The organism is Campylobacter sp. RKI_CA19_01116 (assembly GCF_025771405.1).
Taxonomy (GTDB): Bacteria; Campylobacterota; Campylobacteria; order Campylobacterales; family Campylobacteraceae; genus Campylobacter_D.
In genome coordinates this window covers 1-55,169 of the sequence record NZ_JAKMQF010000005.1, presented here as the reverse complement: position 1 = coordinate 55,169, position 55,169 = coordinate 1, and the positions used below count along the sequence as shown (strand labels likewise).

Here is a 55,169-nt window from a genome sequence, read left to right as displayed (position 1 = left end):
CGTGTTGATGCTGGTGCGGTTTTAAAAAGATTTAGACCAAGAGCTAGAGGAAGTGCTAGTCGTATTAGAAAGCCAACTTCACACATTTTGGTAGAAGTTAGTAAAGTAGAAGCAAGTGCTGAAAAAACTACAAAAGCTAAAAAAGCATCAGTGAAAAAGGAAAGCTAATATGGGACAAAAAGTAAATCCGATTGGTTTAAGACTAGGAATTAATAGAAATTGGGAATCAAGATGGTTTCCTACAAAAGCTAATTTAGCAGAAAATATTGGTGAAGATTATAAAATCAGAACTTTCTTAAAAAGAAAACTTTATTATGCAGGAATTAGCCAAATTCTTGTAGAAAGAACAGCGAAAAAATTAAGAGTAACTGTTGTAGCTGCAAGACCAGGGATTATTATTGGTAAAAAAGGTAGTGATGTTGATATTTTAAGAAAAGAACTTCAAGATTTAATCAAAAAAGAAGTTAATATCAATATCAAAGAAGAAAGAAAAGCAGGTGCTTCAGCTCAGCTTGCAGCTGAAAGTGTTGCTACTCAACTTGAAAAAAGAATTGCTTTTAGAAGAGCAATGAAAAAAGTAATTCAAGGAGCGCAAAAAGCAGGTGCTAAAGGGATTAAAGTTTCAGTTTCAGGCCGTTTAGGTGGTGCTGAAATGGCAAGAACTGAATGGTACTTAGAAGGTCGTGTTCCACTTCACACTTTAAGAGCAAAAATTGATTATGGTTTTGCAGAAGCACATACTACTTATGGAAACATAGGTATTAAGGTATGGATCTTCAAAGGTGAAGTTTTACAAAAGGGTGTTCAACCTGAAAAAACCGAAGAAAACGCTCCAGCTAAAAAAACTAGAAGAGCAAGAAGAGGTAAATAATCATGTTAATGCCAAAAAGAACAAAATATCGTAAAATGATGAAAGGGCGTAACAGAGGTTATGCCAACAGAGGGACTGAATTTACTTTTGGTGATTTTGCCCTAAAAGCAACTGAAGCTGGTCGTATCAATTCACGTCAAATCGAAGCAGCTCGTATTGCTTTAACTCGTTTTGTAAAAAGACAAGGTAAAACTTGGATTAGAGTTTTCCCAGATAAACCTCTAACTAAAAAACCTTTAGAAACTCGTATGGGTAAAGGTAAAGGTGCAGTTGAGGAATGGGTAATGAACATTAAACCAGGTCGTATCATTTATGAAATGGCAGGGGTTAATGAAGAAATGGCAAGACAAGCTTTAACTTTAGCGATGCACAAATTGCCATTTAAAACTAAGTTTGTTACAAGAGAGAGCCAAAATGAAATATACTGAGATTAAAGATAAAACAGCAGGTGAGCTTGCAACAATGCTAAAAGAAAAAAAGGTGCTTTTATTTACTTTAAGACAAAAGCTAAAAACAATGCAGCTAACTAATCCTAAAGAGATTAGCGAAGTTAAAAAAGACATCGCTAGAATCAATACTGCAATTAGCGCTTTAAAATAAGGATAGAAAATGGCATTTAAAAGAGAAATTCAAGGCGTTGTTGTTCAAATTGCTGGAGATAAAACAGCAACAATTTTGGTTGAAAGAAAAGTGGTTCACCCAAAATACAGAAAAATCGTAAAACGCTTTAAAAAATATTTAATTCATGATGAAAGAAATGAACTTAAAGTGGGAAATACTGTAGTTGCTATTGAATGTAGACCACTTTCTAAGAGAAAATCATTTCGCTTAAAAACTATAGTATCAGCAGGAGTTGAGTAATGATTCAAAGTTTTACTAGGCTTGCAGTTGCTGATAATAGCGGTGCAAAAGAATTAATGTGTATTAAGGTTTTAGGTGGTAGTAAAAGAAGATACGCTACTGTTGGTGATGTAATCGTTGCATCTGTAAAAAAAGCTCTACCAAATGGTAAAGTTAAAAAAGGTCAAGTAGTAAAAGCAGTTATCGTTAGAACTAAAAAAGAAATTCATAGAGATAATGGTTCTTTAATTCGTTTTGATGAAAATGCAGCAGTTATTCTTGATGCTAAAAGAGAGCCTATCGGAACGCGTATTTTTGGACCAGTAGGTCGTGAAGTAAGATATGGTGGCTTTATGAAAATTGTTTCACTAGCACCGGAGGTGTTGTAATGAAATTAAAAATTAAAAAGAATGATATGGTAAAAGTTATCGCAGGCGATGACAAAGGCAAAACAGGTAAAGTTTTAGCAGTATTTCCTAAAACAAATAAAGTAATTGTTGAGGGTTGCAAAATCGCTAAAAAAGCTGTTAAGCCAAGTGATAAAAATCCAAACGGCGGTTTTATCAATAAAGAAATGCCAATGGATATTTCAAATGTAGCAAAGGCAGGAGAATAAGATGATGAGATTAAAAGAAAAATATACTCAAAATATCAAACCTGCTTTAGTAAAAGAATTTGATATCAAAAATCCTATGCTTATTCCTTTTATTGAAAAAGTTGTAATCAGCGTAGGTGCTGGGGAATTAGCAAAAGATCAAAAAGTATTACAAAATGTTGCAGATACTATTTCATTGATCGCTGGACAAAAAGCAGTTATCACAAAAGCTAAAAAATCAGTTGCTGGTTTTAAAGTGAGAGAAGGCTTCCCAGTAGGTGTAATGGTAACATTAAGAAAAGACAATATGTATGCTTTCTTAGATAAGCTTATTACTATAGCTCTTCCTCGTGTTAAAGACTTTAGAGGTCTTCCAAGAGATGGTTTTGATGGAAGAGGAAACTATAACTTTGGTTTAGATGAGCAGTTAATGTTCCCAGAAGTTGAATATGATAAAATCTTAAGAACTCATGGTATGAACATTTCTATCGTTACAACAGCAAAATCAGATAAAGAGGCACAAAAATTATTAGAATTATTTGGCGTGCCATTTGCAAAAGGAAAGTAATATGGCTAAAAAATCAATGATTGCAAAAGCTGCCCGCAAACCTAAATTTAGCGTTAGAGGGTATACTAGATGCCAAATTTGTGGAAGACCACATTCAGTTTATAGAGATTTTGGAATTTGTAGAGTTTGCTTAAGAAAAATGGCAAATGAAGGTTTAATTCCTGGTCTTAAAAAAGCAAGTTGGTAAGAGGAAAGAACCATGATAAATGATTTAATTTCAGATTCACTAACAAGAATTAGAAATGCAGGGATGAGAAGATTAGAAACTACTCAACTTTTGCATTCTAAAGTTATCGAAGCTTTACTTGGAATTTTCCAAGCTAAAGGTTATATTGAAAGCTTTAATGTTATTGAAGAGGATAAAAAGAAATTCATCAATGTAGTTTTAAAATACGATGAAAAAGGTAAAAGCGTAATTAACGAAGTTAAGCGTATTTCTAAACCTGGTCGTCGTGTTTATAAAGGCAAAGATGAGATCAAAAGATTTAAAAACGGTTATGGTACTATCGTAGTAAGCACTTCAAAAGGTGTTTTAGCTAACGACGAAGCTTACAAAGCAGGCGTTGGCGGCGAAGTTTTATGTACTATTTGGTAAGAGTTTCTACTTTTTATGGTATTCGGTATCCATTCTTATAAAGTAGTCATATCGTAGACAAGTAAAAAGGAAAAATGAATGTCTCGTATAGGTAAACAACCAGTTGCTATTCCAAGTGGAGTAGAAGTAAAATTAGAAGGTAACTTGCTAAAATTCAAAAAAGGAAATTTAGCAAAAGAGCTTGATACAAAAGCAAATGTTAATGTTGAGATTAAAGAAGGACAAATTCTTTTCTCTCCTAAAGGTGAAGATAGACAAAGTAGAGCTTATTGGGGAACTTATAGAGCTTTAGCTCAAAACATCATCATCGGTTTAACTGATGGTTTTAGCAAAACTTTAGAAATCAACGGTGTTGGTTATAAAGCTGCGTTAAAAGGTAAAGTTCTTGAACTTGCTTTAGGTTTTTCTCATCCTATCAACTATGCTATTCCAGAAGGCATAGAAATTACTGTTGATAAAAACAATGTTATTATCAAAGGTAGTGATAAACAAGTGGTAGGTCAAGTTGCTGCTCAAATTCGTGAATTTAGACCACCTGAGCCTTACAAAGGAAAAGGTGTTAAATATTCAGATGAGCGTATTATCCGCAAAGCTGGTAAGACATCTAAGAAGTAAGGATAGAATATGAGAGCAAATGTATTAAAAAGAAAAATATCTTTAAGAATTAAAAGAAAAAAAAGAATTAGAGCAAAAATTTCAGGAACACAAGCTCTTCCAAGAGTTTCTGTTTTCAAATCAAACAGAACTTTATATATCCAAGCTATCGATGATGTTAAAGCAGTAACTTTAGCAGCAGTAGATGGAAGAAAAATTGGTGTTAAAGCAAATAAAGAAGGCGCTAAAAAAATAGCAGCTGAATTTGCAAAAGTTTTAAAAGCTAAAAACATAGAAGAAGCAGTGTTTGATAGAAATGGTTATTTATACCATGGTGTGATTGCAGCTTTAGCTGAAGCACTAAGAGAAAACGGAATCAAACTATAACCCAAAAGGAAGATCGATGGAAAAATATAATAGAGAAGAATTTGAAGAAGTAATCGTCGATATCGGCAGGGTTACTAAGGTTGTTAAAGGTGGTAGAAGATTTAGATTTACTGCTTTAGTTATCGTTGGAAATAGAAAAGGTTTAGTTGGTGTGGGCTATGGAAAAGCTAAAGAAGTTCCAGATGCTATAAGAAAAGCAGTTGATGATGCTTTTAAAAACATTGTTGAAGTTAAAACAAAAGGTTCAACTATCCCTCATGATGTAGAAGTAAAATACAACGCAAGTAGAATTTTACTTAAACCAGCAAGCGAAGGTACAGGGGTTATTGCAGGTGGTTCAACACGTCCTATCGTGGAACTTGCAGGTATTAAAGACATTTTAACTAAGTCTTTAGGTTCAAATAATTCAGCAAATGTTGTGCGTGCTACTATCAAAGCACTTACAATGCTTAAAGGATAATCAATGAATTTAACAAAAGCACCAGGTTCAACACATAAAACCAAAAGAATAGGCCGTGGTCAAGGTAGTGGTATGGGTAAAACTTCTACTAAAGGTGGAAAAGGCCAAACTGCTAGAAAAGGTTATAATGAAAAAAGAGGTTTTGAAGGGGGTCAACAACCACTTCAAAGACGTTTACCAAAGGTAGGCTTTACTTCTAAATTTGAAAAACCTTATGTGATTAATGTTGAAAAAATCACAGCAATCAAAGAGCTTAGCGAAATTACATTTGAAACAATCAATAGCATTCATAAGCTTTCAAAAAATGTAAATAAAGTTAAGCTTATTGGAGCAAGCGCTAAAGATCTTGCTAGTAAAATTAAAGACGAGAAGATTACTTTTAGCGGACAAAAATAATGAATAAAACATTGACAAATAAAATTCTCATAACATTGGCTTTTTTATTCGCTTATAGAATATTAGCTTATGTTCCAGTTCCGGGGGTTAATGTCAGTGTTATCAAGGAATTTTTTGATTCTAATGCATCTAATGCATTAGGCTTGTTTAATATGTTTAGTGGAGGTGCTGCTGAAAGACTTAGCATCATCTCTCTAGGCATTATGCCTTATATTACTGCTTCGATTATTATGGAGCTTTTAGCGGCAACTTTTCCTAATATAGGAAAAATGAAAAAAGAACGTGATGGTATGCAAAAATATATGCAAATTATCCGTTATGCTACTATAGCTATCACTTTGATACAAAGTATAGGCGTTTCTATAGGCTTACAAAGTCTTCATGGAAAAGCAGGTCAATCAGCCATTATGATTGATATGAATACTTTTATCGCACTTTCTGCTGTTTCTATGCTTGCAGGTACCATGCTTTTGATGTGGATAGGTGAGCAAATCACTCAACGCGGTATAGGAAATGGTATTTCTTTAATTATCTTTGGTGGTATTGTTTCTACAATTCCAGGTGCAATTAGTGGAACAGTAAATTTGGTAAATACAGGTGAGATGAATTTCTTGACTATCATTGCCATTTTAGTTGTAATTTTACTTACTATTTGGGCTATTATAGTAGTAGAACTTGGAGAAAGAAGAATTCCTATTTCTTACTCAAGAAAAGTAATCATGCAAAATCAAAACAAACGCATTATGAACTATATACCTATTAAGATCAACTTAAGTGGTGTTATTCCTCCTATTTTTGCAAGTGCGATTTTGATGTTTCCAAGTACTATTTTACAAACAAGTACAAATGAATATGTGTTAAAAATTTATGACTTTTTAAATCCAAATGGATTTTTCTTTCATATTTTAACATTCTTACTTGTTATTTTCTTTGCGTATTTTTATGCATCAATTGTATTTAATGCAAAAGATATAGCTGAAAATCTTAAAAGACAAGGTGGTTTCATACCAGGTATTAGACCAGGTGAAGGAACTGCAAATTATCTTAATGAAGTAGCGTCAAGACTTACCTTGTCAGGTTCTATTTATTTAGGGCTTGTAGCTACATTACCATGGCTTATTGTGAAGTTGTTTGGTGTGCCTTTTTATTTTGGTGGAACTTCTGTTTTGATTGTAGTTCAAGTAGCACTTGATACAATGAGAAAAATCGAAGCTCAAATTTATATGAATAAATACCAAACTTTAAGTGCAGTAGGCTTATAAGAAAGTAGATTTTCTACTTTCTTCCTTTTTAAAGGATTTTGATGAGACTAGGCGTTTTTGATAGCGGTGTAGGTGGGCTTAGTGTTTTAAAATCTTTACTTCAAGCAAAACTTTTTAAAGAATATATTTACTATGGGGATACTGCAAGAGTGCCTTATGGGGTTAAAGATAAAGAAACCATCATTAAATTTTCCCTAGAAGCTTTAGAATTTTTCAAAGAAAAAAAAGTCGATATGCTTATTATTGCGTGCAATACAGTTAGTGCGCATGCTTTAGAAATTCTAAAAGCAAATGCACCATTTCCGGTTCTTGGAGTTATAGAAGCAGGAGTTTTAGCGGTTAAAAACTCTTTAGAAGATAAAAACTCTAATATATTAGTCATTGCAACACAAGCTACCGTGGATTCTCACGCTTATAAACAAGCTTTAATCAAAGAAGGTTTTTTAAAAGTGGAAGAAAAAGCAACTGGGCTTTTTGTACCTATGGTTGAAGAAGGGATTTTTCAAGGAGATTTTTTAAAAGCTGCTTTTGAGTATTATTTTAATAAGCTCAAATTTCACCCTAATGCTTTAATCTTAGCATGCACACATTTTCCCTTAATCGCTCATTCTTTGGAAGAGTATTTTGGTAAAAACACAAAACTTATTCATTCAGGTGAAGCTATAGCTTTGCAATTACAGCAAGAATTTAACTTAACATCAATCCAAGAAGAAGCTAATATTGAATTTTATGCTTCAAGTGATGTAGAAAAACTAAAAAAAATTGCAAATTTATGGCTTTAAATTAATGGTTATTTACTAAAGTATTTTTTATATTTATAATTTATTTTTATTTAAACATAGTTGCATTATAATCTTTATCATTTCTAATGAAAGGACTAACATGAAAAAAATGTTAATGTGTGCAGCTATGGCACTAAGTTTAGGAGCAGGAATTTTGGAAGCAAAACCAAAAGTTGCGATTTTAGCTACAGGTGGAACTATCGCTGGTTCGATTGATAGTTCAGTAGCTACTACAGGTTATACAGCTGGAGTTTTGGGGGTTGATGCTTTGATTAAGGCAGTGCCTCAAATTCAAGATTTAGCAGTAATTAGCGGAGATCAAATTGCTAATATTGATAGCAAAGATATGACAAATGAAATTTGGCTAAAACTTGCTAAAGAAGTTAATAGACTTTTAAAATCTGATGTAGATGGAGTTGTAATTACTCATGGTACTGATACTATGGAAGAAACTGCATATTTCCTAAATTTAACCGTAAAAAGCGACAAGCCTGTTGTTTTGGTTGGTGCAATGCGCCCATCAACTGCAATTAGTGCAGATGGTCCTAAAAATCTTTACAACGCTGTAGCATTAGCAGCAAATCCTCAAGCAAAAAATAAAGGCGTAATGGTGGCTATGAATGATAGAATTCAAAGTGCCAGAGGCGTTATGAAAACTCATAGTTTAAATGTAAATGCATTTAGCTCACCAGATATGGGTGATATGGGTTATATAGTAGATGGAAAAGCATTTTTCTATAATACTAATACAAAATTACACACCAAAAAATCTCCATTTGATGTTAGCAAACTAAAAGAACTACCAAAAGTAGATATTCTTTATAGTTATGCAAATGATGGTAGTGGTGTTGCAGCAAAAGCTTTGTTTGAAAATGGAACCAAAGGTATAGTTGTAGCTGGAACAGGTGCTGGTAGTATTCATGATTATCAAAAAGATGTATTAAAAGAATTGCTTAAAAAAGGTCTTAATGTAGCAGTAAGCTCACGCGTAGTAGCTGGTAGAGTTGCAGTAAGTGATACTGATGCAAAACTTGGTTTCATTGATACAGGTGATATGAGTCCTCAAAAAGCTAGAGTATTATTAATGCTTGCCCTAACTAAAACAAGTGATCCTAAGAAAATCCAAGAATATTTCTTAAAATACTAAAACCTTTAACACCCAAATGCTAAAATAACATTTGGGTGGATTTTTCAATAAAAATCTTACTTAATTAATCACAAGGATATTAAATGAAACAATATGAAAGTTATAAATGCCAAAAATGTGGCAATGAAGTAGAAGTACAAAATGTAGGTGGTGGAAAGCTTAGTTGCTGTGGTCAAGAAATGGAGTGTATTACTAAAGATTTAACAGCTGTAAATTTAATGAAAGCTTTTGCTGGAGAATCTATGGCAAGAAATAAATATGATTTATTTGCAGATATTGCTCAAGAAGAAGGTTGGCATGCTATTGCAAAACATTTTAGAGAAGCTGCAGAAAATGAAAAATGGCACGCAAGAGCTGAATTTAAAGCTTATCATGAATTAGTAGATGGTAAAGCTTTAGAAGAAACTGCTAAAAATTTAATCTGCGCAGCAGAGGGCGAAAACTATGAGCATACTACTATGTATCCAAATTTTGCAAAAATCGCAGAAGATGAGGGCAAAAGAAATATAGCAAGATTATTTACAGCTATAGGTAAAGTAGAAATTGAACATGAAAGAGAATATCTAGCGCTTAAAAAAATGCTTGAAGAAGAAGATTTCTTTAACTCAGAAGTAGAAGAATTATGGGTTTGTGAAGTTTGTGGGCATATACACCGTGGTAAAAAAGCACCAAATGCCTGTCCTTTATGTAAAGCTCCAAAAGAATACTTCAAACGCGAATTTTTAGGATAATTTTAAAAACCTTGATAAAAATGATAAAATATTTTATTTTTATCAAGGTTTAATATGCAAATTCTAACTCATCCTTTCAAACCTTTTTTTGATGAAAACTCAAAAGTTTTAATACTAGGTTCTTTTCCATCTATTAAATCAAGAGAAGAAAATTTTTATTATCAACATAGCAAAAATCGTTTTTGGCGTATTTTTGAAATATTATTTGAGTGTGAGTTAAAAACAGTACAAGTTCAAAAAGCTTTTTTAAAAGCAAATCATATAGCACTTTGGGATGTTATAGCAAGTTGTAAGATAAAAAATTCAGATGATAAAACTATTTCTTATGCTAAAGCAAATGATATAAATATGATTTTAGATAAGGCAAATATAGAAAAAATTTGTGTATTAGGTAAAGTTGCAAGTAAATATTTTGCTAAATTTTATCCTGAGCAAGAATTTTTTGAACTCCCTTCAAGCTCTCCTGCTAATATGAATTATTCTTTAGAAAATTTAGTAGAAAAATATAGCATTATAAAGGAAAGATAATGGCTTTAGTTGGAGTAGATGAGGCTGGACGCGGGGCTTTGGCTGGAGATATGCACATAGGAGCTTGCAAGCTTTTAAAAAATATTGATGGTTTGGCTGATTCTAAAAAATTAAGCGCAAAAAAAAGAGAAGAATTATATGAGCAAATTCTTTCTAGCTCAAATTTTTTAATCCTTGCTTTTTCGCCTTTGCAGATTGATACTTTGGGGCTTAGTCAGTGTTTGCAACTAGCTTTAAAAATCATAAAAAAACACTTTAATCAAGATGAGATTTTATATGATGGAAATTTAAATTATGGGGTTTTAGGTATAAAAACCATGATTAAAGCTGATATGAAAGTACAAGAAGTTTCAGCAGCTAGTATATTAGCCAAGGTAAGTCGTGATCAAAAAATGTGTTATTTTTCTAAATTATATAATCATTATGATTTTGATAAACACAAAGGTTATGGTACAAAAGCTCATATAGAAAAAATTAAAGCATTTGGTTATTCGCCCTTGCACCGCAAAAGCTTTATGCTAAAGTGTTTTGAGAAAAGCTTATTTGACTAAGCCTTTCTTTTTATAGAAGAAAATTTATCCTTTGCAAATAAAAATGCAAATAACAAAGCAGGTAAAACAAAAATCGCAGAAAATAAAGCATTAAATTCAATTCCAAAATAAGTTAGAACCAAACCACCAATAAATGAAGCAAGGGCAATACCTATGTTAAATGATGCTTCATTAACACTTACGGTGCTTTCTTGAGCTTTATATGTATATCTTTTAGCTTTTGTTATACTTAAGACTTTAAAAGCTGATATGGTTGAAAAAGAGAAAAAGCCTATTAAAGACAAAGAGATAATGACTAAAATTTGAGAGTGCATGGTAAATAAAAAGCTAAGATAAATCAAAACTTGCATGCTAAGTATAATTCTTAAAGAATAAACAGCACCATATTTATCCACCATTTTTCCACCCCACAAATTTCCAAAAATCGCACAAATTCCATAAAAAAGCAAAATATATCCACTCATGCTAACATCAAATCCACTTTTTTCAACCAATAACTTTTGCAAATAAGTATAGAGTATAAAATGTGCTCCACAACCACATATAGAAATAGTATAAGTTTTTAAAAGATTGACGTTAGAAAAAGCAGGAATAAAATCTTTAAATTGAATAGAATTTGAGTTTATATTTTTCGGCATTAAAAAATAAATTCCACAAAGTGCGAGCATGCTTAAAATGAAAATCAACAAAAAGATGTATTTAAATCCAAAATAATGTCCAATAAACGTTCCTATAGGAACCCCGCTTATTAAAGCAACTGTAAGTCCTGTAACCATTATCGCGATTGCTTGGCTTTTTTTATCTTTGGGTGCAATAGATACAATAGCCAAAGTAGCGATAATATAAAACACACCATGCTGTGTTCCTGCTATAAATCTCGCAAAAGCGCTAAGATAAAAACTATCACTAAAAAATATTACTAAATTTGCACATGCAAAAATTAATATATTAACAAGTAATTGCACATGTCTTTTATAAGGACTAAGAAAGACAGTGAATGATAAAGCACCAACCACAACCCCTATAGCATATAAAGTCGTAAGCCACCCTGCGCTTTTTGCATCGATATTAAAATGATTTTGTATATCTATTAAAACTCCAGCCATGACAAATTCAGTTACTCCCATACAAAAAGAACTAAGTGCTAGAGCAAAAACAGCTTTTTTGTAATTTGTCATATTGTTTTTCCTTAAAAATTTAATCAAAATCGCTGATTATATCAAATTTAAAGCATAAAAACCCAAGTAATTTTATGAAAAAAAATCATTAATATGTGTATTTTTGATAATTTTTCATTAATAATTAATATAATTTTTTAAAGTTTGAGCTATTTTAAGAAATTTTAATTTTTTTATATATATAGTAATATGAAAATTTTTATTATTTTTTACAAGGAGAAAATGTGGATAATCTTAAGTGGAATTCTTTTGATACGCGTTGGATGCTTTCTCTTTTTGGGACTGCAGTTGGTGCGGGGATTTTATTTTTACCTATTAAGGCGGGTGTTGGTGGTTTTTGGCCAGTTGTTGTGATGGCTTTGATTATTTTTCCGATGGTATATTTAAGCCATAGAGCCTTAAGCCGTTTTGTATGCCAAGCAAATGGCAATGATAAAGACATTACTCATGCGGCTGAAGAGTATTTTGGTAGAAAAGTAAGTATTTTTATTTCTGTGCTTTATTTCTTTGCAATTTTCCCAATTTGTTTAGCGTATTGTGTAGGTATAACTAATACTTTTGAGAGTTTTATTTATAATCAATTCTTACCACTTTTAGATCCAAATGGTTCTTTTGCAAGTGCAATTAGTGCTATGTATCAAACAAGTGTTAATGAACAAGGAAAAACTATAGCTAATTTACTTCCTTTTTATAGAGCGCTTTTTGCTTTTGTTTTGGTAAGTATTTTTATGCTTATTATGCTTTTTAGTGAAGAATTAATCACTAAAGTATGCGAATGGCTTGTGTATCCTTTATGTGCTATTTTATTTTTATTTTCTTTATATCTTATTCCACAATGGTCATTTGAAAGTTTTAGCGCTATTCCTGGTACGAAAGAATTTATCACTATAGTGTGGCTAACTTTACCAGTTTTAGTGTTTTCGTTTAATCACTCACCGGCTATTTCTACTTTTTCTCTAAGTGTAAAAAGAGAATATCCTGAAAATTCGGTACAAAAAGCAAATCAAATTTTGCTTAGAACCTCTGTAATGTTACTTGCTTTTGTTATGTTTTTTGTGGTATCTTGTGTGCTTTCTTTAACTCCAGCTGAACTTGCTGAAGCTAGAGCGCAAAACATACCTGTGCTTTCTTATTTTGCTAATAAGCTTGATAATCCATTTATTTCTTATGGTGGTCCATTAATCGCATTTTTAGCGATTTCTAGTTCATTCTTTGGTCATTATTTTGGTGCTAGAGAAGGTGCTTATGGTATAGTTAGAAAATGCTGCAAATTAGCAGGTAATGAAAACCCTGATTTGAAAAAAATCGCAGTTTATTCTACTTTAGTAATGTATATTGTTATGTTAATTACTGCTTATGTAAATCCAAGCATTTTAGGTTTTATTGAAAGCTTAGGTGGTCCAATTATTGCTGCAATCTTATTCTTAATGCCTATGATTGCAATTTACACTGTTTCTAAAATGAAAAAATTCCAAAATAAAGCTTTAGATGCATTTGTATTTATCACAGGTATTTTGACAATTATCACTGTAATTTATACTTTTTAAGGTGTTAGTGAATGAGTAGTAATTTAAGTATATTTAAAGTTGGTGTTGGTCCTTCATCTTCTCATACCTTAGGACCAATGCTAGCGGGTAATATGTTTTGTGAAAAGATTAAAGATAAAATCACGCAAATTACAAAAATTCAAATCAAACTTTATGGCTCTTTATCGCTTACTGGTAAAGGCCATTTAAGTGATAAGGCTATTATATGGGGTTTGAGTGGCTTAAGAGCAAAAGAACTCAACGCTGCTTTGCAAGATCGTGTGTTTAATAAAATTTTACAAGATAAAATTTTGGTTTTAAATGCTCAAAAAGAATTAAATTTTGATTATGATAAAGATTTGATTTTTGAAAAAGACTTTTTACCTTTACATGAAAATGGGTTAAAAGTAAGTGCTTATGATGAAAATGGAGAAATCATTGCTGAAGAAATTTATTATTCAGTGGGTGGTGGTTTTGTTATGAGTGAAGCTGAGCTTCAAAAACACAAAGATGGGGCTTGTGAGCAAAAACATACTAAATTAGAACTTGATGTTAACAATGCAAGTGATGCTTTAAAAATTTGTGAAGAAAAATCATGGGATCTAGCAAAACTTTCTTATGAATATGAGCTTCAATTTCATACCAAAGAAGAAATTAGAGCTTATTGTTTAGAAATTTGGGAAGTAATGCAAGAAGTTTATTATAATGGTATTCATCCAAGTTCAGATTTTCTTCCAGGAAATTTGCACTTAAAGCGCCGTGCTAAAGGGCTTAATGAGCGTTTGGCTATGACAAGCGATCCTTTGGGGATTATTGATTTTATTTCTTTGTATGCTATTGCTATTGCAGAGGAAAATGCAAGTGGAGCTAGAGTAGTAACTGCTCCAACCAATGGAGCTTGTGCTGTTGTGCCTGCTGTAATGCTTTATCTTAAAAACCATACGGTTGGTTTTAATGATGAAAAGGCTATTAATTTTTTACTAACTGCTATGTTAATAGGTTCTTTTTATAAGAAAAATGCAAGCATAAGTGGTGCTGAAGCTGGCTGTCAAGCTGAAATTGGTAGTGCAAGTTCTATGGCAGCAGGAGCTATGGCCACTGTGATGGGTTTTGATGCAAAGATAGCTTGTAATGCTGCTGAAATTGCGATGGAACACCATTTAGGATTAACTTGTGATCCAGTAAGTGGTTTAGTGCAAATTCCTTGCATAGAAAGAAATGCCTTTGGAGCGATTAAAGCTATTTCAGCTGCTAGAATGGCAATGAGTAGAAAATCAACCCCAAAAGTAAGTCTTGATGAGGTTATAAAAACTATGTATGAAACCGGCAAGGATATGAACTCAAAATACAAAGAAACTTCCTTAGGTGGTTTAGCTACTAATCTTACAAGTGTATGTTAAAACCTTAAGTTTTAGAACTTAAGGTTTTTTCCTTAAAGCTTTTAAAAGCGCATAAATGCTAAATTTTTAAAAATTTTAAGGAAAACATAAATGATAGAAATCAAAAAACCAGCAGAGATAGAAAAACTACGCAAAGCAAATGAGCTTGTAGCTAGAACGCTTGATTATCTAGAAACTATCATAGTTCCAGGTATGAGTTTAAAAGAAATTGATATTAAAGCGGAAGAATTTATACTTGATCATGGTGCAAAACCATCTTTTAAAGGTTTGTATGGTTTTCCAGGCAGTATTTGTATCTCGCTTAATCAAGCTTGCATTCATGGTGTAGGCGATGAGCGTATTTTAAAAGAAGGCGATATTTTAGGGCTTGATGTGGGTACTTGCATAGATGGATATTATGGAGATGCAGCAAGGACTATACCTATAGGTAAAATTTCAGCTACTGATGAGGCGTTAATTGCTTGTGCTAAAGATGCTTTGTATTATGCTATAGATATTATCAAAGAGGGTATGCGTTTTAAAGAGCTTTCTTATGAACTTGGTGAGTTTATTACTAAAAGAGGATTTGTGCCTTTGAAAGGTTATTGTGGCCATGGTATAGGTAAAAAACCACATGGTGAGCCTGAAATTCCAAATTATTTAGAACCAGGAGCTAGTGCAAAAAGTGGCCCTAAAATCAAAAATGGTATGGTATTTTGCATAGAGCCTATGGTATGTCAAAAAGATGGCACACCAGTGCATTTAAAAGGTAATTGGGAAGCAGGAAGCAAAGATGGTTTAAATGCTGCTCATTATGAGCATTGTGTTGCTATTATAAATGGTAAGGCAGATATTTTATCTAAGTAAGAAAGTTTAATCTTTCTTACTCGAATGTTTTTAGTTTTTCTGAAAGTTTAGAAGCATTCTCTAAAACATCTTGTGAAATTTGTGTTAAATCAAGGGAGTAATTTTTAACACAATTTGCAAGCTCAGTTACTTTTTCTATATTTTGTTCTAGCTCATTCATTTTAGCTTTTGATTCATCGCTTTTTTCTTCCATGATTTTAGTAGAATGAATACTTGTTTTTAATTTTTCTATAGAAGTTCCAACCTCACCTTGTAAGATATTAGCTTTGTTAGAAGTATCATTCATGGATTGATGAATTCCATCCATCAAGCTTTTATTATCATTGATTTGTTGTACTATAGTTCTTACGGTTGTTTCTATGGCAACCAAAGACTTTGTGGTTTTATCTGCTAGATTTCTAACTTCATCTGCAACCACAGCAAAGCCACGTCCATGCTCACCTGCACGCGCTGCTTCAATAGCTGCATTTAGCGCAAGCAGGTTGGTTTGATCGGCTATATCTTTTATGGTTGTAGTAACTTCTACGATGCTATCAGCACTTTGTACCAACATATCCATAGCGCTTAAAACACTTTGTTCTTTTTCGCCGCTTAATAATATAAGCTCTACTAATTCTTTAAGTGTAAGCTCAACTTTAGCCATTACTTCTTGCATACCATGCATATCATTTATAGTGTTTTTAGCTAAATTTTGTGTTAAGTCTATATGGCTTTCTAAGATAGAACTTATTTCATGGACATTAGAAATTTGTTCATGTTGTAAAAGTGAACTTTGCTGTAAAACTTCAGCATTTTGAGAAAGCTTTTGTGAGCTTTTGTGACTTGAATTTGCAGTTTGTATAGCTTCTAAAACCGAATTTTGCACTATTTGTATAAAAGAGTTTATATAGCCAGCACTTGTTGCTAATTCACTTTTTTTATCAATATCTAATCTTGCACTTAAATTCGCATGCTCGCCAGCTAAGTTTGCACTTAGTTTTTCAAGTAAAGATATAGGTATGATTACTTTTTTTAATGTTAAAAGTATGAAGAAAATCAATACAGCTAAGGTGAATAAGAAAATTCCTATAGCGGTGTAAAGATTGTATTTGTTGTTAAGATTAATTTCTTGAGCAATGAAATTTTTATGAGATATGATTTCTTTTTGTAATTCTTGATCAAGAAAACTTTGAGAATTATCTTTTAAAATTTTAATCTGACTTAGTATCATTTTACAATGTGTGCTAAAAAGTTCAAATAATTCTTGTGGAAGCTGTGGATCGTTTGTGTTTAAATTTGCTACTAAACTTTGGAGACGATTTTGTGCTAAAGGTTCTAGTATATCCATAGTTCCTATGATGCTTAATATATCCCCGATAGATTCTATTTGTCTAGCTTCTTGAGCAGTAAGTGCTAGCTTGTTTGTTTGTTTAATGATTTCTTGTTGAATTTCATAAAGATAAAGTTTTGAATTTATAGCAATAGAATTAGCTGATTTAAAATGCTGTAATTGAGCATTTTTTTTCTCAAAAATCGTTTGTATTTTTTTAGTGTCTATTTTATTGGCTTTTAAAATTGCTAAAGTATTTTCAAAATCTTGTATTAAAGCAACGCTAGTGTCATAATTTTGTAAATTGAGTTTATTTTTAAAAATCTCATCTATTTTGGTATCTAGAATTTCTAATTTTTGAAAAGAACCCATGATGAGTGAATTTCTTTTTGTGGTGTTGTAGGTATTAAAGATAAATAAAGTCAAAGTTAAAAGTAACACCAAAACCACTATAGACAAAGCGATGAATTGTTTTAAAAAAGAAAAAGATTTTTTATTTGAGTGGGTCATGGTATTCTCCTGTTAAAGAATTTAAAAAAGCAACTATATCATCAACCACATCTTGTTCTAAAAATTTACCAAGTTGATAATAAGCCATAAATTGCACGCAAGCATCAAGTGTTGGCATGGAGCCATCATGAAAATAAGGAGCAGTTTTGGCTATATTTCTAAGGCTTGGCACTTTTACTACAAATTGATCATGAGGATCTTGGGTAATCTCATAGCGCCCTTTCCAGTTTGTTCCATTATCATAAGGTACAAATACTCCCATTTTTTGATACATATTGCCACCTATATTTTGACCTTGATGGCATGCTATACAACCATTTGATAAAAAAGCATTGTAACCTCTTTTTGCTTGCTCGCTTATTGCATTTTTATCACCTTTTAAGTAGCGATCAAAAGGAGAATTTGGAGTGAGTAAGGTTTTTTGAAACTCAGCTAAAGCGTGTGTTATATTTTCAAAGCTAATTTCTCCATAAAGTTTTTTAAACTCTTTTTCATAAATTGGGTTAGCTTTTACAATTTGTACTACTTCATTTTCATCTTTTAAGCCCATTTCTTTGGGATTTAATAAAGGATGTTTGGCTTGATCTTGCAAGTCTTTTGCATTGCCTCTCCAAAATTGAGATAGATTAAAAACAGCATTGAAATTTGTAGGTGTATGAAATGGTTCGTCTATTATGCCATTAATACCCGTTGAAAAAGTTTTATTATCAACTCCAAATTTTGTAATATCATGACAAGTATTACAGGATACTTTTTTATCTTTTGATAAACTTGTATCCATGTAAAGCTTTTTACCTAAGATAGCTTTTTCTTTATCATAAGGAACGCTTTCAGGCAAAGGGGTAATCATTTCAAGTGCTAAAAGTGGTAGTAAAAAAAATATTAAAATAATAAAAGTTTTCATAATCATTTTCCTTTATTTTATAAATTTTTAGTTAATAATTTTTATTAATTATAGCACTAAAATCTTAATCTTTTATAAGTAAATACAGTGGTTAGAAGTGTTATAAATGATAGAAATAAAATATAAATAAAAATTCCATAAACAAAAGGATTCTCAGGTCTTATAGCTAAAGAATGCAACATAAATACAAGCTGAGGTGTAAAACCACCTGCTATAGCATAGGCTATATTATAAGAAAAAGAAATTCCACTAAAGCGAATACTTGGTTTAAAAATTTTACACATTAAAATAGGCGCTAAGGCATTAATACCGCCAAAAAAACATGCAATAAAATAAAAATATATACTTAAATGTAAAATTTGAGCATAGAAAAAATAAAAATAAAAAAAGCAAGAAAGACTAAAACCTATTGTAAATATCAAACTAGTGATTAAAAAGCCAAATTTATCTACCCAAATTCCAGCAAGCAAAGTTCCACAAGATAAAATTATTATCGCAATCATTTGTATTAAAATAGCATCTGTTTTATCAAGAACTAAAACCTCAGGTATAAAATTTGGCATAAGTAAAATGAGTATGATCACGCAAGCTGTAAGCATCCATGTTAAAAGCATAGAGGCGATGATGTCTAAAAAAATATTTTTTTCTTTAAAAAGTGTCCTTAGCGGAAATTTTTCTAAATTATTTTCTTGATGCATTTTTTGAAAAATCGGTGTTTCTTCTAGAAATTTTCTAAGATATATAGAAATAATGCCAAAAAATCCACCAATAGCAAAAGGAATACGCCAAGCATAATCATAAATTGATTCTTGCTCAAAACAATGATTAATTACCAATGCAACAGCACATCCTAAAAGAATTCCAAAAGCCATAGAAGCATTAATAGCGCTAACACAAAAACCATCTTTCCCATCAGGCGCATGTTCTTTTACAAATACCCAAGCACCAGGTAGTTCCCCGCCTATAGCTACACCTTGAGCTATTCTAACAAGTAGTAAAAATACCGGAGCTAGATAACCTATGCTTTCAAAAGTAGGTATAAAAGCTAAAGAAAAAGTTGGAAGCACCATGAGTAATATGCTTAGCATAAACATTTTTTTACGGCCAAATTTATCACCAAAATGCGCCATAACTATACCACCAAGTGGCCTAGCCAAATATCCTGCTGCAAAGGTTCCATAAGTATTTAAAAGTTTCCAAAAATCACTCATATCGCTTGGAAAAAAATTTCTTGAAATATAATTAGCAAAAAAGACAAAAATCACAAAATCATAAAATTCTAAAGCTCCTCCCAAAGAAGATAAGGAAAGTGTTTTATAATCTTTTCTTTTTAAACTTTTTAACATTTAAATACTTTCTTTTATAGTGTTTTGATAATTATAATAAAAAATGCCGTAGTTTGTAAAAAATATTAAAAATTTAACAAGAAAAATTGTGATAAAATAATAGTTTTGTATTTTGTAGAAAGGAGAAAAGCATTGGCAAAAGATGATATTATCGAAATTGATGGTAATGTAATCGAAGCTTTACCTAATGCAACTTTTAAAGTTGAATTAGATAATAAACATGTGATACTTTGTCATATTGCAGGTAAGATGCGTATGCATTATATTAGGATTATGCCTGGCGATAGAGTTAAAGTGGAACTAACACCTTATAGCCTTGATAAGGGTCGTATTACATTTAGATACAAATAAGTCTAAGTTGTTTAAAAGCAAAAGTAAAGTATAATTAGCACTTTTGCAGAAATTGCAATAAAACTGTATGAAGAAGTATTTTCAAAATCACCACTTATTTTGAAAATAGTTGGTTGCTCTAAAAACCTGGTGCAGTTGTAAAAAAAGTGGAATTTACAATAACAGGAGTAAAGCATGAAAGTTAGACCATCTGTTAAAAAGATGTGTGACAAATGCAAAGTAGTTCGTCGTAAAGGCGTAGTTCGCATTATTTGCGAAAATCCAAAACACAAACAAAGACAAGGATAATTTATGGCTCGTATTGCAGGTGTGGATTTACCAAAGAAAAAAAGAATTGAATATGGTTTGACTTATATTTATGGTATAGGTTTGCATACTTCAAGAAAAATCTTAGATAAAACAGGAATTTCTTACGATAAAAGAGTTCATGAACTAAGTGAAGATGAAGCAGCAGCTATCCGTAAAGAAATTCAAGAAAACTATATGGTTGAGGGTGATCTTAGAAAACAAGTTGCTATGGATATCAAAGCATTAATGGATCTAGGAAGCTTTAGAGGCTTAAGACATAGAAAAGGCTTACCGGTTCGTGGTCAAAAAACAAAAACAAATGCCAGAACTAGAAAAGGTAAGAGAAAAACCGTTGGTGCAAAATCATAAGGATAGAAAATGGCAAAAAGAAAAGTAGTTAAGAAAAAAGTAGTTAAAAAAAATATAGCTAAAGGTATAGTTTATATCAGTGCAACATTTAATAATACTATGGTTACTGTAACTGATGAAATGGGAAATGCTATCGCTTGGAGTAGCGCAGGTGGTTTAGGATTTAAAGGTTCTAAAAAATCAACTCCTTATGCAGCACAACAAGCAGTAGAAGATGCTTTAAATAAAGCAAAAGAACATGGTATTAAAGAAGTAGGTATTAAAGTACAAGGACCAGGAAGTGGTCGTGAGACAGCGGTTAAGAGTGTAGGTGCTATGGAAGGTATTAAAGTAACTTTCTTAAAAGATATTACCCCATTAGCTCATAATGGTTGTAGACCACCAAAACGTCGTCGTGTCTAAGAATAAGATATAAGATTTAGGAGAATTATAATGGCAAGATATAGAGGACCAGTAGAGAAATTAGAAAGACGACTTGGCGTAAGCTTGGCAATGAAAGGCGAAAGAAGATTAGCAGGTAAAAGTGCTTTAGATAAACGCCCTTACGCACCAGGTCAGCATGGACAAAGAAAAGCTAAAATCAGCGAATACGGACTTCAATTAAGAGAAAAACAAAAAGCTAAGTTTATGTACGGAGTTAGCGAAAAACAATTTAGAAGATTATTTAGCGAAGCTGCTAGAAAAGATGGCAACACCGGTGCGCTTTTAATCCAGCTTTTAGAACAAAGACTTGATAATGTTGTTTATAGAATGGGTTTTGCTACAACACGCCGTTTTGCTAGACAACTTGTAACTCATGGACATATTTTAGTAAATGGTAAAAGAGTGGATATTCCTAGTTATAGAGTAGAAGCAGGTCAAAAAATTGAAGTGATTGAAAAAAGCAAAAACAATCCTCAAATTTCAAGAGCGATCGAACTTACTGCTCAAACTGGTATAGTTGCTTGGGTTGATGTAGAAAAAGATAAAAGATTTGGAATTTTTACAAGAAAACCTGAAAGAGAAGAAGTTATCATTCCAGTTGAGGAAAGATATATCGTTGAGTTGTACTCTAAATAATAAAGGTTTTTGATATGAGACATATTACAACTTCTGCTTATACACCGACAGAGTTTAGTATTGAAAATATCAGTGATACAGTAGCAAAAGTAAGCGCATGGCCTTTTGAAATTGGCTATGCTATTACTTTGGCGCATCCTTTGCGTCGTTTGCTTTATTCAAGCACAGTAGGTTTTGCTCCAACAGGAGTTAAAATCAAAGGCGTAGCACATGAATTTGATAGTATGCGTGGTATGCTTGAAGATGTAGCATTGTTTATTATCAATCTAAAAAAGTTAAGATTTAAACTAAAAACAGATTCTGAAAAAGAAGTTATAACTTTTAGTTTTAAAGGACCAAAAGAAATTTGCGGAAAAGACTTAGATAACGATGTTGTTGAGGTTGTGAACGCAGATAGCTATCTTGCAACGATCAATGAAGATGCAGATTTAGAATTTACCTTAATCATTGAAAAAGGTATAGGTTATGTACCTTCTGAAGAAGTGCAAAATTTCTTAGATCCTGAATTTATAGCACTTGATGCATTCTTTACTCCGGTAAAACATGCAGTTTATGATATAGAAAAAGTGCTTTTTGAAGATAACCCAGATTATGAAAAAGTTGTTTTTACAATCACAACTGATGGTCAAATTTCACCAAGTGATGCTTTTAAAAATGCTTTAGAAGCAATGTATAAACAATTATCGGTGTTTGATAAAATCACTAATGCTCAAAGTGTTGTAAGAAGCCAAACACAAAATAATGAAGTAGAACATGTAAAATTACTTCAAAATATAACTGAGTTAAATTTAAGCGCAAGAAGCTTTAATTGCCTAGAAAAAGCAAATGTGGTTTATATCGGTGAGCTTGCTTTAATGAGTGTAGGCGAACTTGCAGATTTAAAAAATCTAGGTAAAAAATCTTTAGATGAGATTAAAAGTGTGATGGAATCTATAGATTTTCCTATAGGAAATTCAAAACTCAGTGATAGTGCAAAAGAAACGCTAAAAAGAAAAATTACAGAATTAAAAGCACAAAATGAAGGATAATCAATGAGACATAGACATGGATATAGAAAGTTAGGTCGCACTTCTACTCACCGTGCAGCCTTATTAAAAAACCTTACCATTGCTATTATTAAAGCAGGTAAAATAGAAACAACATTACCTAAAGCAAAAGAATTAAGAGGTTATGTTGAAAGATTAATTACTCGTGCAAGAAAAGGTGATTTCAATGCTCATAGAGCAGTTTTTGCTAGCTTGCAAGATAAAGAAGCTACAAATAAACTTGTAACAGAAATCGCACCTAAATTTGCAGATAGAAACGGTGGTTATACAAGAATTATCAAAACAAGAATCCGCCGTGGCGATGCTGCAGAAATGGCTTTCATCGAATTCGTAGCTTAATTTTTAGCCTTTTTAAAGGCTAAAAACTTCTTAATTTTTTTTATTTACTTACTATTTTTTGTATTTTTATCCATTTTTTGCTACTATTAATCTTTTTAACTACAAAAAAGGAAAAAAATGCAAGAAAATTCAAGATTACGCATAGCTATACAAAAATCAGGTCGTTTAAGTAAAGACTCTATCGCCTTGCTTGAGTCTATAGGTGTAAAACTTCGCATACATGATCAAAGCTTGATTGCTTTTTCTACAAATTTACCTATTGATTTACTTAGAGTAAGAGATGATGATATACCAGGGCTAATTTTTGATGGAGTAGTAGATCTTGGCATAGTTGGAGAAAATGTTTTAGAAGAAAATGAACTAGAAAGAAAATCAAAAAACGAAAACGCAGATTTTATAATGCTTAAAAAGCTTGATTTTGGTGGGTGCCGTTTGTCTTTAGCATTGCCAGAAAATAGTGAGTATAAAGGTATAGAAAGTTTTAAAAATTTACGCATAGCAACTTCTTATCCACAGCTTTTAAAGCGTTTTATGGAAGAAAATAACATTCCTTATAAAACTTGTATGCTAACAGGCTCAGTTGAAGTAGCGCCAAGTGCAAATTTAGCTGATGGAATTTGTGATTTAGTTTCAAGTGGTGCTACTTTAAAAGCAAATGGACTTAAGGAAGTTATGGTGATTTATAAATCAAAAGCTTGCATTATCCAAAGAAAAGAAAGTTTAGCTTCACATAAACAAGAATTAATCGATAAATTACTCATTAGGATTAATGGAGTTATGCAAGCAAGAGAGTCAAAATACATCATGTTGCATGCTCCTATTGAAAAGCTAGAAAAAATTACAGCCTTGTTACCAGGTGTTGAAAAACCTACGATTTTACCTTTAGAAAATGATAAAGCTAGAGTGGCGCTACATATGGTAAGTCAAGAAAATTTATTTTGGGAAACTATGGAAGCTTTGAAAAAAGAAGGCGCAAGTGCGATTTTAGTTTTACCTATTGAAAAAATGCTCTCTTAAAGGATAAAAATGCAAATACTTGATTTTGAAAAATTAAACCAAAACGAACAAGAATTAGCGCTCAAGCGTCCTGCTATGAGTGCTAATGCGCAGGTTAAAACCATAGTAGAACAAATCATTGAAGATGTTAAAACAAATGGCGATGAAGCTTTAAAACAAATGGCTATAAAATTTGATAAAGTAGAGTTAAATTCCATCAAACTAAGCGATGAAGAGCTTAGTAATTTAGCAGAGCAAATTGATGATGAGTTAAAACAAGCTATTAAAATAGCTTATGAAAATATCTATAAATTTCACAAAGCTCAAGAAAGTAAAACCATAGAAGTTCAAACCTTTGAAGGGGTAACTTGCAAGGTGCTAACAAGAGCCATTGAAAAAGTAGGGCTTTATATACCAGGAGGCTTAGCGCCACTTTTTTCAACCGCACTCATGCTAGCTATCCCAGCTAAAATTGCAAAATGTAAATTTATAGCCTTAGCTTCCCCAGCACCACTTCATCCTGCCATTGCTTTTGTAGCAAAACTTTGCAAAGTTGATGCAGTGTATCAAATAGGTGGAGCAGGAGCCATAGCAGCGCTTGCTTATGGAACGCAAAGTGTGCAAAAAGTAGATAAAATTTTTGGCCCAGGAAATGCCTTTGTAACTGAAGCCAAAAAGCAAGTTAATAATCATGGAGTGGCTATTGATATGCAAGCAGGACCTTCTGAAGTGTTAGTTTTAGCAGATGAGTTTGCTAATGCTAAATTTATAGCTTCGGATTTACTCTCACAAGCTGAGCATGGAGCAGATTCTCAAGCGATTTTAGTTTGTACAAGTGAAAAACTAGCCAAAGAAGTAGATAGTGAAGTTGCTTTACAGCTTGAAAAACTCTCGCGTAAAGAAATTGCTTCAAAATCTTTAGCGCACTCTAAAATCATTCTTGCAAAAGATATAAAACATGCTATAAGTATTTCAAATGACTATGCACCTGAGCATTTGATCGTTCATACACAAAATCCATCTAGCTTGCTTGATGATATTATGCATGCAGGTTCAGTATTTTTAGGTGAGTATTCTCCAGAATCTATGGGAGATTATGCAAGTGGAACAAATCATGTATTGCCAACTTATGGTTTTACCAAGTCTTATTCTTCATTAGGACTTGCTGATTTTATGAAAAGAATGACCGTACAAGAACTTAGTAAAGAAGGCTTTAAAAAGCTTGGGCCTGTGGTAGAAATTTTGGCAGCAGCTGAAGGGCTTGATGGGCATAAAAATGCCGTGAGTTTAAGATTAGAAAGTCTAAAATGAGCGCAAAAATTTTATTTATCGATAGAGATGGCACGCTCATTGATGAGCCAAAAGATGATTTTCAAATCGATTCTTTAGAAAAACTTGAGTTTGAAAAAGGTGCCATCAATGCACTTTTAAAGTTAAAAAATTTTGGTTTTAAATTTGTTATGGTGAGCAATCAAGACGGCCTAGGCACAAATTCTTTTCCTAAGGAAAATTTTGACAAGGCTCATGAAAAAATGCTAAGTGTTTTTCAAAGTTGTGGTATAGAATTTGAAGATATTTTTATATGCCCACATTTTGAGCATGAAAATTGTGCCTGTAGGAAGCCAAAAACTGCCATGCTTGAAAACTATATCAAAAATAAACTTTATGACAAAAATAAAAGTTTTGTTATCGGCGATAGAGACAGCGATATGCTTTTGGCGCAAAATCTTGGAATTCAAGGTTTAAAATATGATAAAAACGATTTTAACTGGGAGCAAATCGCTGATTTTATCTTGCAAAATTACCGCAGTGCTTGTATAGAGCGTAATACCAAAGAAACCCAAATTCAAGTTAAAATAGCTTTTAATGAAAAAGCAAAAGCTGATATAAAAACAAATATCGCATTTTTTGATCATATGTTAGAGCAAATTGCTACGCATACAAATATATCTTTAGAGGTAAAATGCAAAGGGGATTTAGAAGTTGATGAACACCATAGCGTAGAAGATGTCGCACTTGCTTTGGGTGAGGCTATCAAAAGCGCACTTGATCAAAAAATAGGCATTGCAAGATATGGCTTTGTTTTGCCTATGGATGAGTGCTTAGCAAGTTGTGCGATTGACTTTTGCAATAGGCCACATTTAGTTTATAAGGCTAAATTTAAAAAAGAAAAGCTTGGAGAATTAAGCACAGAAATGATAGAGCATTTTTTCTACTCACTAAGCTATGCTATGGGTGCGAGTTTGCATTTAAAAGTTAAAGGCAAAAACGATCATCACAAAGCCGAAGGACTTTTTAAAGCCTTTGCAAGAGCTTTAAAAATGGCTATAAAAATAGAAAATGAAAACCTAGCAAGCTCTAAAGGAGTGATATGAAACTAGCTATTATAGATACAGGTTGTGCGAATTTAGCTTCTCTTGCTTTTGCGCTCGAGCGTTTAGGACAAAAAAGTATTATCACACATGATTTAAAAGAACTCTCACAAGCAGATAAGCTTTTGCTTCCTGGTGTTGGCACAGCAGCTAAAGCAATGGCTAATCTACAAGCACTTAATTTGGAAAATTTTATCCAAACTACTACAAAACCACTTTTAGGCATTTGTCTTGGTATGCAAATTTTGGGTAAATTTTCAGAAGAATTGCACCAAAAAACACTTGGCATTATGCCTTTTGATACGCAAAAATTCCAAGAAAAAGCAAATTTTACTTTCCCGCATATGGGGTGGAATCAAGTCTTTAGCTCGCACGAGCTTTTTAAAGGCTTAGATGGGGCTTATTTTTATTTTGTGCATAGTTATTGTGTGGGGTTAAATGAATACACCATCGCAGAGTGTGAGTATTCTACTAAATTTAGTGCAAGTTTAAACAAAGACAATTTTTATGGCGTGCAGTTTCACCCTGAAAGAAGTGGCGAAGCGGGTGAAGTGTTATTAAAAAATTTCATAAATATGTAGGTAAAAATGCAAACTCAAATCATTCCAGCATTAGACTTAATAGATGGCAAAGTAGTAAGGCTTTATAAAGGCGATTATGCTAAAAAGCAAGAATACAGTTTTGATCCTTTAGCTAAATTTCAAGAGTATGAGGCTCAAGGCATTGCTTGGCTTCATTTGGTGGATTTAAGCGGTGCAAAAGATCCTAGTAAAAGACAACTAAAACTCATAGAAAACCTAGCTTCTAAAATCAAAGTAAATCTTCAAGTAGGCGGAGGAATTCGCACTAAAGATGAGGTTAAAGCTTTGTTTGATAGTGGTGTTAAACGTGTAGTTATAGGTTCTTTAGCGGTTAAAAACAAAGCCTTTACACAAGAGCTTTTAAATGAATTTGGTGTAGAAAATATAGTCTTAGCACTTGATAGTATTTGCGTTAAAGATGAGTTTTTTGTGGCTGTTGATGCATGGAGCAAAACAAGCGATGAAAAATTATTTGAGCTTTTAAATTTTTACAAAAATGTAAAGCACATTTTATGCACAGATATTTCCAAAGATGGCACAATGAGCGGAGCAAACATCACTTTATACAAAGCTTTGCATGAAAAATTCCCACATTTACAAACCCAAGCAAGTGGAGGCGTGGCGAGCTTAGAAGATTTTAAAAAGTTAAATGGCATAGTAAGTGGTATCATCGTAGGTAAAGCCTTGCTTGATAAAGAATTTAGCATAAAGGAGGCTAAAGAATGCTTGCAAAACGCATAATCGCATGTTTAGATGTAAAAGATGGTAGAGTAGTTAAAGGGGTGCAGTTTAAAAATCATGAAGATATGGGCGATATCATCGAGCTTGCTAAATTTTACTCACAAAATGGCATTGATGAGCTTGTATTTTATGATATAACCGCTTCAGCTAAAAATGAGCGCATTGATAGGACTTGGGTAAGCAAGGTAGCACAAAATATCTCTATACCATTTTGCGTTGCAGGGGGTATAAAAAGCGAAGATGACGCAAAAGAGCTTTTAGCAAATGGTGCTGATAAAATTTCTATTAATTCCCCTGCTTTAAATGACCCTGATTTAATCTCACGCCTTGCAAAAAGCTTTGGAGTGCAATGTGTAGTTGTAGGTATAGATACTTTTAAAGATGAAAACAACGAGCTTTTAGTCTATAAATACACCGGAGATGAGAGTAAATCTCATCATAGCGGTAAAAAAACACTAGAGTGGGTAAAACAAGTATGTGAGCTAGGAGCGGGCGAAATCGTGTTAAATATGATGAATCAAGATGGCATGAGAAAGGGCTATGATCTTGATCAACTTGCTAAAGTTAGACAGATTTGCCCTGTGCCTTTAGTGGCAAGCGGTGGTGCAGGGGCCAAAGAGCATTTTTTAGATGCTTTTAAACTTGGTGTTGATGGAGCTTTAGCAGCTTCAGTGTTTCATAAAAAACTTATAGATATTAAAGAATTAAAACTATTTTTAAAAGATCAAGGCATACAAATTCGTATTTAAAGGAAAAGCTATGAAGATAAATGAAGAAGAATTCATAAAAAGCATTAACTGGCAAAAGGTTAATAACCTTGTTCCTGTGATCATTCAAGATTATCATTCTTGTGAAGTTTTAATGCAAGGTTTTATGAATGAACAAGCTTTAAGAGAAAGTTTTAAGCACAAAAAAGTGGTATTTTACTCACGCACTAAAGAGCGTTTGTGGATGAAGGGTGAGCAAAGTGGAAATTTTTTACATATTATAGATATGGGGCTTGATTGCGATAGAGATTGTATCTTGATTTTAGTTAAACCTAGCGGGGCTACTTGTCACACAGGCGATACTTCTTGCTTTGAAACACTTTCTAAAAAGGCTGATTTTGTATTTTTATCGCGTCTTGAAAGGCTGATTAATTCTCGTAAAAGCACCTGTGCAAGCTCTTCTTACACAGCTGAACTTTTTTCAAAAGGTACTAAACGCATAGCACAAAAAGTAGGCGAAGAAGGCGTTGAAACAGCTTTAGCTGCTACTGTTAAAGACAAAGATGAGCTTATAAATGAAGCAGCTGATTTACTTTATCATTTAGAAGTGTTATTAGCTGATGCGGATTTGAGTTTAAATGATGTGATTGCTAAATTAAAAGAAAGAAATTCAAAATAAACAGTATGAATATCAATAAACAGATATTTATTCATCATCTTTTAAAAGATATCCAAAGTGATTTGAAAGGTTATAATAAAATTCTAAAGTTTGGAAAAATATTTTCCGAATATAATTTTTCAGATAATATTATTATCCAAATTGAAGATTCTTTTGATGTAAGTTTATGCGCTTTGTTGGGTGTTTATATAGAAAAATATTTAAAAACTTATAATATTATTATTAAATCAAGTAATTCAAAATTGCATAATATTGGATTTTTAGAAAATTTCAATTATGAAAGAAATTTCACAAAACATTCTAAACTTAAACAATACTTCCATATAAAAACAAAAGAAGAATCTAAAAGTGAAGTATTTAAGGAGTATGTTAATTCAGTAATATTAGATCATAAAGAATTTCCAAAAATAAGTAAATTGGTAAAAAAAGAAATTGCAAAATCAATTTTTGAAATCTTTGATAACGCAAATATACATAGCGAAAGTGATAAAATTTATATTTGTAGTTTTTTAGATGAGAAAGAACATGAGTTGCATTTTTCTATTGTTGATTCTGGAATAGGATTTGCTAAAAAATTAAATAATTATTTTGGACAAAAATTTTCTTCTGAAAATGCTATTAAATGGGCTATAAAAGAGGGAAATACAACTAAAAAACAAACAGGAGGTCTTGGTTTTAAACTTATAATGGAATTTATAAAGTTAAATAAAGGAAAGCTGCAAATTTTAAGTGGGGATTGTTTATATGAAATGGGTGGCAATAAAGAAAAATATAATATTTTAGATTATGAATTTTATGGTAGTATGGTTAATATGATATTTAAAACAAATGATACTAACTCATATCAGTTAAAAATAGAAGATGATGATTTATTTTAAGGAAAAAATATGCAAACAAAAATAATAAATATAAATCAGCTTACAAACAGCCAATGTATCTTATCTGAAGATGGGGAAAAAGTTTTTGCAGAGATAAAAAAAGTATTAGAAACTGAAGATAAAGTAGTGTTGTCATTTAAGGATATTAATATTTTGACGACAGCCTTTTTAAATTCCGCTATAGGAAATTTATACAATGATTTTCGTGAGGAATATATAAAAGAAAAACTTAGTGTTGAAAATATGAAAGATGAAGATAAGGCAATGTTAAAAAGAGTAACAGATAATGCTAAAAATTATTACAAAAACTCTGGTAAAATCAGCCAATCTATAAAAGAAATTTTAGAAGAAGATTAATGTCTGTTATTTATCATTTAAAGGACATTGCTACACTAGATAATAAAAAAATATTTTTCGATACTAATATTTTGATTTATCTTTTTTATGCAAGTGATAGTAAACTACAAGAAGAATGCGCTAGTTTATATAATGAGCTTTTAAAATCAAAAGCTCTGTGTTATACTAGTTTTTTAAATATTTCTGAATTTTATAGTCGTTGTATGAAAATTGAATTTGAAAAGGCAAAAGAGTTAGATGAGCAACTGAAGTATAAAAATTTTAGAAATAGCGAAGAGGGTTCAGAAATAGAAAAAGATATTACTAATATTGTCAAGTTATTGTTAGCAAAATTTTCTCTTGTGATGGTAGATTTTGATAAAAATTTTGTTGCGAAAATTTTAGATAATGAAACTATTGATTTATGCGATAAAGCTTTAGTAGAAATTTGCAAACAAGAAAATATGATTTTATTCACTAACGATAAAGATTTTAAAAATAAAGATCTTAATATTCTTGCATTAAAAAATTTTTAATAAAAGTTAAGCGTGATTTCTCACGCTTAATTAAGCAATATTTTTGAAAAGATTCACTGACTATATCGAGTAATTTTAAAAAAACTTTACACTTTAAAGACATAGTATGCATTTTTATAACAATTTGTTATGAAAATTGTAGACATTAATTTTTGACTAAAAGCTTTATTTCTCCATTATTTTACTAAAATACTTTTGCAATATATGTATTCAATTTAATAACATTTCATTTGTATTTTTGGAACACTTATTGCTTTATATCTGCATAAGCAATAGAAGATTGTGAGATATTCACAAAGCAATATTTTTTAAAGGATTTAATTATGATGAGATCTCTTTGGGCTGGGGTTTCTGGACTCCAAGCACATCAATACGCAATGGATGTAGAAGGTAACAACATAGCCAATGTTAATACATTTGGTTTTAAATATTCTCGTGCGGATTTCTCAACGCTTATGAGTCAAACTTCTAAGATAGCTACAGCTCCAGATGGTAACCTAGGCGGTAAAAACCCTATGCAAGTAGGACTTGGTTCTGGTGTAAATTCTACTACTAGAATTCACTCTCAAGGTAATATCCAAACTACAGATAAAAACACCGATATGGCTATCAATGGTGATGGATTTTTCATCGTTTCAAATGATGGTGGTACTACTCAGTATTATACCCGTGCAGGGGATTTTAAAACAGATGCGGTAGGAAATTTCGTAGATAATAACGGCTATACTGTTCAAGGTTGGAACTATAATCAAGAAACAGGACAAATTGATTCTTCAACCTCAGTAGGTGATATAGTGATTCCACCTGGTATGAGTATGCCTGCTAGACCAAGTACTTCAGTAAGCCTTACAGCAAATTTAGATAGTGGTAATACTCTAGGTGCTAATGCTTCTGCTAAAAGACCTATTTATGCATTAGATTCTACTCATGGTATGAGAAATGACACAGGAACAGTAATAGATGAAAATGATACAGGACATACCGAGTTTTACACTACTTCAAAAAGTGGAGCCCAAGTAACTGAAAAAGGTGTGGATATGGGCGTGGTATTTAATGCTCAAGGTGAGGGTTTAAATTTAAGAAGTGGTCAAGGTATATGGATAAGTTATGCTGATGCTAAACATACTTCAAATGTTAAAATGAATGCTGATTTACCACAAGATCCTTCAAAATGGCAAGCAAATACTGATTATACATTTTGGGGTTTTAAACAACCAGATGGAACAGTTCAAAATGCTGTATTAGATATTACTATTAATGGTGTAAATATAAAAGCAGAAGGTGTGGGACAAGAAACTTTTATCAATGCTATCAATGCTAAGACAGCTGAAACTGGTGTTGTAGCTTCAGTTGTTGATGGACAAATTACTTTTACTAATGATAATAGCACAGGAACCACGGCAAAATCTAAAAATTTAGATATCACTGTAAATGCTGCAACTACAGCAGGTGGACAAGTTAGAGTTCCGCAACTTCCTGGTGATGGAAACAATGTAACTGGTGATCATTTGCAACTTAATGGTGTTGCTCGTAGTGCTTGGTTGGGAACTACTGGTGCAGGCAATGATCAAACAAAAACTACTGTCCAGGTAGTTACAGCCCATGAGTATATTTATAGTCCAAATAATGTAGATATAGGACCAAATCCTAATCCAAATGCTGGTAATCAAGCAGATGCGCATATGCCTAGTGTAAATGGACAAAGAGTTTTTCACACTACAGAAGATTTAAGAGAACTCATGCAAAGAGATGCAAGATGGGGTGTGGACTATGATGGAGATGGTTCTTTAGAAAATTGGACTAATGGTCAAGTTGCAGAAGATGCCAATCCTGGTGTGGAAGTAGTAGTAGAAAGTGATGGTAGATTTAAAATCACAAATCCTAAAGGAGATAATTCTAAGGATATGACTTTTAAAGTTACAGGTTTTTCAGATGAGGTAAATAAAATCGCCACAAATGACAAATTCACAGCGATGTTTAGCGCTCTAGATGGAAATTTCAATGCAGGTAATAATGAAAAATACTCTCAAGATATGTATTTATCAGCTCATACTGCTAGTATAGAAATATTTGATTCATTAGGAACTAGACATGAATTAACTGTGCAATTTACTAAGCAAAGTAAAACAGCAGATGGTGGGGCTGAATGGTCTATCATCATCTCAGTGCCTGAGCCTGCAGAGATAAATTTTAGTGGTGATGGAGCTCCAGGAAACATAGTAGTAGGAAATTTAAGATTTGGTAATGATGGCTCGCTTCAAAGCTATACACCAAATGTGCTAAATTTCACTGGAAATAACGGCTCAAAACCTGATCAAGTTATAAAACTTGACTTTGGGACAACAGGTGGTTTTGATGGTTTAACAAGCTATGATAAAGACTCAGCTACCACTAAACAAGAAACAGATGGTTACACAGGGGGTAACTTAAAGCCAGATGCATTAAGAACTGATGAGAATGGTTATATTTATGGAGAATTTACAAATGGTAAAACTCTAGCTTTAGCTAAGGTTGCTCTAGCTACTTTCCCAAATAATATGGGTCTTGAAGAAATGGGTAATAACCTTTTCAAAGCGACAGCAAACTCAGGAACACCTACTATAGGTCATGCTGGTGAAGGTGGTAGAGGGGGCTTAAAAGGCTCAGCTATAGAAATGTCAAACGTGGATTTAAGTCGTGCATTAACTGAGCTTATCGTAATCCAAAGGGGTTATCAAGCAAACTCAAAAACGATTACCACAAGTGATCAGCTTTTAAATACTTTGCTTCAATTAAAACAATAATTCTAACCCAAGGTTTTTAAAACCTTGGGATCAAGCTTTACAAGGTTATCAAGGTAGCCTTGTAATACTTGATGACCTTGAAGCCTTCAATCTATTGCTAACTCACTTCTTTCTTGCCTTAAGGAGTGAGTAGCATGATTTGCATATCGACAAGTTAAAATAAAAATTTATAAACTTAATTATCTGTTATAGTTTTAATCATTGCAAATTTAAAATATTTTGTTTCGCTATCATGATCAAAAACGCTAAAATTATCAAGAAAAATATAAATATTATTTGTTGATGTAAAGTTTTTTGAAAAAGGTTCGATATAGTCAGTGAATCTTTTCAAAAATATTGCTTAATTAAGCGTGAGAAATCACGCTTAACTTCTTTTTGATTTTATTTAACTTTCTTTTATTGATTAAACTTAGATAAGAAACCAAAGATAAAAATGTACAAGTTCCTAAAATAAGCGATAAAAATATAGGTGTATTAGCATTTAAAAGACTTACTAAAAATGCCATCACTCCTGCCATAGCAAATTGTGCTGCTCCTAAGAGTGCTGAAGCACTGCCTGCATTTTGTTTTGATCTTGCCATAGCTAAAGTGGTGGTATTTGGCAGGATAAAACCCAAACTTGCTATGATTAAACACAAAGGAATTTCAAAAGCCCAAAAACCTAGATCAAAAGTTGCTCCTAAAATGAGCACAAAAGTTAAAAAGGTAATCATCATAAGCGCTCTTGGTAAAACATAATAAGGCGAGAGTTTAAGAACTATCCTTGCGTTTATATTAGCACATACAACAAAACTTAAAGCATGAGCTCCAAAAAGGGCTGCGTATTGTTGAGGGCTGAGTTCAAAAACACGCGTAAAAACAAAAGATGAGCCAGTTAAATAAGCAAAAAATCCTGCAAAGATTAAATTCCCACAAAGTAAATACACCACAAAACGACGATCTTTTAAGATTTTTTTGTAACTTTTTGCAACTTCTTTGTGATTAAATTTCTTACCTTGGGTGTTGAGGTTGCTTTCTTTTAGAGCAAAAATAACAAGTAAAAATAAAATAAAACCTAAGATAAATAATGTCAAAAATATACTACGCCAAGAAAAAAACTCAAGCAAAATCCCACCAAAAGTAGGAGAGAGCATAGGAGCTAAAGAAGTAAAAACCATCATTAAAGCATAAACTCCTGCTGCTTCTTTAAGCTCAAAAACATCATTTACTATAGCTCTTGCTACAACTACACCCACACAACCTCCCAAAGCTTCAAAAAAACGCAAAGCTATAAAAGCATGAATGGAATCAACTAAAACACAAGCAATGCTTGAAGAAATAAAAAGAAAAAGTCCTATATACAAAGGTTTTTTTCTACCATATACATCACTTAATGGCCCATAAAAAAGCTGACCCAAAGAAAAGGCTATAAAAAAACTTGCAAGAGAAAGTTGAGTGTAAAAAGAATTTGTTTGAAAGCTTTTTTCTACCTCATTTAAAGCAGGCAAATACATATCAGTTGAAAGTGGTGCTATAGCAGATAAAAAGCCTAGTATAAAAATGAGTTTGAGCTTTTCAAAACCTTTTATTTGAGTGCGTTTTTGCATAAAAAATCCTAAAATATTTTTACCATTGTATAGCAAAAAGTCTAAAATAAACAATAATTTACATTTTTTAAAGGCAAATAAGATAAAATTAAATTAAAAAACAATCAAGGAAAAGTTATGAATATGCCTTTTAGTGATGAGGAATTAATCGAACCTGTAAAAGCAAGTTTGGCTAAAACTATGCATATTTTAGAAAATGATGGTGGTGGACTTGATTTTTTAGGGGTTAAAAATGGTGTGGTTTATGTGAAGCTAACCGGAGCTTGTCATGGTTGTCCTTCAAGTGGAACGACTTTGAAATATGGCTTAGAAAAACAGCTTAAAATCGACATACACCCAGATATAACTATAGTAAATTTAGCAGGCGGGGAAAGCGAATTTGCAAAATTATAAAAAAATAGCCATAGAATGCTTTTATAAAAAAGATTTTAAAAACGCTAAGATGTATTTTTCTCTTGCTTATGAAAAGCGTAAAAATAAAAGACTTTTAACTTTTATCAACATTTGCGATTTAGCTTTAAAAAGCCCTGAAGAAGCTTTTGTGTTTTTTGAGTTTTTTATGCAAAATTATAAAAATACTAAAGTAGATAAAGATATTGAAAAACTCATTAGTCTTAGTCAAAGTGTGCAGTATGAAGAAGAAAGTGAAGACTTTGAGGGGTTGAGTTATCAAGATTTTTTACTTAGTGAAGCAAAAGTTGGGTTTAAACAAGCTTTGGAAAATGTTATAATATCTAATAAACTTATCATTAATGATAAAGAAGATTTTGTGGATTTTTTAGAAAAACTTTTAGAGCATGGTTATAAAGATATGCTTGTAGCCTATATGGAAGATGTTTCGGTGCATTTTTATTCTAATTATAGATTTATCAAGCTTAGTGAGAAAATCAAGGAATTAAATTATGATAGTAAAGATTAAAAATACTTTCATTTGTGATAATTCTAATGAATGCGAAAAGGATTGTTTTTTCTTAAAAACTGCTCAAAATGAAAAATTTCTTCATCAAGCTTTAGAAAAACAAGCAAAAATTATAAATATAGCTGAGTGCAAGAAACTTTTAAATATAGATGAAAATATAAAAATCATAGGTATTACAGGCACAAATGGCAAGACAACTACTGCAGGGGCTATTTACTCTATCTTGCTTGATTTAGGTTATAAATGTGCCTTGATGGGAACTAGGGGTAGTTTTATAAATGATAAAAATATCTCTCCAAAAGGCTTAACCACTGCTCCTATTTTGCAAACTTTAGAGCTTTTATCTTTAGCAAGTAAGGAAAAATGTGAATTTTTAATTATGGAAGTAAGCTCACATGCTTTGGTACAAAACCGCATTGAAGGGCTTGAGTTTAAGGCTAAAATTTTTACTAATATCACTCAAGATCATTTAGATTTTCATGGAAACTTTCAAAACTACCAAGTGGCAAAAGAAAGTTTTTTTACTGATGAGTGTATGAAATTTATCAATAAAGACGCAAAAGCTATAAATTTTAATGTCAAAGGTGCTTTTACTTATGGAGTAGAAAATCCAAGTTATTATCATATCAAAGCTTATGCTTTAAAAAATGGCATTGAAGCTGTGGTAAATTTTGGCAAAGAAACTTTTATGATTGATTCTTCTTTGGTAGGGCTTTTTAATCTTTATAATCTTTTGGCTGCAAGTGCTTGTGTGAATGAACTTGTTAAGCCAAATTTAAAAGAACTTGAAAAGGCCATTAGTAATTTTGGTGGCATTGAGGGTAGAATGCAAGTAGTTGCAAAAGATGTGATTGTGGATTTTGCTCATACGCCCGATGGTATAGAAAAAGTTTTAGATGCTTTAAAATATCGTGATTTGATTGTGGTTTTTGGAGCGGGGGGAGATAGGGATAAAACTAAGCGTCCATTAATGGCTAAAATTGCCAAACACTATGCCAAAAAACTCATCATCACAAGTGATAATCCACGCTCAGAAGAGCCTATGGGTATCATTAATGATATTTTAAGTGGTATAGAAAAAGATGAGAGTGTTTTTATAGAATGTGATAGAAAAGAAGCGATAAAAAAAGCATTAGAGCTTAAAGCGAAAAATGATTTTGTAGTGATTTTAGGCAAGGGCGATGAGACTTATCAAGAGATTAAAGGAGTAAAATATCCTTTTAATGATAAAGAAGTAGTATTAGAGATATTAAAAGAAGGAAAATAAATGTTTGAAAATATGGATTTTTCTAAAATGGGTGAGCTTTTAACTAAGGCTCAAGAAAAAGCAAATGAATTAGAGCAAGAAGCTTTAAAAAAAGAATTTAGTGCAAAAAGTGGTGGTGGTTTAGTAAAAGTTAGTGCTAATGGAAAAGGTGAAATCATCGATATAAATATTGATGATTCTTTGCTTGAAGATAAAGAATCTATGCAAATTTTATTAATTGCAGCGATGAATGATGTAATGAAAATGGTAGAACAAAATAAAAAATCAATGGCTAGTAATTTATTTAGCGGAATGGGAATGCTATGAGAATTTTACTTTGTATTTTGGGTATAACTGGTGTACTTTTTGCTGTACCAAGACCGACTTTTAATGATTTTTTGGGTTGTTATGAAAAAAATAAAGCTAGTATGTTAATTTATGAAGGCTTACCTGCTTTTGCTTTAAATGAAAACACCCTAGCAGTAGTTAAAACTAAAAATGCAAAATTAAACAGCTATACTAAATATGATCCTTATTTAAATTTATATTTAGTAAAAACTGATTTTAGTTTAATCCCAGCGCCTATGGGAAATGAAGAAGAATTAACACGCAATAGCTGGGTGGGAATTTTAGATAATAATCAAAGCTATATAGGACATTTGAAGTATTTTGGACAAAGTTTAACAGAGCGTGATCAACTTGATTTTACTTCTAAAATCGGAGAGCTTAATTCGCCATGTTGTAAAATGCTTGGTATAAGCTTAGAAGATGGCAAACTTATAGGTAATCGCTATCTAAAACACTTTGCAAAATATCCTGATGTTTATTGGGGTGATATAGGTGTGGATTTTGATATGCGTGATGGCAAAATTTATGTTAAAAATGTACGTAAAAATGGACAATTTTTACTTAATGATGAGCTTGTGAGTGTAGATGGACAAGTTTATGATGATATAAGAAAATTAAATGAGAAAATTTTATTTGCTGATCGTGGTGCAACTTTGTATTTTAATATGCTAAGGGATAATAAAGATGTAAATATTTCTACGACAGTTTTTGATAAAGATTTGGGTATATTTGCTAAACCTAAAAAAGTAGTTCAAGCTAAGCCAACTTCTTTTTATAGCAATTTAGGATTGCGCGTAGATATGAAAATGAATGTTACAGAGGTAACTCCAAATTCTAAAGCACAAATGGCTGGATTTTTAAAAGGAGATAAGATTTTAAGAATTAATAATCAAAAAATCAATAATTTCAATGAGCTTCAAGCCATATTAACTCAAGCTAATACTTTTGATATTTTGGTTTCAAGACAAGCAAGCAATATCCCTTCAGCGAAAAATAATGATTTTGAGCATTTTAATAAAGGATACTTTGACTTTTTTATAAGGCTAAATAAGTGATTTTAGAAAAATTCAAACAGCATTTAGAGCAAAATTTTCCAAAAACTCAAAGCTTCCATCCATTTTTCAATGAAGCTTTAAAATGGATGTTAGAAGCTGGTGGGAAGCATTTTAGAGCCCAACTGCTTTTAGGGATAGTGAATGCTAAAAATCCTGCTTTATTTGAAAAGGCTTTAAATGCGGCTTTGGCTTTGGAATTTATCCACACTTACTCTTTAATACATGATGATTTGCCTGCTATGGATAATGCCTCTTTGCGCAGAGGAAAGCAAACTTTACATAAAAAATATGATGAAACCACAGCTATTTTAGTAGGTGATGCTTTAAATACTCAAGCTTTTTTACTACTTTCTAAACTTGATTTAAAAGAAAATGTTAGATTAAAACTCATAGAAACTTTAGCTTTTAATGCAGGGCTTGGTGGTATGATCATTGGTCAGGCTATTGATTGTTATTTTGAAGATAAACCTTTAAATTTAGAACAAGTTGAGTTTTTGCATATCCATAAAACTGCAAGATTGATTGCAGCGGCTTTAAAAATGGGCTGTGAAATTTGTGAGTTAGATGAAAAAGAATGTGAGCAAATTTATGAAATAGGGCTTTTGATAGGATTAGTTTTTCAAATCAAAGATGATATTATCGATGCGACTTTAGATACTCAAGAAGCAGGAAAGCCAACTCATAATGATTTGCATAAAAATTCTTTTGTAAAACTTTTGGGTTTAGAAGGTGCCAAAAAGGCAAAAGATGATAAAATTGCTTTATGCGAAGAAAAAATGACAAATTTAGATTCTAAGCTTGCCAATGAGCTTCAAATTTTGATTGATAAATATTTAAAAGGTTAAACAATGTTACAAAAACAAGCCAACACTATAAGATTTTTATGTGCGGATATGATACAAAAAGCAAATTCAGGCCATCCAGGTGCACCTATGGGTTTAGCAGATATTATGAGTGTTTTAAGTACTCATTTAGTACATAATCCAAAAGATCCTACATGGTTAAACCGCGATAGATTAGTTTTTTCAGGCGGTCATGCAAGCGCTTTGCTTTATAGCTTTTTACATTTGAGTGGTTATGATGTAAGTTTAGAGGATTTAAAAAACTTCCGTCAATTACACTCTAAAACACCAGGTCATCCTGAAATTTTCACTCCAGGCGTTGAAATTGCTACAGGACCTTTAGGACAAGGCATTGCAAATGCGGTTGGTTTTGCTATGGCGGCTAAAAAGGCGAGTTTACTTTTGGGTGAGGATATTATCAATCACAAAGTATATTGTTTGTGTGGTGATGGGGATTTACAAGAAGGAATTTCTTATGAGGCTTGTTCTTTAGCAGGACTTCATAAACTTGATAATTTAATCATCATTTATGATAGTAATAATATTTCAATCGAAGGTGATGTGGCTATTGCCTTTAATGAAAATGTAAAAGAGCGTTTTAGAGCGCAAAATTTTGAAGTACTTGAGATAGATGGGCATGATTTTGAGCAAATCGATTTAGCATTAAAAACAGCTAAAGAAAGTAAAAAGCCTTGTTTAATTATCGCTCATACTACCATAGCTAAAGGAGCTTTGGAGCTTGAAGGAAGTCATCATTCTCATGGAGCGCCTTTGGGTGAAGAGCTTATTAAAAAAGCAAAAGAGGCTTTAGGTTTTGATCCACAAAAAACTTTTGAAATCCCAGAAGAAGTTAAAATTCGCTTTAATGCCGCAATAGAGCTTGGAGATTTAGCACAAGCTAAGTGGAATCAAAAAGTGCAAAATTTAAATGCAGAAAAACAAGCTTTATTAAAAGAGCTTTTAGAACCTGATTTTTCAAAAATACAATTTCCTGATTTTAAAGGAAAAGATCTAGCTACTAGAGATAGTAATGGTATGATTTTAAATGCTATCGCTAAAGCTTTACCAGGGTTTCTAGGTGGTAGTGCAGATTTAGGTCCTTCAAATAAAACTGAACTTAAAGATATGGGCGATTTCCCAAATGGAAAAAATATCCACTATGGCATAAGAGAGCATGCAATGGCTGCTATATCAAATGCTTTTGCTAGATATGGTTTGTTTTTGCCTTATTGTGCTACCTTTTTTATATTTAGTGAGTATTTAAAACCTGCTGCAAGAATAGCAGCTTTGATGAGGGTTAAACATTTTTTCATCTTTACTCATGATAGCATAGGTGTGGGCGAAGATGGCCCAACACACCAACCTATAGAGCAACTTAGCACTTTTAGAGCTATGCCAAACTCATTGACATTTAGAGTAGCTGATGGGGTTGAAAATGTCAAAGCATGGCAGATTGCACTTAAAACTAATATGCCAAGTGTTTTTGTTTTATCGCGTCAAAAATTAAGCGCTTTAAGTGAGCCTGTTTTTGGAGATGTGGAAAATGGGGCTTATTTATTAGAAGAAAATGCAAATGCACAATTTACACTTTTAGCAAGTGGTAGTGAAGTATCATTGTGTTTAAAAGTAGCTAAGGCTTTAAAAGAAAAAGGTGTGATTGCTAATGTGGTTTCTATGCCTTGTTATGAATTATTTATCGCTCAAGAAAAATCTTATAAAGAAAGAATTTTACAAGGTAAGGTTATAGGCGTGGAAGCTGCAAATTCAAACGAGCTTTATAGAATTTGTGATGAGCTTTATGGTATAGAAAGTTTTGGTGAGAGTGGTAAAGATAAAGATGTATTTGAGCATTTTGGATTTAGTGAGGAAAAATTAAGCTCATATGTTTTAAGTTTATGTAATGAAAAATAAAATCATCAAAGACATTAAAAACCAAGAATGTGTTTTTAGTGTTTTTGGTATATGGGATAAAACTAGCGTAGGAAAATTAGAAAAATTAGATTTTCCTACTCAAAAAAATATTATTTTTGATTTTGCAAATTTAGATTTTATAGACACTGCTGGGATTAGGTATTTTCTAGCTTTAGAAAATGAACTTAAGCAAAAAGGTTTTGAGTTTAGTAGGATAAATCTTAAAAGCGAGCATGCTAAGCTTTTTGAACTTTGTCAAAAACACTATAAAAGTTTTCATAATACTCATGAAAATAAAAAAACAATCAAAGACTTTTTTGAAAATTTAGGAAAAAAGGTTGTTGAATCTTTTACGCTTTTGGTGCAGTTTTTAAATTTCATTGGGCTTATTATTTATACTTGTTTTAAAACACTTTTAAACCCTAAAAAACTTCGCTTTAAGGCATTTTTATATCATGTAGAAAATAGTGCTATTAATGCTTTGCCTATTATTATGCTAACCTCATTACTTGTGGGTGTGGTGCTTGCTTATCAAGCTGCGTATCAACTTGCACAATTTGGAGCTAATATTTATATTGTTGATTTAATGGGAATTTCTGCTACTAGAGAGCTTGCACCGTTAATTAGTGCTATTGTTATAGCTGGTAGGAGTGCAAGTTCTTATACAGCTCAAATTGGAGTGATGAAACTTACTGATGAAATTGATGCGATGAAAACTATGGGTTTTAAAGAAAGTGAATTTATCATTTTACCTAGAGTTTTGGCCTTAGCACTTGCCATGCCTTTAGTGGTAATAGTGGCGGATATTTTAAGCATTATAGGTGGAATTGTAGTTGCTTGGTTTAGTTTAGAAATTAGTGCGAGTGAGTTTATGAGTCGCTTTAAAGAAGCAGTGGAGTTAAAACATATCATCATAGGACTTATAAAAGCGCCCATTTTTGGATTTTTGATTGCTTCTATTGCTTGTTTTAGAGGATTTTTTGTGCAAAAAACCACCGAAAGTATAGGTGTTTATACGACAAAAAGTGTTGTAAATGCTATTTTTTGGGTGATAGCTTTTGATGCGATTTTTTCTGTATTTTTAACAAAGGCTGGATTTTGATTATAAAGGCTAAAAATATCAGCACTTATTTTGGAAGTAAATGTGTGCATGAGGATATTAGTTTTGAAGTACAAGATAATGAAATTTTTGGCATTTTAGGTGGTAGTGGTAGTGGCAAATCTGTACTTTTAAGACAAATGTTAATGCTTGAGCATTTTGATAAGGGTGAGTATGAAATTTTAGGCAAGAGATTAAAAAATATAAGCGATGAAGATGCTTTATTTTTACAAAAACAATGGGGTGTTGTTTTTCAATATGGAGCATTATTTAGCTTTTTTAATATACTTGAAAACATTAGTATACCTTTAGTTGAATATACAAAGCTTAGCAAAAACGATATCAAAGAAATAGCCATGATGAAGCTTAAAATGGTGGGACTTGATGAGAGTGTAGCTAAGCTTTATCCAAGTGAATTAAGCGGGGGTATGAAAAAAAGAGTGGCTATAGCTAGAGCTTTGGCACTTGATTCTAAATTGCTTTTTTTAGATGAGCCAACTTCAGGACTTGATCCTTATAGTTCAAGAGAATTTGATGAGTTGCTTTTGAGTTTAAAACAAAGCTTTAAATTATGTGTGGTTTTAATTACTCACGATAAAGAAAGTATGAAAAATGTATTAAACCGCTTTTTGATTATAGAGAATAAAAAAGTTGGTTTTTTAGGAAATGTTGAGACTTTACAAGAGCAAAATCCAAGACTTTATGAGAGGTTTATGCAATAATGGAAAATAAAGCAAATTATATTTTGATTGGAATTTTTGTTAGTATATTATTTTTTATTAGCTTGTTTTTTATAGTGTGGTATGGGAATTTAAAAGATGAAAAATCTTTTAAATATTATGAAATTTATATGGAAGAATCAGTTGCAGGGCTTAGCGTCAAAGCTCCGGTTAAATTTTTAGGGGTTGATGTTGGAAGTGTTGAAAATATCAGCATAGATAGTTCAAGCAATCAACTAAGAGTGAAAATCTTAGTCAAGCTTGATTCTGATTTAGCGGTTAAAACAGATACTTATGCAAGCTTACAAATTCAAGGTATAACAGGATTTAAGTTTATTCAGCTTGCAGGGGGTAGTGAGGAAGCTAGTGTTTTAAAAGCAGATGGTGATGTATATCCTATTATAAAATCAAAAGAAAGTTTTTTTGCAAGCATAGATAAACAAACATCAAATTTATTAGAATTAATTACCAGTTCAAAAATAAAACTAGAAAGTCTCTTAAGTGATAAAAATTTAAAAAACATAGAGCGTATTTTACAAAATACATCCGAGTTTTCTGCGTATTTAAATACTAAAGCACCAGTATTTTTGGAAAATTTAAATAAAACAAGCTCTAAACTTGGTAAAAGTTCAGATGATTTTTCAAATTTTTTAAATAATGCCAATGGTCAACTTAATGAGTTTAATAAAAGTAGAATGCTTTTAAATGAAAATTTAGATATTTTAAGAGTTTTGTTTTTAGATTTTACACAATTATTAAAAAATTTAAAGCAAAATCCTTCAGATGTGATTTATAAAGATAAAGCCATTCAATATGCTCCAGGAGAATAAAATGAAATTTTTATATATTAGTTTAGTAGCTATTTTTTTTAGTGCTTGTTCTTTGATTAGTCCAAATCAAACTTTGCCTGCAAATAAATATTTTAGTATTAATTTAGAAAAGCTAGAGCAAAGTCAAAATAAAAAAAACGCAACTATTATAGTTTCTTTACCTAAGGGCTTATCTTATACTAATGAAATTTTTTATAAAAAAAATCATGTTGTTAATGCTTATGCTTATCATTTTTGGAAAGAAAATCCTGCTTTAATGATTAAAACTTTTTTGGAATTTCATTTGCAAGATTTAGGAGTATTTAAAGCGGTTTTAAACCAAGATAGTCTAGCTAGTGCTGACTATGTTTTAGAAAGTAAAGTAGATATTTTAGAGCAAGATTTTAGTGATGAGGTGCATTCTAAAATAAAATTAGGCATTAATTTAAATTTGGTGCAAATAAACACTAAAAAACTTATAGCAAGTAAGTATTTTTACTACGAAAAAGAATTAAATGATAATAATCCCCAAAATTTAATCCAAAATTATGATGAGGTTTTTTTACTTTTTGCTAAAGATTTTAGAGTTTGGGTAGATCAAAATTTGGAATAAAAAATGCTTTTCTTGTTGTAGCAATAACAAGGAAGGTGTATTATGAGAGATGAATTAGAAATCTTACAAAAGCATTTAGGACAAGTAGGTTCAAATATAGATGGTGCAAATTTAAAGCATCAAACACAAAAATTTAGCGAAGATATTACCGATGCAAATGATTTTGTTGGTGCTTTGCAAATTTTAGATTCTTCGTTGAAAAAAATTTCAAAACTTTTAGAAGATAAAAATTATGAAGATGTGCAAGATAAAGTATTAATCGCAAGTGAAAGTTTAAAAATAGTAGATAATTGCTCGTTTTTAGGAAATGCTTTATTTGATAATAATTATAATGTAAATGTAGGCTCAAAGGCTTTTGCTTTTGAAATTTACAACCCTTTAAAAATTTTAGAAACTAGTGATTATGAGGGTATGAAAGCTTATATAATAGATAAAAGAGAAGAAATAGCTTCTATGCTTGGTGAGCTTGCAGTGGCTATTGCTACTTATAGTCCTAGTCAAAGTTTTGGCGGATCAAGCCATGATTTTATGAATGATTTAGATTTTACTAAGCTTTTTAAATAATACTAAAGGCAAAAAGCCTTTAGTATGTGTTTTATTTAATAACTCCACAAGCCATTCTAGCGCCACCACCGCCAAGTGCTGCAGGATGATCGCTATGATTATCTCCTCCAAAATGTATCATTAAAGAGTGATTTTTAAGCTCATCAAGAGTTTTGATTTTTGGTGCTAATACAGGATTAGTTGCTTTGCCATCTTTTTCTACATAAAGTGGTGGTAAATCACCTCTGTGGCCTCTATCATCCCATGGGCTTGAGTGTGCGTCAGTTTTTTCAGGATCCCAGTGACCACCAGCTTTCATACCTAAACCCTTATCGGTTGCTCCACAATCAGCGTTTGCATGAACATGAAAACCATGAATTCCACTTTCTAAACCTTGAAGATTTGGGTAAAACGCTACCCCATAAGGAGTTTGTACTGCTACTACTTCACCTGCGTTTTTGTTGGCATTTTTATCAAGAATTTCCATTTTGATAACTAGATGATCTTTTTGTGCTTTTGGATTAAAATTTTCCAAATTTGCCCCAATTAAAAAACTTGATGCTAGTAAAGATCCTAGAATTATTTTTCTCATTTTCTCTCCTTTTGTTAAAAATTATTTTATTGTAGCATATATTATTAATAAAAAGTATTTTTTGATAAATAAAAATAATATAGAAGTAAAAATGATGGTTTAAGTAAAACTTTTAAGCCTTTTGGCTTAAAAGTCAAATAATTCTCCAAGCCAACTTTCTTTTTTCTTGTATTTATAACCATTGTTATGATGATAGTTTGCTTGTTGGTTGTAATTTGGTTGTTGAGATTGTTGTGGCGTACTTTGAGATGTACTTCTTTCTATGATTTTATCAAGTTCACCACGATCAAGCCAAACACCACGGCATTTTGGACAATAATCAATCTCAACCCCATTTCTTTCACTCATTAATAAAGCTGTATTTGCACAAACTGGGCAATTCATATTTATCCTTTATAAAAATTTTCCTAAAGTATATAGGTTTAAAGTAAATTATGAGTTTAAGTCCCAATCAATAGGACTTTTGCCAAGTTTTAATAAAATTTCATTACTTTTTGAAAAATGTTTGCAACCTAAAAAAGCATTCCTTGCTAAAGGTGAAGGATGTGCTGCTTCTAGGATAAAGTGTTTTTGAGGGTTGATTAAAACTTTTTTATTTTTAGCATAATTTCCCCAAAGCAAAAACACTAATCCCTCTTTTTCATCGCTAAGTTTTGATATAACTGCATCGGTAAATTTTTGCCAGCCAAAATGTGCGTGCGAAGTAGGTTTGTTTGCTTCTACGCTTAAGATAGAGTTTAAAAGTAAAATTCCTTGTTTAGCCCATTTGCTAAGATCTCCATGTCTTGCTATAGGAATGTTTAAATCATCTTGTAATTCTTTGTAGATATTAAGTAAAGATGGGGGAATTCTAACTCCTATTGGTACGCTAAAGCTTAAACCCATAGCTTGATTTGGGTTGTGATAAGGATCTTGTCCTAAAAGTATGATTTTTAAATCCTGTAAAGGAGCTAGGTTAAATGCATTAAAGATTAAATTTGCTGGCGGATATATAGTTTTTCCTTCGTTTAAGGCATTGATATAATGAGTTTTTATCTCTAAAAAATAAGGTTTTAAAAACTCATCTTTTAAAAATTCTTTCCAAGTTTGTTCTATTTTTATTTTTTCTAAACAAATATCCATTTTTATCCTTACCAAGAAAGTATAAACTCACTTCCCTCATTTTCTTTGCTTAAAACTTTAATGTTGATATTGTTTTTATCAGCTATTTGCTTGACTAAGTTTAAACCTATGCCAAAGCCACCTTGATCTTGATTAAAGCGTTTATAGCGTGTAAAAATTTGAGCTATTTCCTTAGTACTCATACCTTGACCTTCATCTTTAATGTTAAGTGTTTTTTCTTTTAAGTAAATATAGATTTTTTTATGAGCATTGGTGTATTTTATGGCATTGCTTAAAAGATTATCGATTAAAATTTGTATTTCTTCTTTATTGGCATAAAAGTTTTGCTCTAAAAGATTTTTTTCAATGATGAGATTTTTTTGGGCGATTAAAGTTTCAAAGTATTCTAACCTTTGTTCCAAAAGCTCTTTTAAATTGATATCTTCTTTTGTATTTTCTTTTTGCAAGAAAAAATTCAAGGCTATGAGATTTTGATAGATGTGGTTTAAATTTTTACTTGCTAGTTTGATATGATTTAGTTTTTTTATGTTATTTGGATTTAAATTTGTATCATCAAATTTTTTAATACTAGCTAAAATCACACTTAAAGGTGTATTAATTTCGTGCGTGGTATCTTTGATAAAATCATTCAGTGCTTTAAATTGTTCTTTGATATTTTTAAAGACAAGCAAAATGAGTATATAAGCAATTATAGCAAGTAGTAAAATGCATATAAGCGTATAAAAAATAGTTTTTAATTTTAATTTCCAAAGTTCATCGGCAAAATCATTGATGTCTAGATTATTATAATTATCTTTGCGGTATTGCTCTTTTTTAAAACCAAGATCATCAGTTTCTATAATGATATGAATATTTTTATGTCTTAAGAAATGAGAATGGTGTTTTGGTTTTTTTAGATTACTTGTGTCTATATAGGTGTTGAGATTTCTAATCCTTGAAAAATCTATAAATAATCTTTTGTTTTCATTGTAAATAAAATCATTTTTTTTAAGTTGTGTTAATATTTTTAAAGCATCGAAAGTTAAATTGCTAAAAATAACTTGGTTATTTGCGATAATGGCAAATTGAGTGTTGAGTCTTTTGGATATATAGGAAAAATCTTCTTGATTTAAATATGTTCTATCGTGTCTTGCTTCGATGATATTTTGCAAAATATAATTATAGTGAGTGTATGAATGTGTTATTTGATTTAATCGTATGTAGTTTGCTTCTTTTTGATAAAAAGTGATAAAAAAAATTGTTAGAAATACACCACTTGTGATGATATAAAGGGCTAGAATTTTAAAAATAGTATTATTAAAATTTTCACTTTTCATTTTCTAGCCTTATGGCATAGCCTATGTTTCTTTGGTTGATAATAAGATCTTTGCCAAGAATTTTTCTTAAATTTTTTACATAAACTCTAAGGCTCATAATTGCTGGCTCTTCATCCAAACTCCAAATTTCATCAAAAATGGTTTCTATGCTTACAAAGTGTGGGCGTTTTTTTAAAAGCAAGGCTAAGAGCTCTTTTTCTTTGTTGGTAAGATTGATGATTGTTTTATCTTGATAAAGAGTTTTATTAAGCGGATCAAAAGAAATATTTTTTGAGGAGTTAAGCAAAATCAAATCTTCTTTTTGGTGACTAAAATTTCTTTTAATGATATTTTTGACACGGATAATTAATTCATCTATGTCAAAAGGTTTTTTAACATAATCATCACAACCTGATAAAAATCCTTGTTTTACATCATCAAGCATAGATAAAGAAGTTAAAAATATAGCAGGGGTGTTTTTAGCACTTTCTCTTAATTCTTTTAAAACTTCAAAGCCGTTGCCTTTTGGAACTTTAACATCAAAAATCCAAAGATCAAAATTTTCTTCATAAGCTTTTTCTAGTGCCTCTTGTGCATCATATACACAAGAGACTTTAAAGCCCTCATCACTTAAGGCTTCATCTATAATTTCATTTAAACTTAAATCATCTTCTAAGAGCAGAATTTTTGCTGCCATTTTATCTCATCGGACAATTTGCATGGTGCGCTCTTAAACCATGATGATTTTTATGGGAATGGGTGTTATTGTAATGGTGCAAATTTAACTCTCTTATTTCTTTGCCACTCATTTCATCGGTTAGTTTTTGCATATCTTCTTGAACGATAGCTCTTCTTTGGTTTCTTTCTTGAGTAGAAAGTTTAGAGATGTTTTCGTGTAAATTAGCCCTAAATTGTTGATGAAAATCTTTTGCATCTTTGTATTTCATTTCATTCATTCTTTTTTTCATCTCAATAACCAAATCAGCTTGATCTTGCGCTTTTACACTTTTTGCAAGATTTAAAATCTCATCATTACTTTTTTTAGAAAAATCAGCTCCTAGGGCAAATGAAGCAGCCAAAGAACCCACGATAAATAAACTTACAATTTTTTTCATTGTTTCTCCTTTAAATTAATGATGAGAAATTATAAAAGCTCAAAATAAAGCCAAAATGAAATTTATTGACAAATAAAAAGCACATTAGCTCTTAAATTTTGTTTTTCACTTTTAATAATAGGCAATACAACACTATCTGCACTAGCTGCTAAACTTGGAGCATTGTGTTTGATGTTGCAACTATCAAAATGAATGTTTTTTATCATGCAAGTTTTTGCTAGAGTTTTAGAATAATATTGAGCCTTTTCAAAAGCTTTTTTAAATGCAAGATCATATAAATCTTCTTTATTTGCTTCTAAAATAGCCTCATCAAAACCAGCTTGCAAAGCTTTGGTGTTAAAAGAAATTAAAGTATTAGTAGTGCTAATACTTTCTATATCTTTTATAAGATTTTCATAGTCTTTATTTTTGTTTTGCGGGATTTGACAAGCAAAATTAGAGTGCAATCTATATCCATTTAGCGTTTTTACTCCTTGATAGTAATTATAACTTGGTTCTAAAGTATAACTTCCACCTTTGCAATAATTTTCTTTAGCAATACGATCTGAGATTTCTTTAAATGTTTTAGCAATATGATTTTTTTCTTCACTAGAAACAATGGTTTTTTTACTAAGTTCTTCGCTAGCACTAAAATTTAAAGTAGCATTAAAGATATTTGGCATGATTTCATTAGATACTTCTATGCTTCTTGAAAATTCTATATTTTGTTTATCGTGATTTTTTAAGCCTAAAAATTCAGTGTTAAAAACTACTCCTAGTACGAATAATACCAAACAAAGTAGTCCTAAGCCTAAGCCTTTTAAAAAACTTTTCATTTTTGCTCCTTTTTAAAAATATTTTTTAATTTTAACATAAAGCCTTTAAGAATAGATTGTATAATTTTTTTAAAAATAAAGAAAGTTTTAATGCAAAAAATTCATGAAAATATTTTGAAATGGTATGATCAAAATGGTAGGAAAAGTCTTCCTTGGCGTATTTTGCATGATGAGTGGAAAAAATACGCTAAAGCAGATGATTTAGAAAAATTAAAAAATATTGATATTGCTTATGCTGTTTATGTTAGTGAGATTATGCTTCAGCAAACTCAGGTAAAGAGTGTTTTGCAAAATTATTATTTTCAGTTTTTAGCTAAATTTCCTTCTTTAAAAGCACTTTCTATGGCAAGTGAAGATGAGGTTTTAAAAGCTTGGCAAGGACTTGGGTATTATACTAGAGCTAGAAATATGCACAAATGTGCAAAAATTTGTGTGCAAGAATTTGATGCAAAATTACCATTTGATATTAAAGAGCTTCAAAAACTTCCTGGTATTGGAGAATATACAGCCGGAGCTATAGCTTGCTTTGGTTTTTTGCAAGCTAAGTCTTTTGTGGATGCAAATATAAAAAGAGTTTTGAGTAGATTTTATAGTTTGCAAAATCCAAGCTCTAAACTTTTAACACAAAAGGCAAAAGAATTTTTAAACTATGATAATGCATTTGATCACAATCAAGCTTTGTTAGATATAGGGGCTTTGGTTTGCTTGCCTAAAAATGCAAAATGCAAGCTTTGTCCTTTAGAAAGCTTTTGTAGTGGAAAAAATGAATATGAAAAATTTAACCTAACTAAAAAAATTCAATACAAAAATACTATTTTAAAAATACTTATAGTACAAAAAAACGAGCAGTTTTTACTCATTAAGAGTCAAGAAAAGTTGTATTTTAATTTATATAATTTTTTAGAATACAAAAACCAAAAAAAAGCAAAATTTATAGGAGAATTTAAGCATTCTTATACCAAATACAAAATCAATGCTAAGGTATATTTTTTAAAAGATGATGATTTTGAAGATTTAAAAGCTAAAGCTTTTGCTTATAAAGAATTAGAGTATATCACGCTTTCAAAACTTGCTTTAAAGGCATTTGAGCTTTTTAAAAAGAGCGATTATGCATTTTGAGAAAATTTATATAGAATTAAGTGATATTTGTGGGCTAAAATGTGATTTTTGTCCTAGCCAAAAAGCCCAAAGAAAACAAATGAGCCTTGAAAACTTTGAAAAAATTTGCAAAAGCGTGCATAATCATGCCAAGCTTTTTACTTTCCATGTGCTTGGAGATCCTTTAAGGGTTTTAAATTTAAAAGAGTATTTAAAAATAGCTTTAAAATTTAATATGCAAATAGAGCTTACTACGAGTGGGTTTTATTTTGATGAAGAAAAAATCAATCTTGTTTTAAGTTTTAAAAATATCCACCAAATTAATATCTCTTTGGGTGCTTTTTTATCCCAAAGCAAAATGAGTTTAAAAGAATATTTTGAACCTATTTTGAAACTTATTTTTTTACACTTGGAAAATAAAAATAATTCTTTTATCAACTTAAGACTTTGGAATTTAGATAAAAATTTCAATCCACCTTTAGAAAATGAGAAAATTTATGATTTTTTAGAGCAAATTTTTAAAATAAAAATTCAAAAGCAAAAAGTTAAAAATCGCTTAGAAAGACATATTATCTTACACCAAGCTAGACTTTTTAAATGGCCTTCTTTGAAAGATGAGATTATTAGAGAGAATGGATATTGTCATGCTTTAAATGGACAAATTGCTATTTTAAGTGATGGGACTTTAGTGCCTTGTTGTTTGGATACTAAAGGGGATATAAAACTTGGAAATTGCTTTGAAAAAGATCTTAATGAGCTTTTAAATTCCTCTTTATATATAGAACTAAAAGAAGGTTTTAAACAAGGAATTTTAAAAGCCGAGCTTTGTAAAAGGTGTGAGTTTTTAGAGGCTAAAAACCTAAACTAACTTCATCTTCATCATTGATTTGATGATTTGTATCCAAGTCTTGTTTTGTTTCTTCTTGATGGTCTTTAGAATGTTTAAAAATATCTTCAGTAATTTTTGTAGCAATACCTCTAAGAGCTTTTTGTCTACTTGAACCACTTGTAGAGCTCATTTTAAACTCTAAAGTATTAGAAGATTTGCTTTCATTTGTAGCAAATTCTATTAAGCGATAATCAATGATAATATCATAAGATTGAGTGTTGCTTTCATTTTGTATTTGTTGTATTTTTGGATTTAAAATGAGTAAAAAATCAGCTTCTAAAGTCTTATAAAGCTTTACAAGTTCTTCATCGCTTGAATTTTTGGAAAGCAAAAATTTTTCCTGATTATAAAGATCAAAATTTGTTTTGTCTAAGATTTTAAATTTTTTATTCTGAAGTAAAACACTTAAAAGTTCTTGTTCAAATTTGGCTGAAAGTCCAGTTTTGATTCTATTAATGATGATTAGAGAGCTTTTGTTTTCAAGACTTTTGTCGCTATAAAGTTTTTTATAGATTAAAACTTTTGCATGAAATTCACTTTGATTTGTTTGAGTTAGAGACTTTATATCATAACTATTAAAAACACCATTACTAACAAAGTCAAGTTCTTCATCATAACCTATATTAAAATTTCCATTAAAATTAAATTCAAATTTTTTTAATTTGACTTGTTTTAAACCTTCTGTTTTTCCCAAGGCATCATTAATAGCATTTTTAATCGCTTCGCTTCTTGTACTTCCAAAGCCTTCTCCAAGGCTTTCTTTGTTTAAAACAGCCTGTGCTTGATAAGTACAAACAAGACTTAAAAAAAGTATAAGTAGTTTTTTTATCATAACTATTCTCTTTTTGTTTTTAAATAATAAAATAAATATTTTATTTTTATTTTAACATTATAAAGTTTAATCATATCTTGACTGCAAATTTTATACTCAAGATTAAATACCCAGAAAGTCTATAAAATTTTTATTATAAATTTAAAAAAATAAGTTATAATTTTTAATTTTAGAGAGGTGTCCGAGCGGTCGAAGGAGCACGCCTGGAACGCGTGTGTGGGGCAACTCACCGAGGGTTCGAATCCCTTCCTCTCTGCCACTATGCACTTTTGTTATACTGACTTCCTATGTAATCTTGTGATACATTTTGTGTGTATGATTTTATAGCTTTGGAATTTGAATTTGTTTTTTCCTCATTCTCATTTTCGCTTTTTTCATTTTGTGCTTTTAACTCTTCTGCCTTTATTTTAGCTTGTTCAGCGCGTGCGTCATTTTGCATTTGCATAGCATTAGCTGCTACTTTGTAATCTTGTGGGCTAGGATCAGCTGGTGCCATAGCTGCAGCAATTACTTGCATTGCATTTGCTATAGTTTCTTCAGGAGTATTACCTTTTTGCATTCTTATAGGCACTTCCCCTTCGACTGCATACATTTTATTATCAGGACCTCTTGTATAGCCAAAGCTCGCAGCACCGGCTAAAGCTCCACCAGCTGCTTGGTGGGCTGCTTCATGAGTTCTTACTTCTCTGTCGATTTTTTCAAGTTCTTGTACTTGTTTTACCTCTTCAGCGCTTAAGTCTTTACCGTTGACTTTTTGAGTTTTTTCTTCTTTTTCTTGATTGTTTTTATTTTCTTTTGTTTGCTGTGGATTTTCTTTTTCAGAAATGTTTTCTTTGATTTCTTCTTTGTCTTTGTTTTGATAAGGATTTTGTGTATAAAAAGCATTGTTATAACTTGAGCTTATTTGCATAAAAATCCTTTCTAATATAATTTCATATTTTTATCACAAAAAAGTTGAAAAATTTATAAAATAAATGTTTTATAAAATGTTAAGCAAAATAAAGTATAATTTTAACTTCTTTTTTATGTCAGGGTAGCTCAGCTGGCTAGAGCGCTGGTCTCATAAGCCGGAGGTCGGGAGTTCAAGTCTCCCCCTTGACACCACTAGAGTGTTATTTTTGCAAATTAAATTAAGAAATTTATTAAAGAAAAGTATTTAACACCCTTGTATATAAACAAAAGGTGTGTAGAATGCTAGTGCCAATCTAAAATTTTAATTTTCTCTGTTGTATTATAGGAAATACCAGAGCCTTTTGTTCTATTTTTTATGTACCCATATTTTAGAGTGAAAAAATGATCCCCTATATCTTTAGCACTAACTCCTTTGAAGGTTACGCTTGCATGTCCGTTATCGTCTGCTTTTATATCTTGTGAGTAAGGAATTATATAGGCTGAAACAATAAATATATTAGTTCTTGGGCCACAATTTTCAAAATCTATAACAAATGGCATTCCTTCTATGACGCTTTTTTCCTGGCCTTTTGAATTGGGGTATATTACATTGGGTGTAAAATCATAAAATAATTTTTTAGAATCAGAATAGCCACTGCAATATACAAATTTAATTACAGGATCAGTATACAAAGGAGTTTTAGATATTATAGTAACTGTTGCTATTCCTTGCTCGTTGAAAGTCTTATCTGATTCAACTATATTAGCATCTCCATAAACATCCCATTCTATTTTAGTATTTGGTTTTCCATCTTTTACAGTTAATGTTGTTTTTTCTCCAACCTTTCCTGTGATTAAATCAGGAGAATCTATAAATTTAGGAATATATTGATAAAGATAAAGTTGTACATTGACTGTATCCATTTTGGCAAAGTCTTTATAATATTTAATTGAAAAACTTAAAGACTTGATATGATAATTATCAACTTTGTAAAATTCCAAAACAGCTTCACCTTTTTCATTTGTAACATAAGACATTTTTTTTGGAATCGCAGAATGTGGATCTATTATTTGTATTGAAGATTTTGGTTTTAATCCGCTTACCTTGATATTGAAATCTTTTTCATAATCGATGGTTTTTTCTTGTCCTTTAAAGCTAGGATATTCTATTTGAGGAGTATAAACATGATGTTTAAAAGCAATCGTCTTACTTATCTTTTGATTCATTGCTTCAGCACTAATAATTAATTGTTTTTCATAAGGAGATTTTGTATCAATCGTCATTGACGCCCAGCCATCTTTATCAAATTTATCATCCATTTTCCTTATAACACCATCTCCACTTAAACCCCATGATACTTTAACACCTTCTTTCCCACCATATAAAGGAATTTGTATTATAGTTGAACTTTCGATAACATCCGGAAGATTTCTAAAAAATAG

At 31.3% G+C, this 55,169-nt stretch carries 70 protein-coding genes and 2 tRNA genes (1 of these 72 running past the window's edge); 57 read left to right on the top strand and 15 right to left on the bottom strand.

The window, feature by feature from the left end; translation table 11 throughout:
- The 20 genes from rplV to L8U41_RS05000 form a co-directional block, all read left to right on the top strand.
- On the top strand, positions 1–168 hold the final stretch of the coding sequence (gene rplV / locus L8U41_RS05095) for a 50S ribosomal protein L22 (protein WP_039617143.1). Its footprint begins 207 nt before the window's first position; 168 of the gene's 375 nt are visible here — the last part of the coding sequence; its start codon lies off the left edge, out of view; it ends in the stop codon at positions 166–168.
- A gap of 1 nt (position 169) precedes the next feature.
- Complete coding sequence (gene rpsC, locus L8U41_RS05090) at positions 170–871, top strand: 30S ribosomal protein S3 (RefSeq protein ID WP_039617145.1); 702 nt, start codon at positions 170–172, stop codon at positions 869–871.
- A 2-nt stretch (positions 872–873) separates the two neighbouring features.
- Positions 874–1,299, top strand: coding sequence for a 50S ribosomal protein L16 (gene rplP, locus L8U41_RS05085; protein ID WP_012660818.1), 426 nt, complete (start codon positions 874–876; stop codon positions 1,297–1,299).
- A complete protein-coding gene (gene rpmC, locus L8U41_RS05080; RefSeq protein ID WP_012660819.1) occupies positions 1,286–1,471 on the top strand; it encodes a 50S ribosomal protein L29 in 186 nt (61 codons plus the stop codon). The genes rplP and rpmC overlap by 14 nt, the downstream gene beginning before the upstream one ends.
- Positions 1,472–1,480: 9 nt before the next feature.
- Positions 1,481–1,732, top strand: a complete 252-nt coding sequence (gene rpsQ, locus L8U41_RS05075) for a 30S ribosomal protein S17 (RefSeq protein ID WP_039617148.1) — start codon at positions 1,481–1,483, stop codon at positions 1,730–1,732.
- Positions 1,732–2,100 carry a 50S ribosomal protein L14 gene (gene rplN / locus L8U41_RS05070; protein ID WP_012660821.1) on the top strand — a complete coding sequence of 123 codons (369 nt, stop codon included), beginning with the start codon at positions 1,732–1,734 and terminating at the stop codon, positions 2,098–2,100. The genes rpsQ and rplN overlap by 1 nt, the downstream gene beginning before the upstream one ends.
- Positions 2,100–2,327, top strand: coding sequence for a 50S ribosomal protein L24 (gene rplX / locus L8U41_RS05065; protein ID WP_012660822.1), 228 nt, complete (start codon positions 2,100–2,102; stop codon positions 2,325–2,327). The genes rplN and rplX overlap by 1 nt, the downstream gene beginning before the upstream one ends.
- Before the next feature lies 1 nt (position 2,328).
- Complete coding sequence (rplE, locus tag L8U41_RS05060; RefSeq protein ID WP_012660823.1) at positions 2,329–2,874, top strand: 50S ribosomal protein L5; 546 nt, start codon at positions 2,329–2,331, stop codon at positions 2,872–2,874.
- A gap of 1 nt (position 2,875) precedes the next feature.
- Complete coding sequence (locus L8U41_RS05055; protein ID WP_012660824.1) at positions 2,876–3,061, top strand: type Z 30S ribosomal protein S14; 186 nt, start codon at positions 2,876–2,878, stop codon at positions 3,059–3,061.
- A gap of 12 nt (positions 3,062–3,073) precedes the next feature.
- The gene (gene rpsH, locus L8U41_RS05050; RefSeq protein WP_039617152.1) at positions 3,074–3,469 is read left to right on the top strand and encodes a 30S ribosomal protein S8; all 396 of its coding nucleotides are present in this window, start codon (positions 3,074–3,076) and stop codon (positions 3,467–3,469) included.
- Positions 3,470–3,547: 78 nt separating this feature from the next.
- On the top strand, positions 3,548–4,084 hold the full coding sequence (gene rplF / locus L8U41_RS05045) for a 50S ribosomal protein L6 (RefSeq protein WP_039617154.1): 537 nt from the start codon (positions 3,548–3,550) through the stop codon (positions 4,082–4,084).
- A gap of 9 nt (positions 4,085–4,093) precedes the next feature.
- Positions 4,094–4,450: a 50S ribosomal protein L18 gene (gene rplR, locus L8U41_RS05040; RefSeq protein ID WP_039617157.1), complete on the top strand. Its 357-nt coding sequence runs from the start codon at positions 4,094–4,096 to the stop codon at positions 4,448–4,450.
- A gap of 16 nt (positions 4,451–4,466) precedes the next feature.
- Positions 4,467–4,910 (top strand): 30S ribosomal protein S5, encoded by a 444-nt coding sequence (rpsE, locus tag L8U41_RS05035; protein WP_039617161.1) that lies wholly within the window; start codon positions 4,467–4,469, stop codon positions 4,908–4,910.
- Positions 4,911–4,913: 3 nt separating this feature from the next.
- Positions 4,914–5,306: a 50S ribosomal protein L15 gene (gene rplO / locus L8U41_RS05030; protein ID WP_039617163.1), complete on the top strand. Its 393-nt coding sequence runs from the start codon at positions 4,914–4,916 to the stop codon at positions 5,304–5,306.
- Positions 5,306–6,568, top strand: coding sequence for a preprotein translocase subunit SecY (gene secY, locus L8U41_RS05025; protein ID WP_039667833.1), 1,263 nt, complete (start codon positions 5,306–5,308; stop codon positions 6,566–6,568). Before rplO ends, secY begins: the two co-directional genes overlap by 1 nt.
- Positions 6,569–6,609: 41 nt before the next feature.
- Positions 6,610–7,350, top strand: coding sequence for a glutamate racemase (murI, locus tag L8U41_RS05020; protein WP_263663720.1), 741 nt, complete (start codon positions 6,610–6,612; stop codon positions 7,348–7,350).
- Positions 7,351–7,465: 115 nt separating this feature from the next.
- Positions 7,466–8,497: a type II asparaginase gene (locus L8U41_RS05015; RefSeq protein WP_263702458.1), complete on the top strand. Its 1,032-nt coding sequence runs from the start codon at positions 7,466–7,468 to the stop codon at positions 8,495–8,497.
- An 83-nt stretch (positions 8,498–8,580) separates the two neighbouring features.
- A complete protein-coding gene (locus L8U41_RS05010) occupies positions 8,581–9,228 on the top strand; it encodes a ferritin family protein (RefSeq protein ID WP_012660833.1) in 648 nt (215 codons plus the stop codon).
- Positions 9,229–9,282: 54 nt separating this feature from the next.
- Positions 9,283–9,756: a DNA-deoxyinosine glycosylase gene (locus tag L8U41_RS05005; protein ID WP_263679246.1), complete on the top strand. Its 474-nt coding sequence runs from the start codon at positions 9,283–9,285 to the stop codon at positions 9,754–9,756.
- Entirely contained in the window at positions 9,756–10,307 is a 552-nt protein-coding gene (locus tag L8U41_RS05000; RefSeq protein ID WP_263679245.1) for a ribonuclease HII, read from the top strand. Before L8U41_RS05005 ends, L8U41_RS05000 begins: the two co-directional genes overlap by 1 nt.
- Here the strand turns inward: L8U41_RS05000 and L8U41_RS04995 are convergent.
- Positions 10,304–11,485, bottom strand: coding sequence for an MFS transporter (locus L8U41_RS04995; RefSeq protein ID WP_263727982.1), 1,182 nt, complete (start codon positions 11,483–11,485; stop codon positions 10,304–10,306). The two genes, L8U41_RS05000 and L8U41_RS04995, sit on opposite strands and share 4 nt — an antisense overlap.
- Before the next feature lie 263 nt (positions 11,486–11,748).
- Here L8U41_RS04995 and L8U41_RS04990 point away from each other — a divergent pair, with 263 nt between their 5' ends.
- The 3 genes from L8U41_RS04990 to map all read left to right on the top strand — a co-directional run bounded on the left by L8U41_RS04990 (position 11,749) and on the right by map (position 15,257).
- The gene (locus L8U41_RS04990; protein WP_412175027.1) at positions 11,749–13,032 is read left to right on the top strand and encodes an aromatic amino acid transport family protein; all 1,284 of its coding nucleotides are present in this window, start codon (positions 11,749–11,751) and stop codon (positions 13,030–13,032) included.
- An 11-nt stretch (positions 13,033–13,043) separates the two neighbouring features.
- Positions 13,044–14,411: an L-serine ammonia-lyase gene (locus L8U41_RS04985; protein WP_263682900.1), complete on the top strand. Its 1,368-nt coding sequence runs from the start codon at positions 13,044–13,046 to the stop codon at positions 14,409–14,411.
- 90 nt (positions 14,412–14,501) lie between these two features.
- Positions 14,502–15,257 (top strand): type I methionyl aminopeptidase, encoded by a 756-nt coding sequence (gene map / locus L8U41_RS04980; protein WP_257928259.1) that lies wholly within the window; start codon positions 14,502–14,504, stop codon positions 15,255–15,257.
- A 16-nt stretch (positions 15,258–15,273) separates the two neighbouring features.
- Here the strand turns inward: map and L8U41_RS04975 are convergent, their stop codons facing one another.
- From L8U41_RS04975 to L8U41_RS04965, 3 genes are read right to left on the bottom strand one after another with little or no spacing between them, the layout of a single operon-like run.
- Complete coding sequence (locus tag L8U41_RS04975; RefSeq protein ID WP_263727981.1) at positions 15,274–17,076, bottom strand: methyl-accepting chemotaxis protein; 1,803 nt, start codon at positions 17,074–17,076, stop codon at positions 15,274–15,276.
- The gene (locus L8U41_RS04970) at positions 17,060–17,980 is read right to left on the bottom strand and encodes a cytochrome-c peroxidase (RefSeq protein WP_263727980.1); all 921 of its coding nucleotides are present in this window, start codon (positions 17,978–17,980) and stop codon (positions 17,060–17,062) included. The genes L8U41_RS04975 and L8U41_RS04970 overlap by 17 nt, the downstream gene beginning before the upstream one ends.
- A 56-nt stretch (positions 17,981–18,036) precedes the next feature.
- Complete coding sequence (locus L8U41_RS04965) at positions 18,037–19,326, bottom strand: MFS transporter (RefSeq protein ID WP_263706946.1); 1,290 nt, start codon at positions 19,324–19,326, stop codon at positions 18,037–18,039.
- Positions 19,327–19,458: 132 nt separating this feature from the next.
- On the opposite strand from L8U41_RS04965, the gene infA reads away from it, so the two are divergent.
- The 18 genes from infA (at position 19,459) to flgE (ending at position 33,387) form a co-directional block, all read left to right on the top strand.
- The gene (infA, locus tag L8U41_RS04960; protein WP_012660842.1) at positions 19,459–19,677 is read left to right on the top strand and encodes a translation initiation factor IF-1; all 219 of its coding nucleotides are present in this window, start codon (positions 19,459–19,461) and stop codon (positions 19,675–19,677) included.
- A gap of 174 nt (positions 19,678–19,851) precedes the next feature.
- Positions 19,852–19,965: a 50S ribosomal protein L36 gene (rpmJ, locus tag L8U41_RS04955; RefSeq protein WP_002781429.1), complete on the top strand. Its 114-nt coding sequence runs from the start codon at positions 19,852–19,854 to the stop codon at positions 19,963–19,965.
- 3 nt (positions 19,966–19,968) lie between these two features.
- Positions 19,969–20,334, top strand: a complete 366-nt coding sequence (rpsM, locus tag L8U41_RS04950; protein ID WP_012660843.1) for a 30S ribosomal protein S13 — start codon at positions 19,969–19,971, stop codon at positions 20,332–20,334.
- Between the two features lie 9 nt (positions 20,335–20,343).
- Positions 20,344–20,736, top strand: coding sequence for a 30S ribosomal protein S11 (rpsK, locus tag L8U41_RS04945; RefSeq protein ID WP_012660844.1), 393 nt, complete (start codon positions 20,344–20,346; stop codon positions 20,734–20,736).
- Positions 20,737–20,766: 30 nt separating this feature from the next.
- Entirely contained in the window at positions 20,767–21,393 is a 627-nt protein-coding gene (gene rpsD, locus L8U41_RS04940) for a 30S ribosomal protein S4 (RefSeq protein ID WP_039617184.1), read from the top strand.
- 14 nt (positions 21,394–21,407) lie between these two features.
- On the top strand, positions 21,408–22,421 hold the full coding sequence (locus L8U41_RS04935; protein ID WP_263727979.1) for a DNA-directed RNA polymerase subunit alpha: 1,014 nt from the start codon (positions 21,408–21,410) through the stop codon (positions 22,419–22,421).
- A gap of 3 nt (positions 22,422–22,424) precedes the next feature.
- Positions 22,425–22,778 (top strand): 50S ribosomal protein L17, encoded by a 354-nt coding sequence (rplQ, locus tag L8U41_RS04930; RefSeq protein WP_012660847.1) that lies wholly within the window; start codon positions 22,425–22,427, stop codon positions 22,776–22,778.
- A gap of 117 nt (positions 22,779–22,895) precedes the next feature.
- Positions 22,896–23,795, top strand: a complete 900-nt coding sequence (gene hisG / locus L8U41_RS04925) for an ATP phosphoribosyltransferase (protein ID WP_039667846.1) — start codon at positions 22,896–22,898, stop codon at positions 23,793–23,795.
- Positions 23,796–23,804: 9 nt separating this feature from the next.
- Positions 23,805–25,085: a histidinol dehydrogenase gene (hisD, locus tag L8U41_RS04920; protein WP_263727978.1), complete on the top strand. Its 1,281-nt coding sequence runs from the start codon at positions 23,805–23,807 to the stop codon at positions 25,083–25,085.
- On the top strand, positions 25,082–26,149 hold the full coding sequence (gene hisB / locus L8U41_RS04915; RefSeq protein WP_263727977.1) for a bifunctional histidinol-phosphatase/imidazoleglycerol-phosphate dehydratase HisB: 1,068 nt from the start codon (positions 25,082–25,084) through the stop codon (positions 26,147–26,149). The genes hisD and hisB overlap by 4 nt, the downstream gene beginning before the upstream one ends.
- Entirely contained in the window at positions 26,146–26,727 is a 582-nt protein-coding gene (hisH, locus tag L8U41_RS04910; protein ID WP_039640530.1) for an imidazole glycerol phosphate synthase subunit HisH, read from the top strand. The genes hisB and hisH overlap by 4 nt, the downstream gene beginning before the upstream one ends.
- 6 nt (positions 26,728–26,733) lie before the next feature.
- Positions 26,734–27,468 carry a 1-(5-phosphoribosyl)-5-[(5-phosphoribosylamino)methylideneamino]imidazole-4-carboxamide isomerase gene (hisA, locus tag L8U41_RS04905; RefSeq protein WP_263727976.1) on the top strand — a complete coding sequence of 245 codons (735 nt, stop codon included), beginning with the start codon at positions 26,734–26,736 and terminating at the stop codon, positions 27,466–27,468.
- Entirely contained in the window at positions 27,450–28,217 is a 768-nt protein-coding gene (gene hisF, locus L8U41_RS04900) for an imidazole glycerol phosphate synthase subunit HisF (protein WP_039625107.1), read from the top strand. The genes hisA and hisF overlap by 19 nt, the downstream gene beginning before the upstream one ends.
- 10 nt (positions 28,218–28,227) lie before the next feature.
- Entirely contained in the window at positions 28,228–28,854 is a 627-nt protein-coding gene (gene hisIE / locus L8U41_RS04895) for a bifunctional phosphoribosyl-AMP cyclohydrolase/phosphoribosyl-ATP diphosphatase HisIE (protein WP_263663736.1), read from the top strand.
- 5 nt (positions 28,855–28,859) lie between these two features.
- Positions 28,860–29,732 (top strand): ATP-binding protein, encoded by an 873-nt coding sequence (locus L8U41_RS04890; protein ID WP_114639933.1) that lies wholly within the window; start codon positions 28,860–28,862, stop codon positions 29,730–29,732.
- A 9-nt stretch (positions 29,733–29,741) separates the two neighbouring features.
- On the top strand, positions 29,742–30,089 hold the full coding sequence (locus L8U41_RS04885; protein WP_263663738.1) for an STAS-like domain-containing protein: 348 nt from the start codon (positions 29,742–29,744) through the stop codon (positions 30,087–30,089).
- Positions 30,089–30,604: a type II toxin-antitoxin system VapC family toxin gene (locus L8U41_RS04880; protein WP_263663739.1), complete on the top strand. Its 516-nt coding sequence runs from the start codon at positions 30,089–30,091 to the stop codon at positions 30,602–30,604. The genes L8U41_RS04885 and L8U41_RS04880 overlap by 1 nt, the downstream gene beginning before the upstream one ends.
- 323 nt (positions 30,605–30,927) lie before the next feature.
- Entirely contained in the window at positions 30,928–33,387 is a 2,460-nt protein-coding gene (flgE, locus tag L8U41_RS04875; protein ID WP_263727975.1) for a flagellar hook protein FlgE, read from the top strand.
- 344 nt (positions 33,388–33,731) lie between these two features.
- Here the strand turns inward: flgE and L8U41_RS04870 are convergent, their stop codons facing one another.
- Positions 33,732–34,973, bottom strand: coding sequence for a multidrug effflux MFS transporter (locus L8U41_RS04870; protein WP_263727974.1), 1,242 nt, complete (start codon positions 34,971–34,973; stop codon positions 33,732–33,734).
- A gap of 123 nt (positions 34,974–35,096) precedes the next feature.
- Between L8U41_RS04870 and L8U41_RS04865 the strand changes: the two genes are divergently transcribed.
- From L8U41_RS04865 to L8U41_RS04810, 12 genes are read left to right on the top strand one after another with little or no spacing between them, the layout of a single operon-like run.
- The gene (locus L8U41_RS04865) at positions 35,097–35,366 is read left to right on the top strand and encodes a NifU family protein (RefSeq protein ID WP_041570315.1); all 270 of its coding nucleotides are present in this window, start codon (positions 35,097–35,099) and stop codon (positions 35,364–35,366) included.
- Positions 35,353–35,892 carry a histidine kinase gene (locus L8U41_RS04860; RefSeq protein WP_263663742.1) on the top strand — a complete coding sequence of 180 codons (540 nt, stop codon included), beginning with the start codon at positions 35,353–35,355 and terminating at the stop codon, positions 35,890–35,892. The genes L8U41_RS04865 and L8U41_RS04860 overlap by 14 nt, the downstream gene beginning before the upstream one ends.
- Entirely contained in the window at positions 35,876–37,159 is a 1,284-nt protein-coding gene (locus L8U41_RS04855) for a UDP-N-acetylmuramoyl-L-alanyl-D-glutamate--2,6-diaminopimelate ligase (RefSeq protein WP_263727973.1), read from the top strand. The genes L8U41_RS04860 and L8U41_RS04855 overlap by 17 nt, the downstream gene beginning before the upstream one ends.
- Positions 37,160–37,465, top strand: coding sequence for a YbaB/EbfC family nucleoid-associated protein (locus L8U41_RS04850; RefSeq protein WP_039617208.1), 306 nt, complete (start codon positions 37,160–37,162; stop codon positions 37,463–37,465).
- Positions 37,462–38,541: a PDZ domain-containing protein gene (locus L8U41_RS04845; protein ID WP_263727972.1), complete on the top strand. Its 1,080-nt coding sequence runs from the start codon at positions 37,462–37,464 to the stop codon at positions 38,539–38,541. Before L8U41_RS04850 ends, L8U41_RS04845 begins: the two co-directional genes overlap by 4 nt.
- On the top strand, positions 38,541–39,386 hold the full coding sequence (locus L8U41_RS04840; protein WP_263728020.1) for a polyprenyl synthetase family protein: 846 nt from the start codon (positions 38,541–38,543) through the stop codon (positions 39,384–39,386). Before L8U41_RS04845 ends, L8U41_RS04840 begins: the two co-directional genes overlap by 1 nt.
- A 3-nt stretch (positions 39,387–39,389) precedes the next feature.
- Positions 39,390–41,294, top strand: coding sequence for a transketolase (gene tkt, locus L8U41_RS04835; RefSeq protein ID WP_263727971.1), 1,905 nt, complete (start codon positions 39,390–39,392; stop codon positions 41,292–41,294).
- A 1-nt stretch (position 41,295) separates the two neighbouring features.
- Positions 41,296–42,396, top strand: a complete 1,101-nt coding sequence (locus L8U41_RS04830; RefSeq protein ID WP_407044197.1) for an MlaE family lipid ABC transporter permease subunit — start codon at positions 41,296–41,298, stop codon at positions 42,394–42,396.
- A complete protein-coding gene (locus tag L8U41_RS04825; RefSeq protein ID WP_263679224.1) occupies positions 42,393–43,115 on the top strand; it encodes an ABC transporter ATP-binding protein in 723 nt (240 codons plus the stop codon). Before L8U41_RS04830 ends, L8U41_RS04825 begins: the two co-directional genes overlap by 4 nt.
- On the top strand, positions 43,115–43,942 hold the full coding sequence (locus L8U41_RS04820) for an MlaD family protein (RefSeq protein ID WP_263727970.1): 828 nt from the start codon (positions 43,115–43,117) through the stop codon (positions 43,940–43,942). The genes L8U41_RS04825 and L8U41_RS04820 overlap by 1 nt, the downstream gene beginning before the upstream one ends.
- 1 nt (position 43,943) lies before the next feature.
- Entirely contained in the window at positions 43,944–44,534 is a 591-nt protein-coding gene (locus tag L8U41_RS04815) for a hypothetical protein (RefSeq protein ID WP_263727969.1), read from the top strand.
- A gap of 42 nt (positions 44,535–44,576) precedes the next feature.
- The gene (locus tag L8U41_RS04810) at positions 44,577–45,098 is read left to right on the top strand and encodes a flagellar FLiS export co-chaperone (protein WP_263702439.1); all 522 of its coding nucleotides are present in this window, start codon (positions 44,577–44,579) and stop codon (positions 45,096–45,098) included.
- A 31-nt stretch (positions 45,099–45,129) separates the two neighbouring features.
- Here L8U41_RS04810 and L8U41_RS04805 read toward each other — a convergent pair whose 3' ends face one another.
- From L8U41_RS04805 to L8U41_RS04775, 7 genes are all read right to left on the bottom strand, one after another.
- Positions 45,130–45,669, bottom strand: a complete 540-nt coding sequence (locus L8U41_RS04805) for a superoxide dismutase family protein (protein ID WP_263727968.1) — start codon at positions 45,667–45,669, stop codon at positions 45,130–45,132.
- A 126-nt stretch (positions 45,670–45,795) separates the two neighbouring features.
- Positions 45,796–46,053 (bottom strand): zf-TFIIB domain-containing protein, encoded by a 258-nt coding sequence (locus tag L8U41_RS04800; protein WP_263727967.1) that lies wholly within the window; start codon positions 46,051–46,053, stop codon positions 45,796–45,798.
- 48 nt (positions 46,054–46,101) lie between these two features.
- Positions 46,102–46,791: a uracil-DNA glycosylase gene (ung, locus tag L8U41_RS04795; RefSeq protein WP_263727966.1), complete on the bottom strand. Its 690-nt coding sequence runs from the start codon at positions 46,789–46,791 to the stop codon at positions 46,102–46,104.
- A gap of 8 nt (positions 46,792–46,799) precedes the next feature.
- Positions 46,800–48,107, bottom strand: a complete 1,308-nt coding sequence (locus L8U41_RS04790) for a sensor histidine kinase (RefSeq protein ID WP_263727965.1) — start codon at positions 48,105–48,107, stop codon at positions 46,800–46,802.
- Positions 48,097–48,783: a response regulator transcription factor gene (locus tag L8U41_RS04785; RefSeq protein ID WP_263727964.1), complete on the bottom strand. Its 687-nt coding sequence runs from the start codon at positions 48,781–48,783 to the stop codon at positions 48,097–48,099. Before L8U41_RS04785 ends, L8U41_RS04790 begins: the two co-directional genes overlap by 11 nt.
- A gap of 1 nt (position 48,784) precedes the next feature.
- Positions 48,785–49,201 (bottom strand): DUF1104 domain-containing protein, encoded by a 417-nt coding sequence (locus L8U41_RS04780; RefSeq protein ID WP_263727963.1) that lies wholly within the window; start codon positions 49,199–49,201, stop codon positions 48,785–48,787.
- A 62-nt stretch (positions 49,202–49,263) separates the two neighbouring features.
- The gene (locus tag L8U41_RS04775) at positions 49,264–50,016 is read right to left on the bottom strand and encodes an SIMPL domain-containing protein (RefSeq protein WP_263727962.1); all 753 of its coding nucleotides are present in this window, start codon (positions 50,014–50,016) and stop codon (positions 49,264–49,266) included.
- A gap of 75 nt (positions 50,017–50,091) precedes the next feature.
- On the opposite strand from L8U41_RS04775, the gene mutY reads away from it, so the two are divergent.
- Together mutY and L8U41_RS04765 are read left to right on the top strand one after the other, a co-directional pair.
- A complete protein-coding gene (mutY, locus tag L8U41_RS04770; protein WP_263728019.1) occupies positions 50,092–51,135 on the top strand; it encodes an A/G-specific adenine glycosylase in 1,044 nt (347 codons plus the stop codon).
- Positions 51,125–51,982 (top strand): radical SAM/SPASM domain-containing protein, encoded by an 858-nt coding sequence (locus L8U41_RS04765; protein ID WP_263727961.1) that lies wholly within the window; start codon positions 51,125–51,127, stop codon positions 51,980–51,982. The genes mutY and L8U41_RS04765 overlap by 11 nt, the downstream gene beginning before the upstream one ends.
- Here L8U41_RS04765 and L8U41_RS04760 read toward each other — a convergent pair.
- Positions 51,966–52,835, bottom strand: coding sequence for a hypothetical protein (locus L8U41_RS04760; RefSeq protein ID WP_263727960.1), 870 nt, complete (start codon positions 52,833–52,835; stop codon positions 51,966–51,968). The genes L8U41_RS04765 and L8U41_RS04760 overlap by 17 nt on opposite strands.
- 171 nt (positions 52,836–53,006) lie before the next feature.
- Here L8U41_RS04760 and L8U41_RS04755 point away from each other — a divergent pair.
- Positions 53,007–53,094 (top strand) — tRNA-Ser (locus L8U41_RS04755).
- On the opposite strand, the gene L8U41_RS04750 is transcribed toward L8U41_RS04755, so the two are convergent.
- Positions 53,095–53,745 (bottom strand): putative metalloprotease CJM1_0395 family protein, encoded by a 651-nt coding sequence (locus L8U41_RS04750; protein ID WP_263727959.1) that lies wholly within the window; start codon positions 53,743–53,745, stop codon positions 53,095–53,097.
- Positions 53,746–53,862: 117 nt separating this feature from the next.
- Between L8U41_RS04750 and L8U41_RS04745 the strand changes: the two genes are divergently transcribed.
- Positions 53,863–53,939, top strand: a tRNA-Met gene (locus L8U41_RS04745).
- Positions 53,940–54,029: 90 nt separating this feature from the next.
- Here L8U41_RS04745 and L8U41_RS04740 read toward each other — a convergent pair.
- Positions 54,030–55,169, bottom strand: a 1,140-nt coding sequence (locus tag L8U41_RS04740; protein ID WP_263727958.1) for an Ig-like domain-containing protein, incomplete at its 5' end; no start/stop codon positions are given.

Coding starts and splice junctions, on each gene's coding strand:
- rpsC (WP_039617145.1), top strand. CDS start 170: ATGGGACAAAAAGTAAATCCGATTGGTTTAAGACTAGGAATTAATAGA.
- rplP (WP_012660818.1), top strand. CDS start 874: ATGTTAATGCCAAAAAGAACAAAATATCGTAAAATGATGAAAGGGCGT.
- rpmC (WP_012660819.1), top strand. CDS start 1,286: ATGAAATATACTGAGATTAAAGATAAAACAGCAGGTGAGCTTGCAACA.
- rpsQ (WP_039617148.1), top strand. CDS start 1,481: ATGGCATTTAAAAGAGAAATTCAAGGCGTTGTTGTTCAAATTGCTGGA.
- rplN (WP_012660821.1), top strand. CDS start 1,732: ATGATTCAAAGTTTTACTAGGCTTGCAGTTGCTGATAATAGCGGTGCA.
- rplX (WP_012660822.1), top strand. CDS start 2,100: ATGAAATTAAAAATTAAAAAGAATGATATGGTAAAAGTTATCGCAGGC.
- rplE (WP_012660823.1), top strand. CDS start 2,329: ATGATGAGATTAAAAGAAAAATATACTCAAAATATCAAACCTGCTTTA.
- L8U41_RS05055 (WP_012660824.1), top strand. CDS start 2,876: ATGGCTAAAAAATCAATGATTGCAAAAGCTGCCCGCAAACCTAAATTT.
- rpsH (WP_039617152.1), top strand. CDS start 3,074: ATGATAAATGATTTAATTTCAGATTCACTAACAAGAATTAGAAATGCA.
- rplF (WP_039617154.1), top strand. CDS start 3,548: ATGTCTCGTATAGGTAAACAACCAGTTGCTATTCCAAGTGGAGTAGAA.
- rplR (WP_039617157.1), top strand. CDS start 4,094: ATGAGAGCAAATGTATTAAAAAGAAAAATATCTTTAAGAATTAAAAGA.
- rpsE (WP_039617161.1), top strand. CDS start 4,467: ATGGAAAAATATAATAGAGAAGAATTTGAAGAAGTAATCGTCGATATC.
- rplO (WP_039617163.1), top strand. CDS start 4,914: ATGAATTTAACAAAAGCACCAGGTTCAACACATAAAACCAAAAGAATA.
- secY (WP_039667833.1), top strand. CDS start 5,306: ATGAATAAAACATTGACAAATAAAATTCTCATAACATTGGCTTTTTTA.
- murI (WP_263663720.1), top strand. CDS start 6,610: ATGAGACTAGGCGTTTTTGATAGCGGTGTAGGTGGGCTTAGTGTTTTA.
- L8U41_RS05015 (WP_263702458.1), top strand. CDS start 7,466: ATGTGTGCAGCTATGGCACTAAGTTTAGGAGCAGGAATTTTGGAAGCA.
- L8U41_RS05010 (WP_012660833.1), top strand. CDS start 8,581: ATGAAACAATATGAAAGTTATAAATGCCAAAAATGTGGCAATGAAGTA.
- L8U41_RS05005 (WP_263679246.1), top strand. CDS start 9,283: ATGCAAATTCTAACTCATCCTTTCAAACCTTTTTTTGATGAAAACTCA.
- L8U41_RS05000 (WP_263679245.1), top strand. CDS start 9,756: ATGGCTTTAGTTGGAGTAGATGAGGCTGGACGCGGGGCTTTGGCTGGA.
- L8U41_RS04995 (WP_263727982.1), bottom strand. CDS start 11,485: ATGACAAATTACAAAAAAGCTGTTTTTGCTCTAGCACTTAGTTCTTTT.
- L8U41_RS04990 (WP_412175027.1), top strand. CDS start 11,749: ATGCTTTCTCTTTTTGGGACTGCAGTTGGTGCGGGGATTTTATTTTTA.
- L8U41_RS04985 (WP_263682900.1), top strand. CDS start 13,044: ATGAGTAGTAATTTAAGTATATTTAAAGTTGGTGTTGGTCCTTCATCT.
- map (WP_257928259.1), top strand. CDS start 14,502: ATGATAGAAATCAAAAAACCAGCAGAGATAGAAAAACTACGCAAAGCA.
- L8U41_RS04975 (WP_263727981.1), bottom strand. CDS start 17,076: ATGACCCACTCAAATAAAAAATCTTTTTCTTTTTTAAAACAATTCATC.
- L8U41_RS04970 (WP_263727980.1), bottom strand. CDS start 17,980: ATGAAAACTTTTATTATTTTAATATTTTTTTTACTACCACTTTTAGCA.
- L8U41_RS04965 (WP_263706946.1), bottom strand. CDS start 19,326: ATGTTAAAAAGTTTAAAAAGAAAAGATTATAAAACACTTTCCTTATCT.
- rpmJ (WP_002781429.1), top strand. CDS start 19,852: ATGAAAGTTAGACCATCTGTTAAAAAGATGTGTGACAAATGCAAAGTA.
- rpsM (WP_012660843.1), top strand. CDS start 19,969: ATGGCTCGTATTGCAGGTGTGGATTTACCAAAGAAAAAAAGAATTGAA.
- rpsK (WP_012660844.1), top strand. CDS start 20,344: ATGGCAAAAAGAAAAGTAGTTAAGAAAAAAGTAGTTAAAAAAAATATA.
- rpsD (WP_039617184.1), top strand. CDS start 20,767: ATGGCAAGATATAGAGGACCAGTAGAGAAATTAGAAAGACGACTTGGC.
- L8U41_RS04935 (WP_263727979.1), top strand. CDS start 21,408: ATGAGACATATTACAACTTCTGCTTATACACCGACAGAGTTTAGTATT.
- rplQ (WP_012660847.1), top strand. CDS start 22,425: ATGAGACATAGACATGGATATAGAAAGTTAGGTCGCACTTCTACTCAC.
- hisG (WP_039667846.1), top strand. CDS start 22,896: ATGCAAGAAAATTCAAGATTACGCATAGCTATACAAAAATCAGGTCGT.
- hisD (WP_263727978.1), top strand. CDS start 23,805: ATGCAAATACTTGATTTTGAAAAATTAAACCAAAACGAACAAGAATTA.
- hisB (WP_263727977.1), top strand. CDS start 25,082: ATGAGCGCAAAAATTTTATTTATCGATAGAGATGGCACGCTCATTGAT.
- hisH (WP_039640530.1), top strand. CDS start 26,146: ATGAAACTAGCTATTATAGATACAGGTTGTGCGAATTTAGCTTCTCTT.
- hisA (WP_263727976.1), top strand. CDS start 26,734: ATGCAAACTCAAATCATTCCAGCATTAGACTTAATAGATGGCAAAGTA.
- hisF (WP_039625107.1), top strand. CDS start 27,450: ATGCTTGCAAAACGCATAATCGCATGTTTAGATGTAAAAGATGGTAGA.
- hisIE (WP_263663736.1), top strand. CDS start 28,228: ATGAAGATAAATGAAGAAGAATTCATAAAAAGCATTAACTGGCAAAAG.
- L8U41_RS04890 (WP_114639933.1), top strand. CDS start 28,860: ATGAATATCAATAAACAGATATTTATTCATCATCTTTTAAAAGATATC.
- L8U41_RS04885 (WP_263663738.1), top strand. CDS start 29,742: ATGCAAACAAAAATAATAAATATAAATCAGCTTACAAACAGCCAATGT.
- L8U41_RS04880 (WP_263663739.1), top strand. CDS start 30,089: ATGTCTGTTATTTATCATTTAAAGGACATTGCTACACTAGATAATAAA.
- flgE (WP_263727975.1), top strand. CDS start 30,928: ATGATGAGATCTCTTTGGGCTGGGGTTTCTGGACTCCAAGCACATCAA.
- L8U41_RS04870 (WP_263727974.1), bottom strand. CDS start 34,973: ATGCAAAAACGCACTCAAATAAAAGGTTTTGAAAAGCTCAAACTCATT.
- L8U41_RS04865 (WP_041570315.1), top strand. CDS start 35,097: ATGCCTTTTAGTGATGAGGAATTAATCGAACCTGTAAAAGCAAGTTTG.
- L8U41_RS04855 (WP_263727973.1), top strand. CDS start 35,876: ATGATAGTAAAGATTAAAAATACTTTCATTTGTGATAATTCTAATGAA.
- L8U41_RS04850 (WP_039617208.1), top strand. CDS start 37,160: ATGTTTGAAAATATGGATTTTTCTAAAATGGGTGAGCTTTTAACTAAG.
- L8U41_RS04845 (WP_263727972.1), top strand. CDS start 37,462: ATGAGAATTTTACTTTGTATTTTGGGTATAACTGGTGTACTTTTTGCT.
- tkt (WP_263727971.1), top strand. CDS start 39,390: ATGTTACAAAAACAAGCCAACACTATAAGATTTTTATGTGCGGATATG.
- L8U41_RS04820 (WP_263727970.1), top strand. CDS start 43,115: ATGGAAAATAAAGCAAATTATATTTTGATTGGAATTTTTGTTAGTATA.
- L8U41_RS04815 (WP_263727969.1), top strand. CDS start 43,944: ATGAAATTTTTATATATTAGTTTAGTAGCTATTTTTTTTAGTGCTTGT.
- L8U41_RS04810 (WP_263702439.1), top strand. CDS start 44,577: ATGAGAGATGAATTAGAAATCTTACAAAAGCATTTAGGACAAGTAGGT.
- L8U41_RS04805 (WP_263727968.1), bottom strand. CDS start 45,669: ATGAGAAAAATAATTCTAGGATCTTTACTAGCATCAAGTTTTTTAATT.
- L8U41_RS04800 (WP_263727967.1), bottom strand. CDS start 46,053: ATGAATTGCCCAGTTTGTGCAAATACAGCTTTATTAATGAGTGAAAGA.
- ung (WP_263727966.1), bottom strand. CDS start 46,791: ATGGATATTTGTTTAGAAAAAATAAAAATAGAACAAACTTGGAAAGAA.
- L8U41_RS04790 (WP_263727965.1), bottom strand. CDS start 48,107: ATGAAAAGTGAAAATTTTAATAATACTATTTTTAAAATTCTAGCCCTT.
- L8U41_RS04785 (WP_263727964.1), bottom strand. CDS start 48,783: ATGGCAGCAAAAATTCTGCTCTTAGAAGATGATTTAAGTTTAAATGAA.
- L8U41_RS04780 (WP_263727963.1), bottom strand. CDS start 49,201: ATGAAAAAAATTGTAAGTTTATTTATCGTGGGTTCTTTGGCTGCTTCA.
- L8U41_RS04775 (WP_263727962.1), bottom strand. CDS start 50,016: ATGAAAAGTTTTTTAAAAGGCTTAGGCTTAGGACTACTTTGTTTGGTA.
- L8U41_RS04765 (WP_263727961.1), top strand. CDS start 51,125: ATGCATTTTGAGAAAATTTATATAGAATTAAGTGATATTTGTGGGCTA.
- L8U41_RS04760 (WP_263727960.1), bottom strand. CDS start 52,835: ATGATAAAAAAACTACTTATACTTTTTTTAAGTCTTGTTTGTACTTAT.
- L8U41_RS04750 (WP_263727959.1), bottom strand. CDS start 53,745: ATGCAAATAAGCTCAAGTTATAACAATGCTTTTTATACACAAAATCCT.